Genomic DNA, 54,142 nt, shown 5'->3' on the forward strand with positions numbered 1-54,142 from the left:
TATAGGAGTAGACCCAGCATCTATGCTTCCAGGATTCCAAGTAACATTTCTCCCAGTATTAAAATAGATATCTTTTTGTTGTTTTAGATCTACATTAGTTTGCCACCATTGTCTAAATGTACTCATTGTGTTTTCTCCATATCCAGTAGAGTTACGACCCAATCCATCTACTTTAATATAGTTAGCATACCCTGTTACAGTTAATTTATCTGTAAGCTTAGCGTTACCATTAATAGAAAAATTATGTTTTTTAATAGAACTATTTGGTAATAATCCACTTTGATCAAAGTTAGTGTAGTTTAATCGCAAAGATCCTTTTTCAAATCCTTTGTCAAAGGATACAGAATTTGTTATGGTCACTGGAGTTTCAAAAAATGTAATAGGACCATTTTTTGCATTTACCCATGGAGTTGCAGTTCTATAATTAGGAGAGTCAGGATCAAAAGAATCCCATTGATACACTAGTAGACTAGAGTCAAAAGCAGGACCATAAGATCCATCACCTCTATGACGAACTGTTAAATCATCAGCAGTTCCATCTCCATTAACATCTCTTTGATAAAAACTTGGAGCATACCCAGCACCGTATTGCGTTTGGTATTTAGGAAACGTACTTTTATCTATTGAGCCTAAAGTTATTCCAGAATTAATCGTAATTCCCATACCTTTAGATTTCCCACCTTTTTTTGTAGTAATCATGATTACTCCATTGGCTGCTCTAGATCCATAAAGAGCAGATGCAGCAGCACCTTTAAGTACGTTTATAGATTCAATGTCTTCAGGGTTGATGTCTGATGCTGCATTACCATAATCATAGTATCCTCCTAGGGCTTGACCTTGACCTTTGTTATTTGTATTAGTATTATTTATAGGAACCCCATCAATGACAAATAAAGCTTGGTTACTACCAGTAAGTGAGGCATTACCTCTAATAACAACATTGGTAGATCCACCTAGGTTATTATTTCTCTTTATTTGTACACCCGAAGCTTTTCCTGATAGAGAGTTTACAAAGTTTGCAGTTTTTACTGTATTTAAATCTTCTCCACTAACTTCTTGTGTAGAGTATCCTAAAGATTTTTTGTCTCTAGAAATACCAAGAGCTGTAACAACTATTTCATCTAATTGTGAGGTTGTAACTTCTAATTGTATATTGATTGTTTTTTGTGACCCTATTATAATTTCTTTGTCCCCAAAGCCAAGATAAGTAAATAAAAGAGTACTTCCTTGAGTAGCTTGTATGGAGTAAATTCCGTCAAAATCTGTTTGAGTTCCATTATTACTGCCTTTTACAATAATATTCACTCCAGGTAAAGGCATACCTTCATGATCTGTAACCTTTCCGGTTATAGTACTTTCTTGTGCGAAAGAAAGCTGTGTTACTAATACTGCTAAGAGTATTATCAAGTTTTTCGTTAATAATTTCATTATTATATGTTGATTTGTTGTTAATTTGGGAAAAAGTATTAAGAAAATTAGTCTAATAATAAAGATATTGTTTTTTTAACTAAAAATTAACATAACAAAGGTAAGGGTCTATGATAGAAAGAGACTTAATATGGTTATGTTGGTTTAAATTTTTCGTTAATAGTATTTTGTAATGTGCTGTTATATTGCATTTTTTTATAAATTGAAATCTTTTTTATGTTTAATTTCTTGAAGATTAAATTATATGAAGATGGGAAGTTTGAAAAATATAGGTTTTTATTAAAAAAATATACTAATCCAATATCTTGTTAGGTTGTTTCGAATACAAGGTTATTAACTAAAGATATGTAGGTTTTATACTTTTGTGTTTTGATGGAGGTAAAAAAGTAAGAGGTAGGGATGATATGGTATTTAACGTTATATATATAGAATAAGATAAAATTGCTTTGAATAATTCAAAAATATATTATACTGGTTTGCTACTCATATTTTTATTAGTGGTATTTTCATGTGTAAATGATGATGATTTTTTTTTAGATAAAGATGCTGACAAAGAAATAACATCAACGGCATCCATGATAACTGTTTTTAATAGTTTAAAAAATAAAGATTTAGAACTTAATGAAAGCAATGTGTGTTTTTCTTTTAAATACCCTCTTGTATTAAGGTATAATAACGATTCTACAATATATGTTAATGACTTTGAGGGTCTGTTAAGAGCTATTTATAGTCAGGATATAAACTTTAATTTAGTAGGGTTACGTCTTCCTGTAGAGGTTTTTTTTCAAAAGACAGAAACTTCATTTATTTTAGAAAGTGAAGAGGATTTTGTAGTCCTTCTTAAGGAATGTGAAATACAAACATTTAGGGATGAAATAAATACTTTGCTTAATCGATGTTTTAAATTTGATTATCCATTTTTGTTAAGAGATAAAGAAAAAAAAGAAACTGTTATTGATGATGAAAATGGTTTTAAGCGTTTTCTTGAAAATAATGGAGTGGAATATCAACCAGATTTTAAATTCCCTATAAAGATCTTAGTATCTCCTGAATTCAAAGCGATTAAGGTATTGTCATATTATGAGTTTTATAAGGTAATAAATAACTGTGTTGAGTGTCCTGATATTAGTTTTCAAATAGAATCACTATCGGATAATAAATATAGATTTGTTCCTGATTTTGAGATAGAGGAAGAGGATCAGTTATTTTTAGAAATTAATGGGGAAATAGATACACAAGTTATGGATGATAATTCATTTGAAAAATCATTTTCTCCAGGGGTTTATGAAATATGTATGAAAACAAGAATGCCAGATTGTCTAGGTGGTAAAGAGTTTTGTAAGGAACTTATAGTTGAGCCAATTTGCCCAGAGATAACATTTGATTATGAAGAGATTTCTTCTCCATATACTTATCGGTTTGTTCCTAGAGTTGAAGTAGCGGATAAAGATATTACCGTTAGTTGGTATGTAAACAATGTTTTTGTTAGTGATGAGTTACTTAGTTTTGGGTATGTGGATATAAATTTAGATCAGGGATCTAATACAGTTTGCGCAGAAGTAAAAACAATAAATTGCCCTGATGGAGAACGATCTTGTATAGAGGTTAGATTGTAATTATCGAAGGACTATTTTGGTAATTAATTCTTTTTCTAATTCTTCGTTAAGATTGTCGATTATTTTTTGTTTTCCATAGCTTAACTCTTCTCTTAAAACAGAAGAAGTAAGTTCAACATATAAAGTCTCTCTTTCAAATTTAATATTATGAGTATATTTTGTTATAGCGGGTCCCATCACTTTTTCCCATACATCACGTGCTGCTACTTTGTCTAAGCCTTTTTGTAAGTTGTTATTTGAAACAAAGTTTTTTAAAACTTCTCCCAAGCTTTGGTGTTCTTGATGACGTTTTCCCATTAGAATTCAATTTTTTTATATCGTTCATAAAAGTAAACATTTCCAGCTTCATTTTTAATAGTGATGTGGTTTTCTTTTGCGGATATAATTGTTTCCTTCCATGTGGATAAAGTGGTTTTGTAATGCAGTCTAAGGCTATCTTCGTCAATTATTAAAATAAAAGACTCACTGTCGTTATTTGTAATAAAACTTCCATCTAACCTAGGTTGGACTTTTTTACGAATACCTGTGTAGTTTGTGATTTCTATAAAGTCAATACTTTGGCTAAAGTTATAATCTTTTTCACTTCCATTAGGGAGTATTACTTTTTTTATTTCCCAATATCCGTTTAAGTGTTGGATTTGATCTTTTGGGGTATCTTTTTTACAAGAAACAAAACATAATGTCCATATAATGAATAGTGAAAATCGATGCATATTTATAATTTAATTATTTTGTAAGATTGGGATATTTTTTTAACCACATTTTCCGTTCTGTCGGCATGTGTATCGCTAATAAATAGTTGCCCAAAATTTTGGTCATCTACTAATTCTATAATGTGTTCTACTCGTTTTTCATCAAGTTTGTCAAAGATGTCATCAAGTAAAAGAATAGGATTTACTTTACTATGTTGTTTTATACAATCAAATTGTGCTAGTTTTAGAGCAATGAGAAATGATTTTTGTTGTCCTTGACTGCCAAATTTTTTAATAGGAAACCCTTCTATTTCTAGAGATAAATCATCTTTATGGATCCCTACACTTGTGTATTGTAGAGTTCTGTCTTTAGATATGTTTTGTTCTAAAAGGGATAGTAAATCATTTTCAGATAACCTGCTTTGATAAGAAAGAGATACATTTTCCTTGCCAGAGCTTATGGTTTGATATCTTTTTATAAAGATAGGTATAAAAGTGTCTAAGAAAGCTGTTCTTTTGGTGTAAATAATGCTGCCATATTCATGTAGCTGTTGATTATAAATCTCGAGAGTTGTGGTGTCAAAAGTATTATTAACAGCAAAATATTTTAATAAGGAATTACGTTGAGATAGGGTTTTTGAATATTTTAATAGGCAACTTAAATACGATGGATCGCTTTGCGAAATTACCCCGTCTATAAATTTACGACGTGTATCGCTACCTTCTGTAATTAAATCTCTATCAGCTGGAGAAATAATTACCAATGGTAAAAAGCCAATATGCTCGCTAAAGGTGTCATAAGCTTTTCCGTTACGTTTAATTACCTTTTTTTGCCCTCTTTTGGCACTTATAATAACTTTTTCTTCTCTTTCTTCTTTTGTATAGAGCCCATCTATAACAAAAAAATCAGCACCATGATTTATATTTTGGCTTGTAATAGGATTAAAATAACTTTTTCCAAAAGACAGGTGATAAATTGCATCTAGGATATTCGTTTTTCCAACACCATTATGACCAACAAAACAGTTTATTTTATCATCAAATTTAAAATTGATGGCATCAAAATTCTTGTAATTGAGTAGGGAAAGGGATTTTAAAATCATAAAACATTGATGATCAAAGGGTCTTGGGTTTGATGGAATTCATAATTAATTCACGCAAATTATTGAAAAATAACAAATATTTTCCCTTTTAATTATGAATAAAAATTTTATTTTTGCCGTTCATTAAAGAAAACTTATGGCAACTTACAAGAAACGAGGACACAAACCTAAAAATAAAGCTGAAGAAGTTGAGCAAATTGAAGATAAATCAACGACCGCAGAGGTATTTAATACCCTAGATGAAGGGGCTTCTAAAACCGAAGAGTGGGTTGCAGCTAATCAAAAATATATACTAGGTGCAGTAGGAGTAATAGCTATTGTTGTATTAGGGTATTTAGGATTTCAAAAATTTATCCAAGAACCAAAAGAACAAGAAGCTTCTAATGAGATGTTTAAGGCACAACAGTATTTTGATAGTGCGGTTAATGGAAACTCAACAGTTAGTGATTCATTATATACTTTAGCTCTTAATGGAGGTGAAGGTAAATATGGGTTTTTAGAAATTATTGAAAATTACGGAAGTACAAATGCTGCTAATTTAGCCAACTATTATGCGGGATTTTCGTATTTAAATATGAAAAAATACCAAGAAGCAATTAATTTCTTAGATGATTTTAAAAGTGATGACGAAATGTTAGCGCCTTTAGCTCTTGGTGGTATTGGAGACGCATTCTCTCAATTAGATCAAGTAGAAGAGGCATTAGGGTATTATGAGAAAGCACTTAAAATAAAGACTAATGATTTTACAACACCAAAATTTTTATTAAAGGCTGCAGTTACAGCAATATCTCTTAATAAATCAGAAATTGCAATCACATATTTAGAAAGAATCAAAGAAGAGTTTCCTAAAAGTGTAGAGGCTAATCAAGTTGATGTTCATTTAGGACAGGCGCAAGCAATGAAATAGCTTGTTTTTTTAATTTTGAAATCTTTTGTTAAAATTTCAAAATTAAGAAACAAAAATTTTAAACTGATTATGGCAACAGAAAATAAAAATTTATCAGAATATGATAAAACTATAATCCCAAATGCGAAAAATTTTCGATTTGGGATTGTTGTTTCAGAATGGAATGAACAAATCACTCAAGGATTATTTCAAGGTGCTTTTGATGCATTAATTGATTGTGGAACAATAAAGGAAAATATTGTGAGATGGGATGTGCCCGGTAGTTTCGAATTGATATATGGTTGTAAGAAAATGCAGAAATCCTATGATATGTTAGATGCTGTTATAGCTATAGGATGTGTAATTCAAGGAGAAACTAAACATTTTGATTTTGTTTGTGAAGGAGTTACACAAGGGATTAAAGATTTAAATATTAATAGTGATATCCCTGTTATTTTTTGCGTACTTACCGATAATACATTACAACAATCTATAGATAGATCAGGAGGAAAACATGGTAATAAAGGTTCAGAAGCAGCTATAGCGGCTATTAAAATGGCACAATTGCGAAAAAGTGCTCAATTTTAGAATGAATTAATCTTCGGTAAAGACAATATGGATAATTTGATAGCAGAGTTTTCTGATTTATTAAAAAAGGGAGCTAGATCTGTTGCAAGCAGTAAAGAGGAAGATTTAAAGCATAAGACATCTTTGAAATCATGGTCTAAAATGGAAATTTTAGGACACCTTATAGATTCAGGAATATATAATTTACAACGATTTTCTGAAATTCAGTTTGAAGCTAAACCTTATAAAGTTAAAAGTTATAATCAGAATGAGTTGGTGAAAATAAATGATTACCAAAATGCAGACCCGCTAGAGTTATTGAGTTTTTGGTTATCTGTAAATGAGAGAATTATGCAAATTCTTAAGTTGCAAAATGAAACTACTTTAAATTATCAGGTAGAGTTAGAAACTAAAAAAATATCAGATTTAAGGTTTTTGATTCAAGATTACATATCGCATTTAGATCATCATTTAAAACAAATAATATATTAAAAATAGGCTTCGTATTTTTTAATTGTAATGCTCAAAATCTCAAATTAAATAAAGTTATCTATTTTTCCAAAGCTTGTTTTGTATTATAAAAAATGATTTATTATATAAGCTATAAAAACAAGTATTGCCTTTGATGTTTATATTTTGATGTTATTGTAATGCTAAAAGCTTTACAATACAAAGCATTTTAAGTATATTTGAATAATCAAAAAGATAGTAGCAGATTGTGAAATTAAGTATCCCAAAAATAAGAAAAAATAGAAGATTCAACTATACGCCTAGGTATTATAAGGGTAAAAGTGAAGGTAATATCTATGATTTTGAAAATAGAATTGCTAAATATCGGGATGCTACAAATGATATAGATTTTGGATCACATTGGGCAGATGCCCGTGTATCTAGTAGGAATAGAGGGAATCGTGAAATTAATAAAAGAGTAATCTATATTGTTATAATTTTGGTTTTTATCTTTTTGTATATAATAGATTTTGATTTATCCATATTTACTGCACGAAAATAGATGTCTGATATCATTCAACTATTACCAGATCATGTAGCTAATCAAATTGCTGCTGGAGAGGTCGTTCAAAGACCAGCATCAGTAGTAAAAGAATTGTTAGAAAATGCAATCGATGCACAAGCTACCTATATAAAGCTAATTGTAAAAGAATCCGGTAAAACCCTTATTCAGGTTATTGATAATGGGCAAGGTATGAGCGCTACAGATGCAAGATTAAGTTTTGAGAGACATGCAACATCCAAAATTAAAGTAGCAGAAGATCTTTTTAAATTACAGACAAAAGGATTTAGAGGAGAGGCATTAGCCTCTATAGCGGCTATCGCTCATGTAGAATTAAAAACAAAGCAGGAAGAAGACGAGGTAGGAACAGAAATAAGAATAGAGGGCAGTGAAGTAGTATCTCAAGAAGTGTGTGTTACGCCTAAAGGAACTTCTATAAGTGCCAAAAATTTATTTTATAATATTCCTGCTCGACGAAATTTTCTGAAATCAAATACTGTAGAGTTGCGTCATATTATCGATGAGTTTCATCGGGTGGTTATGGCACATCCATCTATACGGTTTGATATGTATCATAATAGTAGCGAGGTTTTTAATCTGGCAATTACAAATCATCGCCAACGAATAGTAAATATATTTGGAGGAAAAACAAACGAAAAATTAGTTCCTGTAAAAGAAGAAACAGATTTGGTTACGATACATGGGTTTGTAGGGAAACCAGAATATGCTAAACGAACCCGAGGAGAACAATTTTTTTTTGTTAATGGTAGATTTATTAAAAGTGCATACTTAAATCATGCAGTTAGTTCTGCTTTTGAAGGTTTGCTAAAAGACAAAGCGCACCCAAGTTATTTTATATATCTTACTGTAGATCCTAATTCTATTGATATAAATATACATCCTACCAAAACTGAAATTAAGTTTGAAGATGAGCACTCGTTGTATGCTATGTTACGATCTACGATCAAACATAGTTTAGGGCAGTTTAATGTAGCACCTGTACTAGATTTTAATAGAGACTCTTCTATGGATACACCCTATGAGTATAAGGGTAAAATAGCGCAAACGCCAACTATAGAAGTAGATCGAAGCTTTAATCCGTTTAAAGAAGAAAAAATAATCCAAGATAATTCATCCTCAAATACTTATTATGTTCCTAAAAAAGAACCAACTGCAAATTGGGAAAACCTATATGTAGGGTTAGAATCAGAAATGACAACCTCTGCGCCTATAGAGAACGATTTCTCTTCAGTAGAGTTTGAAAGTGAAGAGATTGTTGGTTCTTTGTTTGAAGGAGATGAAAAAAAAGTAGGACACCATACTACATATCAGTTAAGAAAAAAATATATTGTTACTACAATAAAAAGCGGAATGGTGATCGTAAACCAATATAGAGCACACCAAAGGATATTGTATGAAGAACTACTGCGTAATATTACTATGGCAAGTGCTGTAAGTCAGCAATTATTATTTCCATTAACAGTATCTTTTTCAAAAAGTGAAATACAACTTTTGGATACAGTAAAAGAGCAGCTTGAAAACACTGGATTTGTTTTTGGAGAATTGTCTGAAGGGGAGGTTAATATTACCGCAATACCATCAGTAACATCAGAAAAAGAAGTTTTGGTTTTATTAGAACAACTAATTAATGATCTAGAAAATGAAGTGCCAGATAGTGGTTTTTCACAGACAGATTTATTAGCAAGATCTATAGCCAAAAGTATTGCAGTAAGAACAGGGGTGGAATTAGCTTCAGAACAACAACAATACATGGTAAATAGTTTATTTGCATGTACAGACCCTACTATTACACCAGATAATAAGCCAACTTTCATTACATTAACGGTAGATGAAATAGATAAAAAATTTTAATAAGTAGATGGGTAGAATTACAGAAACAGTAAAAGTATTATTGATAGTTAATATTATTGTTTATATAGGGTCTATGACCTTAGGAAATAATGCTTTTGAATTTTTTGCACTTTGGTTTCCAAAAAATGATAATTTCCAAGTTTGGCAGATTATTACACATATGTTTATGCATGGAGGAGAGAGTCATATTTTCTTTAATATGTTTGCCTTATATATGTTTGGAAGCCACTTAGAAGCTTCCATAGGACAGAAAAAATTTCTTTTTATATACTTTTTTTCAGGTATAGGAGCAGCTGGTTTTCAAGTTTTGTTTTCTTATTTTCAATTTAGCCCAGGATATCAAGCGTATTTAGAGGCGGGTCTTTCTTCTTCAGAAATAGGGGATTTTATACAAAATGCTATTGCAACTCAAAAATATAGTGTATACCCTAATATACCCCAAGAGGTAACAGAAAATATGATTAAAACATATGCTACGCCAATGGTAGGTGCTTCAGGCGCAATTTTCGGTGTTTTGGCAGCATTTGCTGTTTTATATCCAAATTTACCTTTATATATTATGTTTATTCCTGTACCTATTAAAGCAAAATATTTGATAGGTGGTTATTTTCTATTAAATTTATATGGAGGAATAACTGGGCAAGCTATTTTAGGCCCTTCAAATGTTGCACATTGGGCCCATATTGGAGGTGCGGTAATCGGCTTTATTACTATGTGGTATTGGAAAAAAAATTCGTTTAATCAGCACCGTTGGGATTAATATGGCAGCTAACAATTTAACATATCAGTTTAAAACAGCTAATATTATTATTAAGCTTATTGCAATTAATACTATAGTGTTTTTGTTTGCTAATCTTGGTTCTTGGATTTTTCAAACCCAACCAGATGTATTGATGCGATGGTTTGTACTTCCTACAGAGCTCAATTCTTTAATTCTCCAAGTTTGGGGGATATTAACCTATAGTTTTTTGCATTTTAGTTTTTGGCATATTTTCTGGAATATGTTAATGCTGTATTGGTTTGGGCAATTTGTTTTAAATCTATTTACAGAAAAAAGGTTTCTTACTATTTACTTGTTAGGAGCTGTTTGCGGTGGTTTATTATTTGTATTAGCATATAATTTGTTTCCTGTTTTAAGTGGGCAACTAGGTTATTTAATAGGTGCTTCGGCAGCAGTCTTGTCAATTGTTATTTTTATCGCGACTTATACGCCGAATACTGAAGTTAGAGTGTTTATGTTTACGGTAAAATTATGGCAAATAGGAGTGTTTATGGTGCTTGTAGATTTGATTCAAATTCCTAATTCAGGAAATGCAGGAGGATTAATTGCGCATATTGGGGGAGCACTATTTGGATATATGTATGCTATGCAGCTTAAAAAAGGGAATGATATTGGGTCTTGGTTCGAGAAATTAATGGATGGAGCATTAAAGTTGTTTAAACCTAAAAAGAAAAGCCCTTTAAAGACAGTACACAGATCTAAAAAAAATAAATCTAGTATAAAAACTACAGCCTCCTCTTCTGTAAAAACACCAAATCAAAAACAAATAGATGCTATCTTGGATAAAATTAGTAAAAGTGGATATGATAGCTTAAACAAAGAAGAGAAAGATTTTTTATTTAAAGCAGGGAAAGAATAAAGGTATGAGAAAAGCAATTAATAAGATCATCTTTGTGATGAACTCTATAGCAGCTTTTGCTTTATTGCTATCTTATCTATTGCCATACGTTTCTCCAAAAATGTTTCCATTATTATCTGTGTTGAGCCTAGCAGTTCCTGTTTTGATAGTTGTTAATGTACTGTTTTTATTATATTGGATTGTTCTTTTAAGTAAAAGGAGTATGCTTTCCCTTATTGTTTTGGCTCTAGGTATTTCTCATGTTTCTTCGCTGTATAAATTAAGAGGAAAGTCAATGGATACAGGAGAAACTGGTATCTCGATAATGAGTTATAATGTGCATAGTTTTAATCGTTTTAATTGGATAGACTCTAAGACTATTCCTCAAGATATTTCGAATTTGATAAAAATTCAGAACCCTGATATCTTTTGTGTGCAAGAATTTTATAATAATCCAGACATTGATTTTAAGCAATATCCTTATAAATATGATTATTTTAATCATAATAGCAAGGAGTTAGCATTGGTTATATTTTCAAAATATCCCTTTATGAAAAAAGGCTCCCTGAATTTTGAAAAAACAGCTAATAATGTAATTTTTGCAGACATAGTAATGCCCAGAGATACAGTGAGAGTATATAATATTCATTTGCAGTCTCATCGGATTAGTTCTAAAACAAATGATCTAGCTAAAGAAGATTCTCAAAAATTACTAAAAAGAATTCAGGTGTCTTTTAAACAACAACAACAACAGTCAGAACAGCTTATTTCGCATATGCGATCATCTCCATATAAAAATATAGTAATGGGAGATTTTAATAATACAGCATATTCTTATGTGTATGATAAAATAAAGTCAGAGAATCTCCAAGATACTTTTAAAAAAGAAGGAAAAGGGTTTGGTAAAACTTTTAAATTTGAATTGTTTCCTGCACGTATTGATTTTATTTTAGTGCCAAAAGAATTTGAGGTTCTTAGTTTTAAAAGTTTTGACTTGGAATTTTCTGATCATTATCCAATATATTCTAAAGTAAAAATCCCATAGTTTGGATAAGTAAAATAACTTATTTTGCTTGTGTAAAAACACGAATAAAAAGTTTAATTCTATAATATGGAACTAATTTATTTGTATTGAATGTCTTTTATTACTACCCCTCTATGTTAGTAGTTTTATTTGCCATCTTTTTTTCCCAGTCCTGGGAGAAGGTTGCATGTTTGTTTTTTACCATTAGTCTCATTTTTTCTTTTATAACTTGCTGTATTGATAAAGGCAGCTCATAAAACCTTTTATTAATATTAGTTAACCTTCCACCATAATTACTATTCTGGTGTCTAATAGTTATTCTTTTACGGTTATGATATATCATGATCTTTACCCTACCATCAGTATACATTTCTTGACCAGTAGTTCCGTAGACTAATATAAGATCAGTCATGCCATCGTTGTCTATATCTGCTAATTCTGAGTATTTATTCCAAAACGATATAGATGTCTCCCATTCTTTATCTATAAAATCGCTAATAGTGGATCTTTTTTTAAAAATATTATTGGCGTAATTTAGATTAAATGCTTGTATTTTGTCATAAATAGTATCATTTTTTTTATCGATTAAAGTGTGCTCTGTTAATAGCAGATAATGCTCTCCTGACTTATCTTTATATAAATATGCCTGAGAAATAGGATATGTAATGCCAAGTTTATTTTTTGTTTTTTTACTGAAAGCCGATATGGTTTCTTTATCAGAAAGTTTGTGTGTGAATTTAGAATCAAAAGAAATAGTATCTTGCTTTTTTAACACTATTTCAAAGGCTAAATCTTGTTTTATTATTTTTTTATCAGAATTTTTTTTGAGGTCTTTTGATTGTTTTTGACAAGAAAGTAAAGAAAGTACGATAAAAAATAGAAGTTTATTCATAAGTAAAAGTGTAAGGCTAAAAAACGAGCTAATTAGCACTAGTTTAGTAATAAATGTAAGGAATATTTAATAAGTTAATAAATATAATCACATTTACATCATCCAACAATCTAGTAAATCTGTAAAAATATGCCATAATAATGCTAGGCCAGCAATTCGTGTTTTAGTAAAAAATAACATAAAGCTATATATTGAAATCGCATAATAGCTATGTAAAATATGAAACCCTACACTACATCTATTAGGATCAAAAATTGGATTGGCGAAGATATGATCCAGATCTATTAGCATAGCAGAAATGAAAAATAGATATATTTTTTTCCATTGTTTTGGAAAAAATAATAAAGCTATTAATAAAGGGACTATAAAATGAAATCCATAATGTAAGATTGGTCTAATCATTACAAAATAGATTGATTTTCAAGATAGGTTAAAGCATTAGGACCTTCATTAAATAATAAATCCAATATAGATAGATTAGATATAAATCCTTTTTTATCCTGAAATACTTGAATATAAGGATCTAAATTATATTTTCTCTCTTTTTTAACATTTATTAGGTGTCTTGAGTCGAGTATATTTGTAGGTTTTTTATCATAAATATTAGTTTTAGAAGTAGGAGCATCTACTTGTAAACTATCCAGAACAATAGACATACATTCATAATTAAAATCCATAAGAAACTCTTTAGGTTTTTCAAATAAAGGTGCAAATTCATCTTCATAATACTCAAAAAAAGGCGAGGTTCTGTAGGCTGACTCTAAAGATTTCCAGTGTAATAATTGCCATTTAAAATCATTTTCTATACGTACATTTTTGTATAATTGTTTCTCTTTTGTTTGACTATGTTTAATAGGGATAGTTAACAAAAGTTTACCGTTGGCACCGTAGATATATGTGCGATTACGATAGCTTTGTTTTTGATAATTGTCTTCATTTTCAAAAACTATCGTATTAGATTTTACAATAGCAATATATTGCGCTATAGGACCTAAATAAGATGGATGGAGTAGAGTAGTAGTATTCAATTGTATTTAATTATTATATGCAGTTTAATCAAACTCAACTAAAGTAAGTTTAATTAAACTGCATTTGGATGCTTAAGCTCCTTTTTTTCTTTTGCGATATTGGTTATAAATAAAATATCCAGCTAAAAGAATAATAAAATATTTAAAGTAAGAAACAGGTTCTCCACTACCTCCAACTGTAGTAAACATTCGTTCCCAACGAATTTTGTTAAAAAGCCCTTTAGCGTTCGAATCCCAACTAAACCAAACAAATACTGGTTTACCAACAATATGTGTAGCAGGGACATACCCCCAATAACGACTATCCTCACTATTATGACGATTATCCCCCATCATCCAGTAATAATCTTGTTTAAAGGTATAGCTGTCTATAGGAGCTCCATTAAGTAATACCTGATTACCATTAGCAGTAAGTTTATTGTCAATTCCCATTTCAGAACCTTCATATACTTCAATAATTCTGCGATAAAGAGAAAAACTCTTTAAATCCATTTTAACTGTTTTTCCAGCTTCAGGGATATATATAGGACCAAAATTATCTTTATTCCAGTTTACTTTACCATTATTAGGGAAAATATTAGATTCTTTATTTCCTTTTTCTGTAATAATTCTTTCAATAGAGGTTACATTGGGATGGTTTTTGAATTTAGCAGCATTTTCAATAGTCATTCCCTTTATAAAAAAACGTTGATTATCATAGCCAAATTCACCAGGATTGTTTGTTTTTATTTTATATCTATCATATAAGTTTTGTAGATTAAAACGATCTCCATTTGTAGTGCCAGTAAATGAGAACTGCACTTGTGCTCTATCAGGTAAATCATTTTGTTTTTTATTAATATATACATATCCATCTACAAGAGATAATGAATCCCCTGGTACTCCAACACATCTTTTTACGTAATTAGATTTTTTATCTATTGGTTTGTATACTGAAATATTAGAAGTGTCAAAGAAAAAACGAAGAGTGTCATTTGGTAAGCTAAATACAACAATATCATTACGTTTTATTTTTTGAAACCCAGGAAGTCTAAAATAAGGGTATTGTGGTTTGCTAGTATAGGATTTGGTATGTAATACAGGTATTGTATCATGAACCATAGGAAAAGATACTGCCGTCATAGGAGTACGAGCTCCATAATGGAACTTACTTACAAATAAAAAATCCCCCACGAGTAATGTTCTTTCTAAAGATCCTGTAGGTATTGTATAAGGTTGCATGAAATAAGTATGTACTATAGTTGCTGCAATTACAGCAAATAATATCGAACTTGTCCATTCTCCTGCAGCTGTTCGTGGTTTTAGGTCTCTATCTTTTATATGTGTTACATCTAGCATATAGTTTACATAAAATATATAAAATCCTAGAGTAACTATTACAATAATAGTATCATTCGTAGAGTTTTTGCCAAAACTCCTAATTGTTTCTACCCAAATTACGGGCAGCATGATAACATTAATTACTGGAATAAATAATAATATCACCCACCACCAAGGGCGACCTATGATTTTCATCAAAATCACTGCATTGTATACAGGGATGAGAGCTTCCCAAGCTTTTCTGTCTGCTTTTTTATATAGTTTCCAAGTTCCTAAAAAGTGAATTACTTGTAGTATTAGGAAAAGAATAAGCCATTCTGTAAATATCATTTTTAAGTATATTTTTTAGTATAAGTACTTTTTATTTCTAAAGTGTTACATTTTATAGTCCTAAAACGTCTTTCATGCTAAAATTTCCTATTTTTCCTACTAACCATTCTGCAGCAACTACGGCTCCCAATGCAAAACCATCACGATTATGTGCAGTATGTTTGATTTCGATATCATCTACTAAAGAGGAGTAAGTTACGGTATGTGTTCCTGGTACTTTATTAATTCTTTTAGCATGTATAGTAATGTTGTTATCCTTATTTTCATTAAGAATCCATGCTTGTTTTTTAGTGTTTTCGATAATTCCTTCAGCAAGAGTTATAGCTGTACCACTTGGGGCATCTAGTTTTTCGGTATGATGAATTTCTTCCATAGAGATATCATATCCTTCTAAAGGATTCATCATTTTTGCTAGTTTTTTATTTAATTCAAAAAATAGGTTGACTCCCAAACTATAATTCGAGGCATATATAAATCCTCCTTTTTTTTCTTTACATAAAGAAATCATAGCATCATAATGTTCTAACCAACCCGTAGTTCCTGATACAACAGGTACATTTGCATTAAAACAGTTAGTGATATTATTTACTGCGGCAGATGGGATACTAAAATCGATAGCTACATCTGTATCAGATAGGTCGTATATGCTATCTTCTTTGTCTATTTTAAGTACAATAGTATGGCCTCTTTTTTTTGCAATTTTCTCTATGGTTTTACCCATTTTGCCATATCCTAGCAGTGCTATTTTCATGTTTTTTGGCTAATGTTTTAGTGCATTTTTTAGTAAAAACGCAACTTTTTTAAAAACTATAATTTAAGGATACTCCATAACTAGGAGTTGTATCAAATTGGTTAAAATTTATTTTTGGTTTAAAAGAAAGATCTTCACTTACATTATACTGTAATAAATGGGCAGTAACATTTGCATCTACAATATTTAATAAATAGATACCTACGGTAACCAAAAGAGATAATTCTTGTTCCCGACGATAACGATCTTGTAGGGATATTAACTGATCATTACTAATTCTTGGTGCTCCATTAGAACTAATAGGGGCGTAAAACTCATCGTCTGTAAAACCTGCTAATCGACGTTTATAAGCATCACGCAAGCGATTATAATTATTGTTATTTTGGACATATAGATATATTCCAGTTCCTAAAGCTGCGTATACAATAGGAATTTTCCAATACTTTTTGGTATATGCTTGTCCCAAACCAGGAAGAACTGCAGAATAAAATGCGGCTCTTGCTGGAGCTAAAGGTTCATAAGGGCGTATTTTACTCTTTTTTTCCTTTTTCTTTTTTACCGGTACTTCTTCGGTAACAACTTTTAATTCTTCATTTTCTTGAGCAAGAATATTTTGAATAGAAAGTATTACAAAAAAAATAATATAAAAGAATCTACTCTTCACTATTTATAAGTTTCTTTAAGCGTTTAAAATCTTCTTCAGAAGAAAATGGTATAATTAATTTTCCACTTCCTTTATTAGAAATTTTCACATCAATTTTTGCGCCAAAATAGTCTGAAAATTCTTTGACTCCTTTAGAGATGTGATGTGGTAATTGATTGCTTGCAGTTCCTTTCTTTACGTTAGGAGTTTCTGTTTTATTATTTATAGATCTAACTAAGTTTTCTGTGTCTCGAACAGATAGGGATTTACCAATAATAGATTCATAAATATCTAATTGTTGTTGTTGATCTTCGATATTAATGAGTGCTCTACCATGTCCCATAGAAATAAAACCATCTCGCATACCTGTTTGTACAATAGGATCTAGTTTTAATAGTCTAAGATAATTAGCGATTGTGGATCTTTTTTTACCAACTCTATCGCTTAATTGCTCTTGTGTTAAGCTTATTTCATCAATTAAGCGTTGATAGGATAAAGCGATTTCTATAGGGTCTAAATCTTGTCGTTGAATATTTTCTACCAACGCCATTGTTAATGATTCTTGATCATTAGCAATACGAATATAGGCAGGTATAGTTTTTAGTCCAACTAATTTTGAAGCTCTATAACGACGTTCTCCACTTACTAATTGATAATTATTAAAGTCTAGTTTTCTAACAGTGATAGGCTGTATAACGCCTATCTCTTTTATAGAAGTAGCAAGTTCCCTTAAAGTTTCATCATTAAAACTAGTACGGGGTTGAAATGGATTAACATCTATACTTTCTAATTCTAACTCAATAATATTACCTACTACTTTATCTGCATTTTTATCCTCTACTGATTTTATATCATTTTCCGGATCTTTTAGCAGAGCAGATAAACCTCTACCTAATGCTTGTTTCTTCGTTGCCTTCGCCATGAACCCTTAACTTAACTGTTTTTTTTAATAATTTCGTGCGCCAAACTTAAATAATTACTTGCTCCTTTACTAGAAGCATCATAATTAATAATACTTTCTCCGTAACTTGGAGCTTCACTTAAACGAGTATTTCTTTGAATGATTGTTTTAAAAACCATTTCGCTAAAATGTTTTTGCACCTCTTCTACTACCTGATTGGATAGCCTTAATCTAGAATCATACATAGTAAGTAATAATCCTTCTATATCAAGATTAGAATTGTGAATTTTTTGTACACTTTTTATCGTGTTCAGAAGTTTCCCTAACCCTTCTAAAGCAAAATATTCGCATTGTATAGGGATAATTACTGAATCTGCAGAGGTTAACGCATTTAGCGTAAGCAAGCCAAGTGAGGGAGCACAATCTATAAGAATATAATCATATTGAGATTTTAATCCTTCAATAGCTTTCTTTAACATATATTCTCGTTGCTCTTTATCAACAAGTTCAATTTCAATAGCAACCAAGTCGATATGTGCGGGAATTATATGCACATTTGGAGCACTGGTTTCTAAAATGGCCTCTTCTGGCTTTATAGTATGTTCAAGAATCTGGTATGTTCCTTTTTCAATGCTTTCTACATCTAATCCAAGCCCAGAGGTTGCATTAGCCTGTGGATCGGCATCGATAAGTAGTACTTTTTTCTCTAAAACACCTAGAGAAGCTGCTAAATTAACAGAGGTAGTAGTTTTACCTACACCACCTTTTTGATTTGCAATTGCTATAATTTTACCCATGTGGGGAGATTTGGATTAACAGCGATAAAAATACGATTTATTATATATTATAAAAATGAAAAATGTTAACACTATTCACAAAAAAGACTATCTGCCTGTATGGATGGTCTTACGTGCCTTTATAATTGTTGATAAATTTTTTTTAGACATAGGTATAGTTTTGTATAAAAACTAAAGTTATACTCTAATTTTAAGATCTATTTTTGCGGTTCTGAAAAGGTTAATCCATATTTGATAATCCCTAAAACATCCTATTTTATTTATTATTTTTGTGTAGTAATTTGATATAGAGTATTTTACTGAATAATAAGAGTGTTGTTTTATAATTCATTAGTTATTTTAGTATTTAGTGTATATGTTTAGAAAAGATAAAATGTTAACTTAATATCGTAAGTTTTGTATGTGCTTAGAAATTAAAATATATAAAAAAATCATCCAGATATCTGGATGATTTTTTTATAATAGGAATCGAAATTTGTTATTTATTTTTTTTAGCTCTAATCATAGCTTCTAATTGATCCCACATTGCTTCAGGAATTTGCTCCAAAAGATTAAATTGTCCAGCACCTTTTAGCCATTCACCACCATCTAAAGTTACTACTTCTCCATTAACATAAGCAGAAAAATCTGATACTAAATAAGCGGCAAGATTAGCTAACTCTTGATGGTCTCCCACTCGTGCTAAAGGAACTTGCTTTGCCATATCAATCTTGTCTTTTAAATCTCCTGGCAATAAACGATCCCATGCTCCTTTTGTAGGGAATGGCCCTGGAGCTATTGCGTTAAAACGCATTCCGTACTTAGCCCATTCTACAGCTAAGGATCTTGTCATTGCTAAAACTCCTGCTTTTGCACTGGCACTTGGTACTACATAAGCAGATCCTGTCCATGCATAGGTAGTTACGATATTTAAAACTACTGTATTTTTATATTTACTATCAATCCAATGCTTACCAAAAGCTAATGTACAGTTTTTGGTACCTTTAAGTACAATGTCTATTATTATGTCAAATGCACGATGGGATAAGCGCTCTGTAGGAGATATAAAATTTCCTGCGGCATTATTTAATAATACATCTACCGATCCGAAGGTTTCTAAAACCTTGTCTCTCATTGCTTCTACCTGATCATATTCTCTTACATCACATTGTACCGGTAAACAAGTTCCTCCTGTTTCAGATTCAAGTTCTTTTGCGGTGTTTTGTAGTTTTTCCAGATCTCTAGAAGTAATAGCTACATTAGCTCCCAGTTCTAAGAAATATCTGGTCATAGATTTTCCTAGCCCGCTACCGCCACCGGTAACCACTATGTTTTTTCCTTTTAGTGCTCCATCACGAAGCATTTTGTCTGTATAACTCATAAGTATATTATAAAATGATGTTTTGCTAAGGTACTAAAAAAACTATGCATGCATAGTTTTTTTAGTACCTATTCGAAAGTAGAAATTAAAATTTCTAGTATGGTAATTGCAGCATCACTAATTTTTGTTCCTGGGCCAAATATAGCAACTGCTCCTGCATCAAACAGATGTTGGTAATCATCTGGGGGTATTACTCCACCTACAATAATCATAATATCTTCTCTGCCATATTTTTTTAGCTCTTCTACTATCTGTGGCACAAGGGTTTTGTGTCCTCCTGCAAGAGAGGATACTCCTATAATATGGACGTCATTTTCTACAGCTTGTTTTGCAGCTTCAGACGGGGTTTGAAATAAAGGGCCTATATCTACATCAAAACCTATATCAGCATAACTGGTCGCAACTACTTTTGCACCACGATCATGACCATCTTGCCCCATTTTAGCAATCATTATTCTAGGTCTTCTACCTTCTAGATCTGCATATTTATTTGCTAGTTCTTGGGCTTTGTGGAAGGATTCGTCGTTTTTTATTTCTTTTGAGTACACTCCTGTAAATGATTTGATTTCTGCTTTAAATCTACCAAACTTTTTTTCTAAGGCATCACTAATTTCTCCTAGAGTAGCTCTTAGTCTTGCTGCTTCTACTGCTAAAGCTAGTAAATTTTTATTATCATCAGTTGCTGCCAGAGTTAAATTATTTAACGCATTTTGTACTGCATTCTCATCTCGGGAAGCTTTTACTTTGTTAAGCCCTTCTATTTGTTGTATTCTTACGGCTTGGTTATCTACTTTTAAGGTGCTAATAGCCTCTTCTTCTTCTAATTTAAATTTATTAACTCCTATAATAATATCTTGCTCACTATCGATTCTGGCTTGTTTTCGAGCGGCAGCTTCTTCAATTCGCATTTTTGGGATTCCTGCTTCAATTGCTTTTGTCATTCCACCTAGTCCTTCTACTTCTTCAATAAGTTTCCAAGCTTTATTGGCAATTTCTTTAGTTAAAGATTCTACATAGTAACTTCCTGCCCAAGGGTCTACTGTACGAGTAATTTGGGTTTCTTCTTGTAGATATATTTGTGTATTTCTTGCAATTCTTGCAGAAAAATCTGTAGGCAATGCAATAGCTTCGTCAAGTGCATTGGTATGTAAGCTTTGTGTGCCTCCAAATGCGGCTGCACTAGCTTCTATACAAGTACGAGCAACATTGTTAAACGGGTCTTGTGCAGTAAGGCTCCATCCACTAGTTTGACAATGGGTGCGCAGCATTAAAGATTTTGGATTTTTTGGATTAAATTGCTGAATCAGTTTTGCCCAAAGCATACGTGCAGCACGCATTTTGGCTATTTCCATAAAATGATTCATGCCAATTGCCCAAAAGAAAGATAATCGAGGGGCAAAAGCATCAACATCCATTCCTGCTTCTAGTCCTTTTCGAATATACTCTAAACCATCTGCCAGAGTATATGCTAATTCGATATCACATGTTGCACCTGCTTCTTGCATATGGTACCCCGAAATGCTAATAGGGTTAAATTTGGGCATGTGCGCAGAACAGTATTCAAAGATGTCTCCAATTATTCGCATAGATGGAGTAGGAGGATACACATAAGTGTTACGCACCATAAATTCTTTTAGAATGTCATTTTGGATAGTTCCAGAAAGTAATTTTTTATCTACTCCTTGTTCTTCTGCGGCCACAATATAAAATGCCATGATAGGTAAAACAGCACCGTTCATAGTCATAGAAACAGACATTTTATCTAATGGAATTTGATCGAATAGTACTTTCATGTCTTCTACACTATCGATTGCAACTCCTGCCATACCAACATCTCCAAATACTCGTTCATGATCACTGTCATATCCGCGATGTGTTGCTAAATCAAAAGCAACAGATAGCCCTTTTTGTCCTGCAGCAAGGTTTCTGCGATAAAAAGCATTGCTTTCTTCGGCAGTAGAAAACCCTGCGTATTGGCGTATGGTCCAAGGTCTACGAACATACATAGTAGAGTATGGACCTCGCAAATACGGAGCAATTCCTGCGGAGAAGTTAAGATGATCTATAGTATTAAGATCCTCTTTGATATAATTGGATTTTATATCAATTCCCTCAGATGTTGTAAATACGGTACTTTTTTGCTGTCTGTTTAAAGTAGCTTTTTTAGGTAATTGGATGTGTTGTACGTCTTTTCTAGTCATTACTTAAAGCCTCATTTCTAAATGATGAATTAATAAGGTTATAAAATTAAGGTTTTAAAAATGATTTTTTATTAAAAAAAGTAAAGTTCGAATATAAGTTTTTAGTAAAAAAGCAAAAAAATCATTCAAATGCTTTTTCTATAACCATCAAAATAGAATAGTAAATATCAAAAGCTATAAAATTTTTAACCTCTATAGCGCAAAATTCTTTATCAGGGATGTAATAAACTCTTTGAGAGACTAATGAAGTGCTAACGTTTCCATCTTCTTCTAATGTGGTGATAATCTCTTTAAAATCATCACTATCACTAGTATTTTTAAGACATTGAATAAAACCACCTCTGTAATTAAAGATTAGAATCTCTTTTTCATTTTTTTTATTAGAAGAAGGAGTAGAACTTTTTATAGTCTCCTTATTTTCGTATTCACTAAGTTTGATCCAAAGAGAATTTTTTGTATTTGCTATTTTTTTAAAATCTCTAGCTAATTGGATAGAATTACTAGAAGGGAGTTTTTTGAGATCAATGGATAGACTAGCGACTTCGGCTAGGAAAGTTCTGTACGTTTTTATAGAGTCAGTACCAAACTTGTAATGAGTAAATAAGTCTTTTTCAAAAGAATCATAAGCCTTTTTTATAATACCTGTTTCATCTACGTTAAGACAATTAACAACAGACTGTGAGAACGTATTATTTATACATATACATAAGCATATAGCAATGATTCTAGATCTAATCTTTAGGGGCATTGATTTAGATTTAGTTATATTAATTTATAAATTCAATTTATCAAATAAAGGAGTGAAGTTAACAATAAGTTTGTAAACATTAACGTTTCCTTGTGTTTTTTTGGTTAAAAACACACATTTTGTTACTTGTGTTTTGTTTTAAGTGTAATTTATTTAAATGCTTTTTCGATTATTAATAGTATCGAGTAATAGATATCAAATGCTATAAAATTTTTTACCTCAGGGGAGTTAAGTTCTTTGGTTGGTAAGTCATGAAGCCTTTGTGCAATTAAGGATGGACTAACATTACCATCATATTCTAAAGTATTAATAATATCTTTAAAGCTATTACTAGAGCTATTATTTTTTAAGCATTGTATAAAACCTCCGCGATAATTAAAAGTCATTATCTCTTCTTCATTTTTTGTATCTGTTTTTGGGGTAGAAGTTTCCTTAGAAGCTTCCATTTGATCGTCGTATGTACTTAGTAAAACCCAAAGAGAGCTTTTGTCTTTTGCTTTTTTCTTAAACATACGTGCTAATTCGATAGAAGTGTCTGATGGTAGCTTTCGGAGATTTATAGATAGGCTGTATAGCTCTGTAAGAAATGTTCGATATGTTTTTATAGAATCGTTATTGAATTCATAATGGTTAAATAAATCTTTTTCAAAAGAGTCGAATGACTTTTTTAGCAATCCCATAGTATCTATACTAAGACAATTAAATTTTTTGTTACTAGTTTGAGAACTACTTATAGTACTAATAGATAATGCTACCAAAAATAGTAAAATTTTATGCTTAATTTTCTCGAACATGAATTGAAAAATTAATTATGAAAACACAATATTTCCCTTAAGTTACGAAAAATTAATGAGTTATGTTGTCGTTGTTTTAATTTTAGCTTCTATTTTTTGTGTTAATCTGGTTGTTATAATTGGGGATAATAATGTTTTTCGTATTTTTTTCTCTGGGAATACAACTTTTTGAAAACTAGGGATGTGCTCTTCAGAATTTTGATATTTATTAGATCCAGTTAATATGATTTTTTCATTATCAAATAACTCCTGTTCTTTTTCGGCACTTTCCTTTATTTTCTTTTGAATGATACCTGATTTTAATTGGTGTAAAAAACCACCACCTTCTTCTATGTTTTTAAATAACTCTAAAGCTTTTTCTGCTATCTGGTTGGTTAAACTCTCTATATAATAAGATCCAGAAGCTGGGTTAGAAACTAAGTTAAAGTAGCTTTCATTTTTCAAAATTAAAAGCTGATTTAATGAAATTCGGGTTCCGAAATCATTTTCGAGATGATAAATATCATCATACGGTATATTTTGTATAGTATCTGCACCACCTAATATAGCACTCATACATTCTGTAGTAGTGCGTAGCATATTAACATTATAGTCCAGAATGGTTTTGTTTCTGTGTGATGGATATGCTATTATATGACATTCTGGTATTACATCATACTCTAAAGCCAAAGCACTCCATAATATTCTTAAAGCTCTTAGTTTAGCAATTTCAAAAAAGTAGTTTCCTCCAACGGCGACTTTAAATACGGGTATTGTATTTTTTAAAGTAGTAATAGAGTTGGATTCAAAATGATGTAAATACTCATTAGCATGCCCTAACCCATAGGCAAGCTGCTGTACCATAGTAGCTCCTGCATTTTGATACAAGTCAAGATTAATACTTATAGTGCTTTTGAGGTTTGAGTTTGTAGTTATTGTATTTAATAGTGTGTGATCCGTAGTTAAATTATCATACCAATTACCTGTTTTTGCTAAGTTGCCAATAATATCTGTTAGGAGATAAATGTCAAGATGTGTTTCTTTGGCATGTTCATTAAGTTTTTGAATATATGTAGAAGAAAGGAAATCTGTTTCTAAATATATAGAAATATCAGAAGGAATGTTTAATAAAAGATCATTTGGGTCGATTTGTTCATTAGATATTATAAAATGAATGCTTTCTGCTCCTCTTTTAATTTCTTTTAGTGCTTTTTGGTTGCTGTTACTGGCTTGGTCTACTATTATTTTTATAGAGTTTCTCCATGTAGAAGGGTGTGAAACTTCATTTTTTATGTCTGTAATATCTTCTTGATTATAAAAAGGTTTAATATCAATCCCTTCTAGAGATTTATATATTAATGCTTCATTATAATCTGCACCTTTAAGGTCAAACTGAATTTTTTGTTTCCATTGTTTTGAAGAAACGTCTTCAAAACTATTAAATAAGGATTTAGTCATCATTTTTGTTTTTAGGTACACTGTCTTCGTATTCGATGATGTATATTTCTTCATCATCACGTTTCATAAAATATTCTTCTCGTGCAAATTTTTCAAGTTCATTACTGTCTTTTAAAATTTTAATATCTTTTTGATCTTTTACAATCTCTTTTATGTAATACTTTTTATTATCATTAAGTTCTTGGATTTCTTGATCTAACTCTCTGTGAATCAGCCATGAATTTGTGTCTAGAAACAGCATCCAAATAACGAATAATAAGATGATAAACAGATATTTATTTAGAAATACAGCAAATATCGGTATCATTACCGGTTTGTTTTTTAATTTTTGAAAATGTTGTTTTAACTTCAAATTTAATAGATAATAATATTGGGGGTAAAGGTACAAAAGTTAATTCAAGCGTTCTTTGATAATAGTACGTACAATATCAATGGCTACATTATTATAATTATTGTTTGGTATAATAAGATCTGCAAATTCCTTAGTTGGATCTATAAATTGTTGGTGCATTGGCTTTAGGGTGTTTTGGTATCGATCTAAAACTTCATCTATATCTCTACCGCGCTCCACAATATCTCTTTTTAATCGACGTATTAATCGCTCGTCACTATCGGTTTGTACGTATATTTTAATATCAAACATATCTCTAATTTTTGGATTGGTAAGTATTAAAATTCCTTCTACAATAATCACCTTGCTAGGTTTGGTAGTAACTGTTTTGTTAGTTCTATTATGCTCTACAAATGAGTATACAGGCTGTTCTATAGTTTTTCCTTTTCTAAGTTCTTTTAAGTGCTCGCATAATAAATCAAAATCAATAGATTGGGGATGATCAAAGTTGATTTTAACTCTCTCATCATAAGTTAGGTGGCTAGTGTTTTTATAGTATGAGTCTTGAGAGATAACACATACTTCGTTGTCTGGTAGCTCATTTACAATTTGATTTACAACAGTTGTTTTACCACAGCCAGTTCCTCCAGCAATTCCGATAATTAGCATTCTGATTTTTTTGCAAATTTAAAGATTGTTTTTGAGTTTTAAAGAGGATGTGTTTATGAGTTTTTAGTATATATTATTTGTTTACTGAATTTATACTAATAAAATGTTCTTTTTTCTCTGGTTATAGAATAGAAATAGATAGTAGTTTTTCTATACTTAATTCAAAAAATGATGTTTTTATACTTATGGATGTGAAGAAATTGTAAGCTCTTGAGAAAAGTAGTTTCTTATTTCTATGAAAATATTTTTTGATATTTTGTAGCTACAATTATTTTAGATTTGAATTTTGATTATAAATACAATATCAAAAAGCTCATCACAAAGATGAGCTTTAAAACATAATTCAAATTGGCTAAATCAAAAAAAGAGTTTAAAATATGTTTATGTAGGCTTTATTTGGCTAATGCTTCTTTTTTAAACCAATTGTTAAACTTAACGTTTGTAGTGGTTTGTTCAAACAACACATTACCTTTGCTGTTTTCTTCCCAAACACCTTCTGTTGGGTCAAAAAGACGCTCCGTTTCACTCCATAAGCTAAACGTTTAGCTATGGAGGCTGAAATTTTAAAGAGCAGAGTTGAAATTTCAATAACCGAGGTTAAAAATTTAACAAGCTGGGTTAAAATTTCAAGACCGTTAGTTAAATACTTCGTCAAAAAGACGCTCGGGAAGGTCAAAAAGACCCATGATAGGCTCTTAGGGGTTAAACGTTTAGTATTGACCACCCTATATTTTATACACCGTGTGTATCTGGCATGGGCATCTTTTTATGTGTTGAAGATAAATAATTCATCCAGTGCAAGTCCATTATGGACAGGAGTAACCCTTTTTTTTATGTTGGGTAATAATGTTGTTGCCAATTTTTATTGAATAGTATATTCTTCTGAGTCAGGAACAATGGCTTCATGTTCTCTATTTGAAATTTCTGTAAAATTAGTTATTGCATCACCTTTAAAATAGGATAAACCTCTTTTTAGTATTTTTTCATTAATGAGTTGCTCAAATTCGTTTAATTGTATTTTCATTGTTTAGATGTAAAAGGGCTAATTATTCTGATTTTAAGATAGGCTGTTTCTCTAAATCGTAAATCGTTTCTGATATTTCAACTCGAAACCATTGTTTAAACATTTTGTAATTACGTTTTTGAGGCCATTCTTTTTTGTTGGTATGCCAATCGTGTAATACCATTGTAAATAACTTATCGAATTTCTTTTCAAGAAATCTTTCTAAATCGTTTATAGTGTCATTAACCAGATATATATCAACATCTATCTCATCCATTTTACTATCAGGATATAAATTATTGAGCCAATCTATAAATGGTTGTTTTGGTTTTATAATAAATGCACTTCGGTTTATATAGTTTTCTTCAAAATCTTCTTGAGCGTGCAGATTATTTTCTTCGTTTGTATTGACTATATTGGCTAAATATGATTCTTCCTCTTGGGTCACGACACTTAGTATAGGGTCTCCACCATCGTTTACTTCTTTTAATTCAAAATCTACTATAAAATTTGTATACGCTTTGAATTTCTCTTCCTTGTGGGCTACCATTCTTTTTAGCAATAGAACATCTTCTTTATTTTGTTCAATTGAATTCATTGTTTTTTCAATATTTTCACTTGGAATAATACTATTTATATTAGCCGTGTTCCAAGCATTAATTGCAAAATCAAGAATATCTTCTATGAATTCATAATCTTTAAAATCATCCATAAATGGATTCATAAATTGCTCTAATAATTTTGAATACTTAACACCTGTATTAGGAACAATTTTGTTGTTTCCAAACAAATCAATTACTTTATTACTCATTTTTTTATTTTAAAAGGCATTAAACTTATCTCCCATAGCGTGTTTTAAATTCCATTTTTTCGTGGTATCTAAAGCACGTTCTAATACAATTAACTTTTGGTCTATATTCTCTTTAAAATACTCTACGGTTTCATCTATAATAATTACATCCAAACAAATTAAAGTCTCTTTATCTCCATATGTGGCTTTAAATTTTCTTCTATCAAGTATTCCATAAACTACACCAATAATAAATATTACTATGACTCGCAATATAATTTCACCATCTAGTTTTTGTAGATTCATTTTTGTTTCTATGTTGCCTAACGGCAGTTTGTCTTAAAACAACCTAAATACTTATTTAAATGTACATAATTTTGGTTTTCCTACTCGACTGTAGCCAGTTTTTCTATCCAATTATTCTTTTCATTAACCATTCAACTGGTCCATTTTTTCTATTCTTTAACCAATATGTAGCAAATAAAACGCACAATAGGCTGAATACTAAAGCATAAGATACTGAAAATACTATAGGATAATCCCCCATTTTTTCTGGGTTAAGTAACTCAATTATCCCCATACCAACAATTACGTGTGCCACATAAAAAGTAAGAGCTAATTGTCCTGTTTTATTAAGCGCTAAAATTATTCTGTTCGTTGGATATCTTTTTCCAATTATGATACAAGTTGATATTATTGATATGGAAATTGCAATTCCATTAAGCATATAAATTGGTAATGGCGGCATTGGGCTTGTTCCAATAATTTCTGTTAACTCACTTACAGATTGTTCGTTTCCTTTTGATAAAATAGAAATGGATGCGTATGATAAAATTTGAATTACTATAAAAGCTATTGAGCTAACCCAAAATGCTTTTTTGATAAATCGGTCGTTTTTCAAATCCTGTTTACCAAACCAAAAGCCAAAAAGCATAAAAGAAACCCAAGGAATTACTGGGTGAAAACCATTTAAAAATAAGTTTCTGAAAAAACCATTAAATGTCCAAAAATCGAGATACTCTAAAGTGTCAAAATTCCATCCTGTTTTATAATCCCAAAAGCTAATGAGTAATGGGTAAATAAAGATGAATACAATTAATGATATTAAAATTACTTTTTCATTTCTTTTTGATAAAAGAAGTATTATAAGCATATAAATACTGTAAAAATGCAGTATATCTGCTGGCCAAACTAGTATATATGTAAGCCCTAGAATAAATAGGAATAGTGCTCTTTTAAATATTTTTATTCGAATAATTTTTAACTTTTGGCTGTCATTATTTCTCAATGCAGTATTTGTCATTAAAGCAAGCCCAACTCCTGCTAAAACCACAAATGTTGCGGCAGCCTTACCGTCAAAAATATTTATGATGAATTTTAGCCAGCTCGACCCTTGCTGACCAAATACAACTTTAAAGTTCACTATTATCATTCCGATAACAGCTAAAGCTCTTGCTAAATCAATCCCAGAAATGCGCACAGATTGTTTTTTTATATTGTATTGCATCAAATTAAAAATTTAATCCTCCTTCAATACCAAAACCTATGGAGTGGTTAAGCACTTTTGAATTGGAAAGTTTACCTATAATATTAAACCCTATTACGAATCCTAAATCATTGAATGGCACATAAAGAAGTCCGGTTGATGCATTTCCTCCGATCAGAAATCGAGTATTTTTATCAGTAGAAATTCGTTCAATCGATTCTGCTCCTATGCATCCTCCCAATCCAAGGTTAAAATAAAATCCACCACCTAAGTGTTCATAGCCATCGAAACCAAACCCAAGCGAATAGGTGTCTACATCTTTTATGTTTTTTTTCTCTAAAAAGCTACCATCTATATTTGTACTCCCAAAACTTAATGTAATAGGGATAACAAACTCTTTTGTTTCTTTCTGAAATTCTCGATATTGTATAGAAGTGCTTTGATAATTTCTATTTACGACATGCTTATAGGTAATCATGTGTAATTGATTTATCAACAATGTATCTAACTTTTTTTGACTAAAAACAGACAAAGGAAGTAAGGAAAAGAGCGTAACGTAAATAAAATATTTTGCATGTCGCATATCATTCTTTTTTATTAAAAAATCATGAAGCAAAATAAAGCCAAAGCCAAAGCATAAAATTTGACTTACATCAAATAATTAAATTTTTGCTCTAATACGACTTAGTGTTTCTAATGAGATATTTAGATAGGATGCAATATGCTGAAGTTTAATATGTTTTAGTAGTTCTGGGGCAATTGATAGCAGTTTTTGATACCTTTCAGTAGCGTTAAGTAATCTTAAGTCATGCATATCTTCTTCTAACGCCGCTGCATGTATTTCTGTTAATAGCAAATCAAGTTTTATAAGTTTAGGAAAATTTACTTTAGCTTTTTCCCAATCCTGTTTTTGGGTTACTTTAACTTCTACATCAGTTATACAGTCAATAAATTCATTACTTGGTTGTTGAAAGGTATAGCTATTAAAAGCAACTGCTATATCATCTGCAAAATAGAAATCTGTGATAACTTCTTTCCCTTCCTTTAAGTAATATTTTCGAGCTATTCCGCTGGTAATGTGATAGCTGTTTTTACATATATAACCTTCGTTAAGAAGAACATCACCCTTTTTGAAATGTTTTATTACTTCTATCTTGTTTAGCAAATCGATTGTTGCTTTATCAAATGAAGCTATAAGTTTTTCAATTTTTTTAATGTGTTTTGTCATTTAGAGGTTTTATAAATATACACAGACCTTTCGATTTTTGTCCTTCTTTGAGTAAAACTGTCCCTTTTTTACCGAGTGATATAAGTCTAACGAGAGTAACGCGTTCCTCTCCTTATCTATCAAAGAAATATATTTTACATTCTATTTTATGCTGTTTTTATCGTTACTCTACACTTGCCACCAACGATTATTATAAGAGCAGTAGCAGATTAAACACTATTACTTTTATATTAATGTTTGTACCTTGAATGATAAATATAGTTCAATTAATTTGAATGTCCCAAGAGGCTAAAGTCCCTTACGTTCCTAATAATAGACTATTTAAATAAGGAGCAAACTTAGATTTGGTGAACCGCCTGTTACGAGACCCGTATGGCAGGTGGTACTTCGATAAACTCAGTAGAGCTGTGTGAGGTGCACTCCGTTATCTAATGATGGCGGAGCCATCTACACGATTATGCATTATTTTTTTTTCTCCTTTTCAACAACATAGTATGAAATGTTAATCTTGTCATCTTTTAAATCCGATTGTTTGTTGACTTCTTCGTATTCTATTTTTTCCACATACTCTGGTTCAATACGAATTTCAGCATTTCCGCTTTTATTAAAGTCACGAGCAAGTAATTCCCATTCAAAAATTATTTTTTCAGAATTAGGTTCTGGTAATAATGAAATTTCGAAATATCGATTATCTTTTTGTATCAGAGGATTATTGTCAATCGGTCTATAGGTGATTGTTTTAGTTTCATCATCAATAAATTCGGTTAGGGATAGCTTTGGAAACATCGGTGAACCATTGTCCAAACGAGTAACACCTTCTTTGAATTTTATTATTAATCGCCAATCTTCTAAAACTATTGAACCTTTGTTTTCCATCACTAACTCGAAATCAACCCAAGATTTGTTAATTCTGTTTGAGCCGAACGGATTTAATAGATTTTGGTAAAAATCTAAAGACAATCGATTGGAATTTAAACTTTCCATTAGTAATTCCGAATCCGATTTAGGTGTCATTTTATATTTAGTGATTGTCTTTTCGAATATAGGATTTAACGTTAATGATTCTTGCAAATCATTAAACGAAATGTCAAAATCAAATCGCCCTTTTTGGCCAATTCCATTTAAATACCAATTGTAAGTATCAGGATTTTCTTCGATTAAGTCAACTATATCCTCCCAGCAAAAAAGTAGAATTTCGAATGAGCCATTTTTCTGATTTTCGATGTCTTTGATTCTAACAAATTTTTCAATTTTCGAATCTTTGTTGGTTGAAGAAGCAATGATATAAACAGCTAAATTTGGTTCAAAAGTTTTAGCTTTTTCAATTTCTTTCGTAATCTCGGATTCCGTTAGTTTTGCATTGGTGTAATCATCTTTACCTTTAGCTTGAATTCCCCAATATTGGTTTTCTCCTTTTGGTTTTCCATATACGTCCACTCCAGCTTGTTCTTGTCCTAAACGCCCATTCTTTTTAATCTTATTAGGAATTTGCCAAATCTCTCCCCAAAGCTTTTTGCAAAGTGATTCAAAATCTTGCCAATTTTCTGGCTTTCCGAGGGTTTTCTTCATTTAGTTCAAATAATGCATAACAATAGAGTATGTGTACTGGTACACATATATCCATTATATATCTCTTACAAATCTAGGGGATTTCTAATGGATTTAAAATTATTTATTATGGTTTAAGTGTATATTTTGGTATTGCTATGTTCTAATAAGGGTTCTAGATATCTTAAACCTAATAGGAGGTTTAAGAAATATTTACAAGTTATCAGACTAGTGTAAGTTTTTTATTCCTCTATAAGTCTTCTATGATAATTTATTTGTCCAAGATGATACGTCAGATGATTGATCAAATGAATTAGTAAATATTCAATTGTTTCTACTTTAGGAAACTTCATGATTGGATACTCTTTTTGCAATTCTTGGTTAGTAAGAGAGCTTAGTGATTTTTTAGCCATTTGTATGGTATCATGTATACTATCAATCAACTCTTTTCTTGGAACATTTTTTTGCGTAAATTCAAGCTCTCTATTTCTAACATAGTTTGTTTTTCCAATTTCTTTTCCAATAAATGTGTGTAAGTTTCCAATTAAATGTAGGGTTAAATTTCCTGCGGAATTAGAGATGTTTTTTTCTGTTCGCCAAATATTTTCTTCCTTCTTGTAGAGTTCTATTTCAGTGATTAATTTGTTCAGGTCTCTTTCAAAAAAGGTTATTAATTCGTCTTTATTCATTGGTTTAATTCTTTATTTTTCAATGTTCTTTAAGGAACATGATTTACACAAGTTATAGACTAATTTGCTATAGGGATTGGTTTTTTTGTTGTGTATTCAAAGGTAATTTTTTTCAATAAATAGAAGTTGATTTTCGTGTTTTTATTCCGTTTTAATTTAGGAAAAACAAGTTGTTAAATTTTATATCGAAACCTATGAGGTGCATCTTAGGGTCTTCGAATCCTGTTTTGAAACCTACGAATTGCACCTTGTCATTATTGAACCTCATCTTGATACTTGCGAAGTGTATCTTGATGGTCTCTACTTCATATCGATACCTTTGGAGTGTATATCGATCTTATCAAACTTCATTTTGATATTAGCGCAGGAAACCTTTGAAGGATATCTTGATGTTGTCCAACCTTATCCAAATAGCGGTGGAGTTTAAAAATAGAGTGTCTAACCTCATCCAAAGAGCGTCGAAGTTCAAAAATAGAGCGTTCATTATTTCAAATCCTTACCAAGGCTCAAAAATTACTCCAGAAGAGGAATCTATACGAGCACCGGTAACAGATTTTAAACAATTTATTTCGTTTCTGTCTCGTAATACGCCCATAAAGGCAAAAATCAAGGCTTCTTTAAAATCTATAATTTCTTCTGAAGGAACTATAACTGCAGTAGAATTGCCTAGTTTTTGTTTTAATACTTCTATCAGAAAATCATTTTTTGCACCGCCACCCGTAACCAGTAAAGACGCATTTTTACTTTTGGTATCTGTAATAGCAAAAGTAATTTGAGTAGCAATATGATGTACTGCGGTATGTAAAAGATTTTGAGCAGTATCTGGAGTAGCGTTTATAATAGGGATTATTTTTTTGATAAACCATTCGTATCCCAAAGATTTAGGAAATGGTAGTGTATAGTATTCTAAATTATTTAGGGTGTCTAACAGGTACTTGTTTAGGGTTCCTGTTTTGGCAATTTCTCCGCCTTTATCGTATGTTTTCCCTATAGTAGCACAAATATAATTAAGTAACATATTGGCAGGAGAAATATCGTAAGCAATTCTTTTTTCTGCCATAGTAAAAGAAATATTGCTAATCCCACCTAGGTTGAGACAAAAATCATAGGTGCCAAATAATAATTGATCTCCTATAGGTACCAGAGGCGCTCCTTGACCTCCCAAATCTACATCGTTGGTTCTAAAATCACAGATAACTTTTTGACCAGATGCATTAGCCAGATGTTGCCCAGATCCTATTTGATAGGTTACTCCAATTTCTGGTTGATGAAAAACGGTATGCCCATGACTGGCAACAAAATCTACCGTAAGATTATTTTGAGCTATAAATTTTTTAACCTGTTTGCCAAGCCAATTTCCATACTCATTATGAAACGATAATAAATCGACAGTATTTAAGTGTATTGCGTTTTTAAGCTTATTTTTTAAATAATCGGTATATTCTATAGCGTTTGTATAAAGAATAGAGAAGGACCAAAGCCCATCTTTATTTTCAAATTTGCAACAAGAAATGTCTAAACCATCCAGTGAGGTTCCGGACATTAAACCGATTACAGTATATAGTTTTTTCATAGAGATTCTGTTTAAAGTTGTACAGGAGATTTTCCGACAGCCTTATGTTGTCCAATAAAATGCTGTGCTGCTACTTGCTGAAAGGTTTCAAAATCCTGATAGGCAAGTATTATATTTGCAATATTTTTGGTTGGTAATATTCGTAAAGCATAAGGGTTACCAAATAGATAGAGTACTACATTTTTTGTTTTACTTAACTCTAGGATCCTGTCTTTTATTTCGGCATTCATACCAAATTCTTGCATCGGTTTTATAGAGGGAGGAAACAAGGCTATCCCAACATTATTGGTAGTGCATTCGGATACTGAACTATGGATATCTTTTATAGCAGTGCAGTACTTCGATTTTTTGATTTCTTCACAAAACACACAATCTGTGGATCTGCCCAGAACAAGGATTTCAAATTTTTCGGTATTAAATTTTTCGAAACTTTTTATATCTGCTTTGTGATATGTGATGGATTGCTTTGCAATAACATGATTTAGACTAGTTGCTTTTTCAAAATCAAAAACAGCAGTAGAGGAGGTTTCTTTAAAAGCATTTTCTTTTAGCTTTTGTATTCTGCTAAAACTTTCTTCAATTTGCGCATTAGTTCCATTTTTTTCTATAGCAAGAATACCTTCTTCTACATGTTCGGCAAAGCATAGTATATCGTTTCCTGCATCAAAAGCTTTCCACTCCAGAACTCCTTTTTCAGGGTATAGTTTAGAAACGCTATGCATATTAAGTGCATCCGAGATTACTACGCCTTCAAAACCTAATTCTTTACGAAGTATTCCTTTTATAATATCTTTGGAAAGGGTTGCAGAAACATTTTTTCCTTGAGATAAAGAAGGGACTGCCAAATGCCCGATCAGGATACTGTCTATTTTAGATTCGATTGCTTTTATAAATGGGTACAGCTCTTGGTTGTATACATCTTGTTTAGAGGTATGTATTATAGGAAGCCCCAAATGCGAATCTACTTCGGTATCTCCATGCCCAGGAAAGTGTTTGAAACACCCTAATATTCCTGAAGCTTTTAGACCATTATAAAAAGCAATAGAGGTATTGGTAACCTGCTCTTTGTTTTCGCCAAAAGATCGGTACCCAATTACCGGGTTATTAGGATTGGTATTTACATCTGCCACAGGAGCTAAGTTAAGATGGATTCCCATGTTTTTTAGATCTATCCCTACTTGTTTTCCTACTTCATAAATCCATTGTATTTGATTTTTTGGGATAGCACCCAAGGTTATCGCATACGGATATTGTGGGGTGTTTTCTACCCGCATAGCCAAACCCCATTCTGCATCTATACTAATTAATAGAGGAGAGGAGGAGATACTTTGGTAATGGGTGATAAGTTCTGACAGTCGCTGCGCACTATTTTCATTTCTAATTACGGTTTTCTTTCCTTCAAAATTTGTTGCAGCACTAGCTCTGCTATGAAAAAAAGTAAGACCGCCAATTTTATAGTTTTGTATAAGTTGTTCTATTTGTTTTACTTCTTGATCCGTATCGTTTATAAATGCTGCTGGAAAGAAAAATTGACCAATTTTTTCGGTTATAGAAAGGCTGGGTATATTCATTGTTTGTGTGTAACTTTTTAGAGGTTAATCTTTATCTTTCTTTCCATAGGTTGCGGGGTATTTAATATATTTGGTAAGGATAATCCCAGGGATTGCTGCAATAGCAACCCAAACAAAAAATCCTGTATATCCTACAGCTTCTTGAATAAAACCGCTAACCATACCTGGTAGCATCACGCCTAATGCCATAAATCCTGTTGCAATGGCATAATGAGAGGTTTTAGAAACCCCTTCTGCCACATAAATCAAAAACATAAGATAGGCGGCAAATCCAAATCCATACCCAAATTGCTCTACAATAACGGTTAGGGTAACAAATAGGGTAGAAGATGGTTTCCAGAAGGATAATAAAACATATAATAGATTAGGAAGGTTCATTGCTAGAGCCATTGGGAGCATCCATTTTTTTAATCCGTTTACAGAAATAGCAATACCTCCTAGAATACCTCCGATTACCAATGCAATAATCCCGAAGGTGCCATAAATAACGCCCACTTCAGTAGTCGATAAAGCTAATCCACCAGTATCTGTTTGATCTAACAAAAACGGAGATGCCATTTTTAGCAATTGCGATTCTCCCAAACGATATACTAGTATAAACGCAAGAGCAATACCAATCTGTTTTTTTTGAAAAAATGTTTTAAAGACATCAAAAAATCCTAAAGCTTTTTCTTGTGTAGCTTTAGTTAATGTTTCTACTTTTGGAGTAGTAAACAGGTTTAGCAAGGTTAATGTAATCATAAAAATAGCTGTAATAATCATAGTATAGGACCATGCTTTTTGATTACTACCATAATACTCTTCTAAAAAACCAGCAAGTATAACAATTAATCCTTGCCCCGTTATCATTGCTAATCGATAAAAAGTGCTTCGTACACCAAGAAAAAGAGATTGTTTTTTTTCGGAAAGACTAATTAGATAATACCCATCAGATGCGATATCATTTGTAGCAGATGCAAAAGCTGCAATCCAAAAAAAGGAAAGGCTTAATACAAAAAAGTTATTGGTAGGTATGGTTAGCCCAACAACTAAAAATGCAATTGCAATAACGAGTTGCATTGTTAAAAACCAATTACGTTTAGTGCTTTTAAGATCTACAAAAGGACTCCATAAGGGTTTTATAACCCAAGGCAAATAAAGCCAACTGGTGTATAGCCCAATATCGGCATTACTAATCCCTAATTTTTTATACATTATTACAGAAACTGTGATGATGATGATATAAGGTAAGCCTTCTGTAAAATATAAGGATGGTACCCAAGCCCAGGCATTTTTATTTTTATTAGATTCTGTCATGAATGGTTATTAAGGAAAGAAAGATACTTATAAATTATTAGTATCAGAATAGTTTATAATTTATCTATATAGTCTAGTTGAAGATCTTCAACATCTATTTCGGGAAGGGATTTATTATAAAAGAAATCAATGATCTGGTTTTCAAGATATGCACTAATCTGCTCTGTTCTTTTTTTTTCAATCATAGTAAAAACATTCATAGCTTCCTCTTTTTTAAATTCTGCAATTAGTTCATCTGGGTTTTTAATTGCATCCATACCTTTATATTTCTCTATTTTCTTTTTCATCCATCGATGGCATATTAATTTTATTTGGCTATCCAGAAGCTCTTTGCTAATAAGATCTATCTTTTGAGTATTATTTTTATCTTCTTTATTAGCACGTTCTAGCGCTATCTTAGCTTTTGTAAATTGTCTTTCGAATTTAAAATCAAGACGGCGCATATCCTGTTTAAGGTTAAGAATCACCTCATAAAGTGCGTTATCATATATCTTTAAAAACTCTTCATAAGCATATAGAGCATCTAAAAATGCTATTGCATGTTTTTTATATAATTTTGGTATGGGTTGCTCTTTTGCTTTTTTAAACAGGATATTGAGTACGGTTTTTTTTTCTTCAGGAATGTTTACAAACCAGGAATTGTTTTTTAATGCTTTTAATTTTGAGGTTATCTCTACTCTGGTGCCTTTATACAACTCAGATTTATAACTAAACCGATACGTGTTAGGATTAAAATCTTTTTGCTGTTGTGCGTTTCCTTTACACAGGATTAGAAATATAATACCGAGAGCCAAGAGTTTCATATATGTTGTTCGGTTAGCGAAAACTTTTATTAAGTTACAATATAACAAAGTAATTCTAACGTAGTAATATATGGTTTGATTGTTTTAAAGCTGCTATATGTATGATTTCGTATTGTGCATTTGTTGTTTGTAGGAGTGTATATTAAAATGCGATATGGTATAGTATTTTATGTTTTTGTCTTTCCAAAACCATAAATAATTTGTTTCCAAAAGTGTTTAGGAACTTGTTCATCTCCAGGGAAACCAATCTCGATAGTACCACTATCTTCGGGTATATAATTGGTTTTAAATATATAATCCCAAATGCTTAGACTAATACCAAAATTTACTCCATAAGAGTTTTTGGGGATACTATACGAATGGTGATAAAGGTGCATTACAGGGTTGTTTAGGAGGTATTTTAATGGCCCCCAGGTAATTTTAATATTTGCATGATTAAAATGCCCAATCATAATTGCAAAAAAGTGTACTATATAAGCCTGCTCTGGTTCGAAGCCTCCCAAAATCATTACTCCAATAGTTTTTAATGGCTTATAAAAAATATTTTCCATCCAATGATACCGTAAATGCGCTGCAAACCCCATTTCTTTAACAGAATGGTGTATTTTATGAAACCTCCATAAAAAAGGGTATTTATGAAGCAGGACATGCGTAAACCATTGTACAAAATCCAAAATAATAAAAAATAGTAGGAGTTGTGCCCACATTGGTAATGTGGAAATGTCGATAACGGTCAAGCTTTTTGTAGAGATCCCTATATCGTTAAGAAAAATTTCTAAAAGTTTGTAAAACCCACCAATAACAATAGAAAAGACGAAGAAGTTGAAATACATATAAAACCCATCTAACCAAAAATCTTTTCTGAATACAGACTGGTTTTTTCTCCATGGAAAAGCAATTTCTAGCCCCCAAACTAACAAAGATATAATAGTCAACCCCCAAAAATAGTTAGTAAACCAAGGAACTTCGAAAGCTATAGATTTTATAGTCCAATCTACATTTCCTGTAAAAGCATCTATAAATGCATTACTGTATTTTTTCATTAAAAATTTTTATTTAAGACTAATTTTTTGGGTACTCTTAAAAAGTAGTACTCAACATTTAGAGCTTGTTTTTTCAAACAAGCTCTAAAGATATGTTTACCTCTTTAATGCAAAGTAAGAAACTTTTTTAGTTAAAATTAGAAATCTATTTTATACTTCTTTTCCTTTTAACATCTTATTCCAATATAAATATGGTAGTATATATTTTTTTAAAATCCAAAGTCTCCAATGTTCTTTTGAAGAATCTTTAATCCACATTTTTTTTAATTTAGGATCTGGAGTAAACTTTTTGGTATAGTCAAATTCTGCCAATACCATTTTGCCATATCCTGTAATAAAGGGACAAGAGGAATAGCCATCATATTTTGTGGTGCCTAGTTTTTGATATGTAATTAATTCTAGAATATTATGAACAACAATAGGGGCTTGTTTTCTTATTGCGGCTCCTGTTTTGGATGTAGGTACATTAGTAACATCCCCTAGGCCAAATATGTTAGGATATTCTTTATGTTGTAACGTATATTGGTCTACATCCATCCAACCAGTAGAATCGCTTAATACAGAGTCTTTAATAAAGTCTGGAGGTGTATTGGGTGGTACCAGATGTAACATATCATATCGGATTCCTATTAATTCTTTTTCTTGAAGAATATCTAATTCTATAGGATTATGTTCTTTATAATCAGGACTTACTTTAAACCAAGCGATTTGTTTATTACTATCTATTTTTTTAAGTTCATGGTTAAATTTAATACCAATCTCTTTTCTGTCAACAACCTTCATTAAGGTTTTTGCTATTTCGGGTACAGCAAAAATGATATCAGAGGCGCTTGCATATACTACCTTAGTACTATTTTTAACGCCATTTTTTGCAAAATAATCATCCGCCAGATACATTATTTTTTGTGGAGCGCCACCGCATTTATATGGTTTTGGAGGTTGTGTAAACAAAGCAACGCCTCCTTTAAAATTTTTTATAACATCCCAAGTATGATTAGGATTGGTATAATTACTACAAACCACCCCTTTATCGATACTTTCTGGTAATCCTTCTACCAAAGAGGCATCTAATTTTAATCCAGGCGCAACAATTAAAAAGTCATATGTATATTTTTTGTCAAGTGTTGTATCTACACTATTTTGATTAGGATGTATAGAAATGACCCTGTCTTTTATCCATATTGCATTTTTAGGCATTACAGATTGCATCGGTCGTTTAGTTTTTTCATAGCTATAAGTGCCCCCACCAACAAGTGTCCATGCTGGTTGATACCAATGTGTTTCTGATGGTTCTATAACTGCTATGCTAAGTTTTGAGTTCTTTTTAAGAAGACTACTTGCAGTCATAATTCCTGCAGTTCCCCCTCCAATAACAAGTATTTGATAATGCATATTCATTAGTCTAGTTTTAAATCTTTTTTTGCCAGATAAAAATCTACTTTTTCGCACGAGGTATCTTCAATTCTATTTTTCATTTCGGTTAAGGTTTTTGGGGGAGGAACAATTACTTTATCTCCTTTTTTCCAGTTTAGAGGTAAAGCTACTTTGTGTTTGTCAGATACTTGTAAGGCTTCTAATACTCTTAAGATTTCATTCATGTTTCTGCCAATAGTAAGAGGGTAGTACATGATAAGTCTTATTTTCATATTTGGGTCTATAAAGAATACAGCTCTTACCGCAGCAGTTTCACTTTCATTAGGTTGTAGCATGCCATATAATTTAGCAACTTTCATATCGATGTCTGCTATTATAGGAAAATCAAAGTATACATTTGTTTTTTCATGCACATTATTTACCCAAGCCAAATGCGAATGGATACTATCGATACTAAGACCTATAAGTTTTGTGTTTAAAGAGGTAAACTCTGGTTTTTTTTCTGCAAAACCACTTAATTCTGTAGTACATACTGGGGTAAAATCTGCAGGGTGTGAGAATAAAACCACCCATTTTTTTTCTGCAAATTCAGATAGTTTTAATTTACCATGTGTTGTAATTGCTTCAAAATCGGGAGCATTATCTCCTATTCTAGGTATTGTATTCATTTCTATTGGTGTAGTTTCCATAATTTTTTGATGATTTATAGTTTTTTAAAAGTGTATATTGATTTAATCCACATTGTGGAGTTTAATTCTCGAGGCTTGCCTCGAAAACAAAATATATTTTCGGAAGCATACCTAGTGAGCTTGCTCCGAGGTTATTGATTTGTTTGTGTCTGTTAATTTAAATTCTTTACTATTTTTTAGCTGTGATTTTGTTATACTTAGTTTCCTATTAATAGATGATTATATATACAATATCTGGATCTATTTTATTAGTCAAATTGAATACAGACTGTATAAAAATGTGTTTCGAAAAGGTATTTTACGAAGTCATTTTTATCATGGTTTATTTTTATTATAAAGTTATAGTGTATAAAAATAGAGTACAGTAACATTTGTTACATAGTAACTAAAATGGAGAGAGTTTTTTGAAATTATCAGATAGAAATAAAACTGTAACAGAAATATTAAGGTAGAGTAGATCTTAACTTATTAGGGTATTAAAAACAGTGTATATATAATAATTATTTATAGGCAGGAGTTATGTTTGTTATTCAATTAAAAAATATTTGGCGAGATAAAAATCAAGCATAAAAAGTTTTTATTCTAAGTTGTTGCCATAAGATTTCGTTAATTTTATTAAGTTTGCGTTTAATGAAAAATGGTCGGTTAAAAAATAGCATTACCTATCTGTTTCTTGTGCTTTTTCTATCCATGAAAACGGCAGGGATTCATGTATTATTACATACAGACGATAAGGATCATGCTTTACATTGTACTGTTTGTGACCATGCTATTATATACAATGCAACACCACTTATTTTTTCTGATTCACAAGATTTTACAATTAATATTATAGAGCCTGTTGCTCAGAGAGAGATAACCAAAAACTATAGATTTATTATCTCTAATACTATTGGTTCGGATCAACTCTTTTCCCGACCTCCACCCTCTACATTATAGTTTTTTCGCAATTTTAATCCACATTGTGGAGTTTAATTCTCCGAGGCTTGCCTCAAAAACAAAATATATTTTCGGAAGCATACCTAGTGAGCTTGCTCTAAGGTTATTGATTAAGTAGAGAAAAAGTTGAAATTTCATATTATTTGTTTTCTCATTGGTCTTTGAGGACAATTTAAGTTCTTTCAAAGACAAAAGTTGAGGTTTATAATAATGTTAGATTTTAATAATTTGGATATTCATTATTATAACTGTATATCATAAATATGGGGATTCAATTAATATTTTAAATATTCTAAAATGCTTCGCCTTTCAAGGCTTTTTTTAGAAATAATCGCGCATAGATTTTTTGTGTTTTAGAATGTCAGCTATCCTTTTACTTCTTGCTTTTAATCCCTTATTAAGGAGTTTGTTTCTCAAGACTTGTCTCGAAAATAAAATACACCTTCAGAGGTATACCTCGTGATATTGCTCTGAGGTTGTTGCTTATAAAATACGTATTACCAATGTCAAACCGAAAACATACTGTTTGTTTTATAAATAATAAACTGAATACATGAAAAAATTACCTGTAACTGTATTGAGCGGTTTTCTGGGGGCAGGAAAAACCACATTACTAAATCATATACTACATAACAAAGAAGGCTTAAAAGTAGCTGTCATTGTTAATGATATGAGCGAAGTGAATATAGATGCCCAATTCATTAAAAATGAAAACACACTTTCTAGAACCGAAGAAAAATTGGTAGAAATGTCCAATGGTTGTATCTGTTGTACATTGCGTGAAGATCTTATGGTAGAAGTTGAAAGACTTGCTAAACAAAATAAGTTTGATTACCTATTGATAGAAAGTACTGGTATAAGTGAGCCTATTCCTGTAGCCCAAACTTTTACGTTTGAAAGTGAAGATGGCAATATAGACCTAAGTCGTTTTAGTTATATAGATACTATGGTAACGGTAGTGGACGCCTTTAATTTCTTAAAAGATTTTTCTAGTTCTGACTATCTTACTACAAGATCGCTTACAGATATCGAGGATGACAATAGAACTATAGTTAATTTACTTACTGATCAGGTTGAATTTGCTAACGTTATTATTATTAATAAAATTGATCTTGCAACAGAAGAGCAATTAAAAGAGCTTCATGCTATCATCCATAAATTAAATCCAGAAGCACGTATTATTCCTGTCAATAAATCAAAGGTTGAATTGAAACATATCATCAATACAGGTCTTTTTGATTACGAAAAAGCAGAAGCTTCTGCTGGTTGGATAAAAGAACTTGAAAACGAGCATATCCCTGAAACCGAAGAATACGGTATTGGTTCTTTTGTGTTCAAGAGCAAAAAGCCGTTTCATCCTGAACGTTTTTTAAAGTATTTAAATGAAAGCTTTCCACAAAACATTATTAGAAGTAAGGGGTTGTTTTGGTTAGCTTCAAGATCTGATCAGGCTTTAGTATGGAGTACAGCAGGAGGATCTTTTAAAGCCGATAATGCAGGAATTTGGTGGGCGTCCATGCCTTTTGTAGAGCGAACTAGCTATGCCGCCTTCAATGAAAATAAAAATCAAATTGAATCGGAATGGGATACCTTATTTGGAGACAGAAAAATAGAATTGGTCTTTATTGGGCAATATCTAGAAAAAGAAGAAATCATAAACCAATTACTGGATTGTCTGCTTACAGATAAGGAAGAACAATTATGGGGAAATAAATTGTTTCCTCAAGAAGACTACTGGCCTATAGCAAGATAAAAATCCAAGATTTTATAAAATTTGAGATGATACAAACAGATAATCTTACATTTCGTTATAAAAAAACGGAATGCACTTTTTGTTTCCCAAACATAGATTTAAAGGAGCAGGAAAACTTACTTATTCTAGGTAAATCAGGAATAGGAAAAACAACTCTTTTACATCTTTTAGCAGGTTTATTACCCCCTGTTAGCGGAAAAATAGTAATGGAAGGCGTAGATATCAACTCTTTGTCTCATGGACAATTAGATAAGTTTAGGGGGCAAAATATAGGGCTTGTATTTCAAAAAAGTCATGCTGTTCAATCTTTGAATACTGTTGAAAACCTACAGGCTCGCCTTTTTTTTAGTAAAAAATCTAAAAACAATATACTGATTAACAATTTGTTAAATCAATTAGGTTTGGACGACTGTAAAAAAAGTAAGGTTAATGAGCTTAGTGAAGGACAATTACAACGATTAGGGATAGCGTTATCTGTAGTACATAATCCAAAAGTTATTCTAGCAGATGAACCTACCTCGAATTTAGATGATGATAACTGCAAAATAGTTATTGAATTGCTTATTAATCAAGCAAAGCGAACCAATGCCAATCTAATTGTTATAACGCATGATCATAGGATTAAATCATTATTTTCAAATTCAATAATATTATGACTATTTGGAAAATTAGCTTACAAAACATAAAGACCAGACCTCTATATACTTTTTTAAGTGTTTTTACTCTATCATTAAGTATAGCTCTTCTTTTAGGAATCCAACAATTGAAAACCTCATTTGAACACCAAATGGAAAATAATTTAGGAGCTATTGATTTGGTTATTGGAGCCAAAGGAAGTCCGTTACAGTTGGTTTTGGCTTCTGTACTACATTTAGATAATCCTACAGGAAATATCTTATATAAAGATGCAAAAAAAATAAGCAAAAGCCCTTTGATAAAGACAGCTGTTCCCATTTCTTATGGAGATAATTACAAAGGTTATAAGATTATAGGAACTACAGGCGAATTTGTATCTCTTTATAATGCTAAATTAGAAAAGGGAAGTGTAGTAAAAAAGTCTATGGAGGTTATTCTTGGGCATACCGTAGCAGCGCAACTAGATCTAAAGGTAGGGGAGACTTTCTTAAGTTCTCATGGGTTGATTGAAAATGATATAGAGGTACATTCTGAGAGCTTAACTGTAGTGGGGATATTAAAACCAACTCAAAAAGTAATAGATCGTTTGATTATCACTAATTTAGAAAGTGTATGGGATGTTCATCATCATGATAATGAAGTACATGAAAAAGAGAAAAATCACATGGAATATCATGAAGGAAAGGAGATAACCTCACTGTTGGTTTCTTTTAGAAATCCTTCAGCTCTTTTAACACTTCCCAGAAGAATCAATAAACACACCTATATGCAAGCAGCATTACCAAAGTATGAGTTGGATAGGTTATATCAATATACTGGTGTTGGGTTTAAAACAATTTCTTGGATTGCCTATATAATTCTTGTTATTTCTTGCATGACCGTTTTCATTAGTCTTTATAAAATGGTAAAGGAAAGAGCCTTTGATTTGGCACTTTTACGAACTTATGGAGCAAGTAATTTTCAGTTAATACGAATGGTTGTTTATGAAGGGGTATTAATTGTATTTCTAGCTCTAATATTAGGACTTGCCTTATCAAAAATTGGGGTATACTTTATGTTTAAAATAACAGAAACAGACAATAAACAAAACATACTTCAAGAACTACCATTTCACGAACTCTTACAAACAGTAATGTTAGTGTTTAGTATGATAGTACTTTCTGTTTTACTAGCTATATATCCCATCATAAAAATGAATATATCAACTATTTTGAGTAATGAAAAATAAATTTTTAATTATTATTATTATTATTATCCTTCTATCTAGCTATACATGTTTTAGTCAACAGAAGGTGACTTGGAAAGATTTATCACAAGTAAAATTTACAGAGAAGTTTTTTCCTGCTTACGGAGAGTCTTTTTTGTACCCAGAATTCCTCTCTTTTGTAAAAGCTTTGGAAGGAAAACAGATAACCATTACCGGTTATTTCTTAAATGTAGATCCTAAGGGGAAATTATATATTTTATCTAAAGGACCTATGTCTTCTTGCTTTTTTTGTGGAGTTGGTGGTCCTGAAACAGCCATAGAACTACAATTTACCTCCAAACCAACTTTTAAAACAGATGCTATAGTATCTATAACAGGTACTTTGAAGTTAAATGCCGATGATATAGAACATTTTAATTACATTCTTGAGAATTGTAAAGGGCAATTAATTAATAAATAATAATAACACGATTTTATTGAAATAGATAGAAAATAAATTCTCTAAGAAAAAACAAGAGGAAATTAAATTAACACAACATGTAGAACTAAAAAACCGTTCATTATTTACTGAAAATGAACGGTTTGTACTAGTCGGGATGACAGGATTTGAACCTGCTATCTTACCCATATTTTTATACTATTATTTGACGTTTTCAGTGACACTAATATACTGTATATTAAGTGTTTTTCAAGAATACTGTAGGATTTTTTAAAAATAATTTTTGTGACTGATTTACTGTTTTTAAGTGACTACAACTGACTACTTTTTAACTACCTGATTTTGTGTTATTTGCAATGTTATTTCGTTTGTATTGGCATTGGGAATCTACTTTTTAAAGCATTTTCAACTTCCCAGATTTGAAACACCCCATCTAATGAAATAGTATGGTTAGGATATGCATAATTATCCATGCTAACTGTAAGTAAATTCTCTTCTTCGTCTACAGCAACAATCCTTCTTACTATAATCGTATTTATTAAAACGATTATATAAATTCTGTTCAATTTTATACTAGTATAACTTTTTTTTAATATTCCAAAAACCCAATCTCCATGAAAAAAATTAGGCTCCATATCGTCTCCTTTTACTTGAAACCCTCTAACTATTTTAGATGGATCTTCTTTTTTAGTGAACGACATATAATCCAATTGATCTATATACTCATCTTTTTTGTGGTTTAGAGCATATCCTTGAATATCTTCTATAGATATTAGTGCTACCCATGTTTTGTATTCTATATCTGTATAAAATGCAACTTCTGAGGAACTGTGTGTGTTTTGTTGATAAAACCCTTGCCCATTACTACTATGTTCTTCCCATATATCATCAATAAATACTAAAGATGGATTGATATTGTATTTAGAGAAGAATTTATAAATTACATCTATAGGGAAGTTTCTACCATCATTTTTAACCTTATCAAAAGATTGAGCAGAATAGCCAATACTTCTGGCTAATGCGCTTCCTGATTTCACAGATCCTTCTTCCAAAATCATATCCATAATAGTTAAAATTCTCTTAGTTACTAAATGCTGTGCCATATCTATAAAAGTGAAAGTTTGTAAAAATAATGTAAGTCTGTTTGAATATTACGTCTATGTTTTTATATTTATAATCAAATTTATGTCGGTAAATTACTATCAAAATGAAATAAAGAGTAATTTTATGTCGTAAAAATGGAAATAAAACTATGATTGATAGTCTTTATAAGTACAATATTACAAAATTTACATATAATTTCATAAAAATACCTACAAATTGTCTAAATTTTTACATGAGGTTAACATATTCTTTACACAAAACAAGTACAGTTACTAACAAATATAAAAATCAATATATCCATAAATTAAATCAAAAAAATAGATAATTATGACAAACGAATGGAGTGCAAATAAAAGGAAGTATCATATTTTAAAGTTTTTAAAGAAACTTCCTTATAATGAATACACTATTGCTAAAAGAAAATTACCCGTTGCTTGTAAGGTAAGTAAACGAACTTTTGAAAGATGGTTGTATGTAAATAAAGAAGATCGATTAGAAATATCAGCAGACAAACTGGCTTTAATAGCTAATTATTTCAATTGTACAATGGAAGAGTTACTTAACAACAAGATTCCTAAACATAATACGCATACTTTAAAAAGATTACATAATCAGGATTTAATCAAATCTTTAAACCTTACCAAATAATGACCAAGATTATTAAGAACAATAATAAACGTTACAAAGCAGTGTCTAAAACAGTCTTACAGCAATCTTACCAATGTTCTCCATATACATTTCGCCAGTGGACTAAAAAAATCAATAGTAGATTAGGCGCATATCAAGGAGGTTTGTATACCCCAAAACAAGTTAAAATAATAGTTTCTCATTTGGGAGAACCTCCTTTAATAGAGGATATTGTATATAAACCAAAGTTTTGAAGATATAGTACAAACACCTTATGGAAAACAACAAATCAAAAACATTAAGCGCGAATGATTTTCTGGAAGAAACGGATAAATTACTTGCTGTTGCAAATAGTCAGAAAGAAAAAAGAGAACACAATCAACTATCAGATATATTTAAGCAACTACTAGAACATATCGAAGAAGTTGATTTTAGAAAGTATGCAGAATTATCAACAAATGAAAAACCACGAAAAGTACATTTTCTGGTTTCTATTATTGAAATATTATTAGAAAAAGCAATATCTCTAGGATTTCATTTATGCCGTAAATATGATTATGTATATCTGTATAATGGAGAGTATTGGCAATTAGTAGGACAGGAAGAGTTTGAAGATTTTTTATGCCAAGTGGCATTAAAAACCAAGATGAACCGCTTTTATGCCAAATATTTTGCATTTAAAGGCGATATGTATAAACAATTCCTTTCGGATGCAAGATTAAAGGAACTTCAAAAAAATAGTAAAACCACACTTATCAATCTAGCAAATGGCACTTTTGAGATCTCGCCATTTGCAAGAGTTTTACGTCCATTTTGTAAAAACGATTTCCTTACCTATCAGTTGCCTTTTTCATATAATCAAACAGCTACTGCACCTATGTTTCAGGGATATTTAGACAGAGTACTTCCTGAACAGGAATTACAAGATGTATTATCTGAGTATCTAGGGTATATTTTTATAAAAAACAATGTTCTTAAATTAGAGAAAGTATTATTAGCCTATGGTAGCGGAGCTAACGGAAAAAGTGTATTGTTTGATATTATTAACGCCCTGTTAGGGGAAGAGAATTTTACTAGCTATTCCTTACAATCTCTAACAGAGGATAAGGGGTATTATAGAGCTATGCTTACTAATAAACTATTAAATTATGCTAGTGAGATCAACGGAAAACTAGAAACCAATACCTTTAAGTTATTGGTATCGGGGGAGCCTGTAGAAGCCAGATTGCCTTTTGGTAAACCAAAATTGATAAAAGACTATGCCCGTTTTATGTTTAATTGTAATGAGCTTCCCGAAAACATAGAAAACAATAATGCTTTTTTCAGAAGATTTTTGATACTTCCATTTAAGGTAACCATTCCAGTCAAGGAACAAGATCCGGATCTATCCAAACGCATTATACAAGAGGAATTATCCGGAGTACTTAATTGGATGTTACAAGGTACTAACCGATTATTGAAAAACAGAAAATTTACCGATAGTGCAATTGTACGTAACGAAATCCTAAAGTACCAAAAAGAAAGGGATACTATTTTTATGTTTTTAGAAGATATGGATTACGAACCTAATACGGTTATGGATATTCCATTGCAAAGCTTATTTAGTGAGTATCGAACTTTTTGTGTAGAAAGCAATTATAATTTTGAATCTAAAAAATCATTCTCTAAAAGGATGCAAAAACTTGGATATGCGATACAACGCAAAAATTATGGAATGGCTATTTATGTAAAAAAGAAAGTATTAAGTTCTGCTACATAAACTACACTTTCTACACCAATACCTTAAAAATCGTGTAGAAAGTGTAGAACGTGTAGCTGAAAATAAATTGTTTTTATTTTGAAATATAGATTTATACTAGAGCCATATACTACTATTAAATCCAGATATACCTGTCCTAATTGTGGTAAAAAAACAATGTTTTCCAGATATATAGACACAAAGAAAAACACCTATATGCAGGATAATGTAGGACGCTGTAATCGTGAGATCCAATGCGGATATCATTATACTCCCAAACAATTTTTTGAGGATACTAATAATTTAGTTGAAATCGAGCCTACAAAAAAGAGCAGAGATCTTATATATATACCAAAACGCAAAAGCATTATCCATACAATTCCATATAGATTGTTACTTAAAAGCATGCAGTCCAGATATCCCAATAATTTTATTTTATTCTTAGAAAATATATTTAACCCAGAAACTACAAAAGAACTTACCGAAAAATATTTAATAGGAACTTCCAAAAAATGGCAGGGAGCTACTATATTCTGGCAAATGGATGCGCAAAGAAATATAAGAAGCGGCAAGATCATGTTATATCACCCAATAACTGGTAAACGAGTTAAAAAACCATTTCCACATATCTCTTGGGTGCATAAAACACTAAAGATTAAAGACTATCATTTAAAGCAGTGTCTTTTTGGAGAACATTTATTGAAAACGAATAGGGAAAAGCCAATAGCTATAGTAGAAAGTGAGAAAACAGCCATTATTTCCAGTGTTTTTCTTTCTAAATTTATTTGGATGGCTACAGGGAGCTTATCCAATCTTAATTATAAAAATACTAAAGTTTTAAAAGGAAGACAAGTAGTCTTATTTCCTGACCTAAACGGATATGAAAAATGGAAAGAAAAAATCAGTACCCTTTACCCTGAAGTTGATTATCAAATATCAGATCTTATAGAAAAAAAAGCTTCTAAAATTCAAAAAGAAAAAGGATGGGATATTGCAGATTATTTATTGGATATTCGCTTAGTAGGGAGTAATATTAATTAGCAGAAGAATACTAATTCAATGTAGAACAGTAACAAATAAGACTTTAAAATCATCTTTCATTACAAAATACATTACTAACTACACTTTCTTTAATTCTACATTTTCGATAACCCAGTTTTCTTCATCTTGACTATCCTTCATTGCAGCTCTTAATTGACTCCTAACATCTTCTTTTGCCCATTCTTTTAAATCCTCTATAGTTATGTCAAAATCCAAATCCGTATACTCTACCGTAAAGATTTTTTGATACCATTCTGGACCAGAACCTTTTCTTATAGAAACGGGAATAGTAAATAAATACATAAGTTGGTTATTAGATAAGGTTATAATACCAAAAGTACAAAATAGTCTGCCATTTTTGCGATTACCTCTCTGTAGAAAAAAACACCAACTAATAGGCAAAAAAACCGAAAAACAGAAGATAAAAAAAACAGCGTAATTTATAAATAAGTAAAAGTTAAAGAGATAGAATAATTTCAACCAAAAAAACCTCTGAATCGTCTTTTTTTGTTAAATTTTTCTTAACAAGAAAATAAACTATTTATTTTTTAAAATATTTTAATTCTCCTTTTCCTAGTAATACCGTATGTTTAGAAATGTATACTATATGTTTCGAACTAAATATACGGGAAAGCCATAACTATTTTTTGATAAAAATTCTTTTCTTTGTTTTATTAACCAAACAATTAACATCTTAAATATCTGTAACACCTACCCTAACAGAGATTTATAACACAAAAATATTTTTTCTAGTCAATAAATTATATTTTATAATTAGCTTTAAGGTACTAATTTTAAAAATGTTTAGAAAAAATGAAAAAGTTTAGTGTAATCTTTTCGGTTATTGTACTCGTTGTGATATTTGTTAGTTGTGAAAAAAACGATATAGAAAATGAAACAGGAATCGAATTTAAAGCAATTAACAAAGAGGATGTCACTCCTCCAGGTGGACAAGGAAATACATACGATGCCTTTAGGAATGAAATCGACAAAGACAGAGTTGAGTCATCAGGAGGACAATCAGGAAATTAAGACAAAAAATAAAGGGTTAACTTTATTTTTTATAGAAAAGGTAGGGTTTTTATTTATTTTATTAAGTGGATTAATGCCTTTTGTACATTCGTTTGTTGAAAGAGAAATTTTAACGGAAAAATTTTTTGGATACCCTAGCATTCAAGCTTTTTTATATTCACTTGGGGTACATTTAAGTATTTTGTTTTTAGTGATAGGAGTTTTATTAATCATTTCGGTTGTTAATAGTCCTGCTAGATATAAAATTGTACAGAATTATTTGCGATACTCTCTTATCTCTCCTTTTATATCAAGTATATTTTATCTATCCTGGGTATTTATACCAGATGTGGATTATAATTTACTAGCGTATATATTTTTGTCTCTTTTTATTTGCTCGATTTCTCTTATAATATTTTACCAGATTCTTAGGTATATCAATACATTAAAACTTATTAATAAACATCGAGAGAATGTTTTAAAAGATGGTTTGTCTTATTTGAAATCAAAGCTGACTAGATAATAAATAATAGGAGTCATTATAAAGGCGAGCAATAATGTTAAAGCGTATTATTAAAAGGATTAGAAGGCATAAGTACTTTTTGGAAAAATTCAATAAAGGGGAGTTAAGCGAAAAAGAATATGAAAAAGTACTACTAGAAGAAATACATTATATACAGGGTGATTTTGAAGAAAAGTTAAGTTTAGAGATATTAGAGCAAGAAGAAAAGTTATTTATTGTTTTTTTAAAAGTAAGAGATATAGCTTTAAAAAAAAAGATAGATAAAACTACTTTAAAAAATATGATACTTTCAGAAATAAACAGAACTATGATAGATAAACACTTATTATGATTTCATTTTATAAATACGATCAATTAGCTCTGGCATTTTGTCGTTAAGCATTATCAAAGAGTGTCTTTCTATCATTTTTCGAAATAAAGAATTCTTCATTAACTCATCTTCATATTCTACCACCATGAGTGCCAGATCGTCGATGTCAATATCTTCGTAGCTTTTCTTATTATCCTCTACATTTTCTTTTAACATTTCTCCTTCCCCTTTAAATAGCCAAGTATAATTGATTTCAGGAGCAACAGAACAAATTTCATTACAAAACTCAGAAGTCAAATCATTTCTACCTTTTATGATATGGTCAATTTTTGTACTTGCAGATAGCCCAAGTAATTTTGTGGAAAATTTGTTTTTAGAGACTTTCAAATGATCGATCACTTTTAATATTCTTTGCCCTGCGTCCATAAGGTTATATACTGATAATTACTTTTGTTTAATTTCGCTTTGTTTTTCTTTTTATTAAAAAGTTTAGAAATGTTTTTGTTATTTCGAAATGTTTAGATATATTTACTTCATATTTAAAATAAAAACACTAAACAAAATTACAAAAAATACGTGAGCCTTACACAACTAGCCTATGAAATACTCGAACAACTACCTCTTAGTGATGTAAAAAAAGCTGCAAAAGAGTTTGGTTTATCTCATTATTACTTTAAACAAAAAATTAAATCGATTGATACGGATATTAATGTTTTGTATAGAGCGGTAGAATGCATGATTAATGTACATAATATAAAAGACAATGAAATTAAGGAGTTGCATAAAATATTTTTGAACCAATTTAAAATTCATCTAAAGGCAAATAATTAAGAGAATTATATTTTGAATTTGTTTCAAGTAAAGCCAAGTAGAGTGATTAAATAATAACCCTAATAAATTGAAATATGAGAACAATTGTAAAATCAAGTCCAGAAAAAGAGAGTAGGATTTTTGAAGCCCAAGTGCTTAAACTATTGCATATAGAGCAATGGCACTTTAACTACTCTATAGATCAGTATAAAGGCTATGCAATTTTATTACGTAACTGGATCAAAGATTGCCGTAAACAAGGACAAACCACTTTTGATATCGCTAATACCATACGCAAATCCCCATTAGCATTAGACAGTATATCACAAGGAGAAGCACTATGTTTTCATCCAATTGCAGTTATAGAAACTAGTACATTACCCCAAACCCATGTAAACGCATTATCAAAATAGGTAGGGTAAAAGGAATCGCGGGGGTAATCTGCTATTTTATATAAGTCGAGTTTGTGTAATTAGAGCCTCGTACTTTAAGATTGCTCCCGCACCCTTTTACTGATACAAAATAAACAGCTTGGCAAAGCAATATATTACTAATGTTAGATAGCAATTCTACATACAATCAATTATCCAAAGAAGAACGGGTTTTGGTACAACAAAAGATAGTAGAACTAAGCCGTATACCATCTGCAAAAGAAATCATTGCAGAGGTACTAAAAAATATAAACCCTGTTGTAGAAGTAAAAAAGGAAAAAGACATCATAATCATTAGCAAGGGGACTTATAATAATATTATGGAAATGGTTAAAAAAATAAATTTAAAGGAATATTGGAATGCTAAAAACAAGCAGTAAAAGGAAATTACGTTTAAGTTGAGTTTGTGTAATACTTCCTTACAAGGATACTGGGTATGGCAGGTAACTAGTGAGTAAG

The 54,142-nt window shown here is 30.9% G+C and carries 60 protein-coding genes (1 of these 60 running past the window's edge); 23 read left to right on the plus strand and 37 right to left on the minus strand.

The features are described 5' to 3' along the window. A protein-coding gene (locus H527_RS0108925; protein WP_027412388.1) for a SusC/RagA family TonB-linked outer membrane protein crosses the window boundary here: on the minus strand, positions 1-1,428 show its beginning. 1,800 nt of this gene lie to the left of the window's left edge; the window shows 1,428 of its 3,228 coding nt (coding positions 1-1,428); it begins with the start codon at positions 1,426-1,428; its stop codon lies beyond the left edge, outside the window. A gap of 476 nt (positions 1,429-1,904) precedes the next feature. Here H527_RS0108925 and H527_RS0108930 point away from each other — a divergent pair, with 476 nt between their 5' ends. Continuing rightward, positions 1,905-3,044: a hypothetical protein gene (locus tag H527_RS0108930; RefSeq protein WP_162143812.1), complete on the plus strand. Its 1,140-nt coding sequence runs from the start codon at positions 1,905-1,907 to the stop codon at positions 3,042-3,044. Here the strand turns inward: H527_RS0108930 and H527_RS0108935 are convergent, their stop codons facing one another. The 3 genes from H527_RS0108935 to recF are packed head-to-tail and all read right to left on the minus strand — an operon-like array spanning position 3,045 to position 4,839. Next, a complete protein-coding gene (locus H527_RS0108935; RefSeq protein ID WP_027412390.1) occupies positions 3,045-3,341 on the minus strand; it encodes a DciA family protein in 297 nt (98 codons plus the stop codon). It abuts the gene before it with no gap. After that, positions 3,341-3,757, minus strand: a complete 417-nt coding sequence (locus H527_RS0108940; RefSeq protein WP_027412391.1) for a lipocalin family protein — start codon at positions 3,755-3,757, stop codon at positions 3,341-3,343. The genes H527_RS0108935 and H527_RS0108940 overlap by 1 nt, the downstream gene beginning before the upstream one ends. A gap of 2 nt (positions 3,758-3,759) precedes the next feature. Continuing rightward, the gene (recF, locus tag H527_RS0108945; RefSeq protein WP_027412392.1) at positions 3,760-4,839 is read right to left on the minus strand and encodes a DNA replication/repair protein RecF; all 1,080 of its coding nucleotides are present in this window, start codon (positions 4,837-4,839) and stop codon (positions 3,760-3,762) included. Between the two features lie 136 nt (positions 4,840-4,975). Here recF and H527_RS0108950 point away from each other — a divergent pair, with 136 nt between their 5' ends. The 8 genes from H527_RS0108950 (at position 4,976) to H527_RS0108985 (ending at position 11,840) form a co-directional block, all read left to right on the plus strand. Then, positions 4,976-5,746 carry a tetratricopeptide repeat protein gene (locus H527_RS0108950; protein WP_027412393.1) on the plus strand — a complete coding sequence of 257 codons (771 nt, stop codon included), beginning with the start codon at positions 4,976-4,978 and terminating at the stop codon, positions 5,744-5,746. Between the two features lie 69 nt (positions 5,747-5,815). Continuing rightward, positions 5,816-6,313 (plus strand): 6,7-dimethyl-8-ribityllumazine synthase, encoded by a 498-nt coding sequence (gene ribH, locus H527_RS0108955; RefSeq protein ID WP_027412394.1) that lies wholly within the window; start codon positions 5,816-5,818, stop codon positions 6,311-6,313. Positions 6,314-6,340: 27 nt separating this feature from the next. Further along, positions 6,341-6,784, plus strand: a complete 444-nt coding sequence (locus H527_RS0108960; protein ID WP_027412395.1) for a DinB family protein — start codon at positions 6,341-6,343, stop codon at positions 6,782-6,784. A 223-nt stretch (positions 6,785-7,007) separates the two neighbouring features. Then, positions 7,008-7,304, plus strand: a complete 297-nt coding sequence (locus H527_RS0108965; protein WP_027412396.1) for a hypothetical protein — start codon at positions 7,008-7,010, stop codon at positions 7,302-7,304. Next, on the plus strand, positions 7,305-9,176 hold the full coding sequence (gene mutL / locus H527_RS0108970) for a DNA mismatch repair endonuclease MutL (RefSeq protein ID WP_027412397.1): 1,872 nt from the start codon (positions 7,305-7,307) through the stop codon (positions 9,174-9,176). It abuts the gene before it with no gap. 7 nt (positions 9,177-9,183) lie between these two features. Then, positions 9,184-9,936: a rhomboid family intramembrane serine protease gene (locus tag H527_RS0108975; RefSeq protein WP_027412398.1), complete on the plus strand. Its 753-nt coding sequence runs from the start codon at positions 9,184-9,186 to the stop codon at positions 9,934-9,936. A gap of 1 nt (position 9,937) precedes the next feature. Continuing rightward, the gene (locus tag H527_RS0108980) at positions 9,938-10,816 is read left to right on the plus strand and encodes a rhomboid family intramembrane serine protease (protein ID WP_027412399.1); all 879 of its coding nucleotides are present in this window, start codon (positions 9,938-9,940) and stop codon (positions 10,814-10,816) included. Positions 10,817-10,820: 4 nt separating this feature from the next. Then, positions 10,821-11,840 carry an endonuclease/exonuclease/phosphatase family protein gene (locus H527_RS0108985; protein WP_027412400.1) on the plus strand — a complete coding sequence of 340 codons (1,020 nt, stop codon included), beginning with the start codon at positions 10,821-10,823 and terminating at the stop codon, positions 11,838-11,840. A 103-nt stretch (positions 11,841-11,943) separates the two neighbouring features. On the opposite strand, the gene H527_RS21745 is transcribed toward H527_RS0108985, so the two are convergent. The 30 genes from H527_RS21745 to H527_RS0109140 form a co-directional block, all read right to left on the minus strand. After that, positions 11,944-12,711 carry a M949_RS01915 family surface polysaccharide biosynthesis protein gene (locus H527_RS21745; RefSeq protein ID WP_051316705.1) on the minus strand — a complete coding sequence of 256 codons (768 nt, stop codon included), beginning with the start codon at positions 12,709-12,711 and terminating at the stop codon, positions 11,944-11,946. A 93-nt stretch (positions 12,712-12,804) separates the two neighbouring features. Beyond that, positions 12,805-13,113: a DUF6122 family protein gene (locus tag H527_RS0108995; RefSeq protein ID WP_027412401.1), complete on the minus strand. Its 309-nt coding sequence runs from the start codon at positions 13,111-13,113 to the stop codon at positions 12,805-12,807. Continuing rightward, positions 13,113-13,739, minus strand: a complete 627-nt coding sequence (locus tag H527_RS0109000) for a WbqC family protein (protein WP_035087719.1) — start codon at positions 13,737-13,739, stop codon at positions 13,113-13,115. Before H527_RS0109000 ends, H527_RS0108995 begins: the two co-directional genes overlap by 1 nt. A 72-nt stretch (positions 13,740-13,811) precedes the next feature. Continuing rightward, complete coding sequence (gene lepB, locus H527_RS0109005) at positions 13,812-15,389, minus strand: signal peptidase I (protein ID WP_027412403.1); 1,578 nt, start codon at positions 15,387-15,389, stop codon at positions 13,812-13,814. 52 nt (positions 15,390-15,441) lie between these two features. After that, complete coding sequence (dapB, locus tag H527_RS0109010) at positions 15,442-16,140, minus strand: 4-hydroxy-tetrahydrodipicolinate reductase (protein ID WP_027412404.1); 699 nt, start codon at positions 16,138-16,140, stop codon at positions 15,442-15,444. A 49-nt stretch (positions 16,141-16,189) separates the two neighbouring features. Further along, positions 16,190-16,804, minus strand: a complete 615-nt coding sequence (locus H527_RS0109015) for a DUF5683 domain-containing protein (protein ID WP_027412405.1) — start codon at positions 16,802-16,804, stop codon at positions 16,190-16,192. Further along, complete coding sequence (locus tag H527_RS0109020) at positions 16,794-17,705, minus strand: ParB/RepB/Spo0J family partition protein (RefSeq protein WP_027412406.1); 912 nt, start codon at positions 17,703-17,705, stop codon at positions 16,794-16,796. The genes H527_RS0109015 and H527_RS0109020 overlap by 11 nt, the downstream gene beginning before the upstream one ends. An 11-nt stretch (positions 17,706-17,716) precedes the next feature. Beyond that, positions 17,717-18,481 (minus strand): ParA family protein, encoded by a 765-nt coding sequence (locus H527_RS0109025; protein WP_027412407.1) that lies wholly within the window; start codon positions 18,479-18,481, stop codon positions 17,717-17,719. Between the two features lie 478 nt (positions 18,482-18,959). Next, positions 18,960-19,841: an SDR family oxidoreductase gene (locus H527_RS0109030; RefSeq protein ID WP_027412408.1), complete on the minus strand. Its 882-nt coding sequence runs from the start codon at positions 19,839-19,841 to the stop codon at positions 18,960-18,962. Between the two features lie 68 nt (positions 19,842-19,909). Next, positions 19,910-22,042, minus strand: a complete 2,133-nt coding sequence (gene scpA / locus H527_RS0109035) for a methylmalonyl-CoA mutase (RefSeq protein WP_027412409.1) — start codon at positions 22,040-22,042, stop codon at positions 19,910-19,912. A gap of 121 nt (positions 22,043-22,163) precedes the next feature. Next, complete coding sequence (locus H527_RS0109040) at positions 22,164-22,790, minus strand: hypothetical protein (RefSeq protein ID WP_027412410.1); 627 nt, start codon at positions 22,788-22,790, stop codon at positions 22,164-22,166. Positions 22,791-22,939: 149 nt separating this feature from the next. Further along, entirely contained in the window at positions 22,940-23,584 is a 645-nt protein-coding gene (locus H527_RS0109045) for a hypothetical protein (protein WP_027412411.1), read from the minus strand. A 60-nt stretch (positions 23,585-23,644) separates the two neighbouring features. After that, positions 23,645-25,021, minus strand: a complete 1,377-nt coding sequence (locus tag H527_RS0109050) for a methylmalonyl-CoA mutase subunit beta (protein ID WP_027412412.1) — start codon at positions 25,019-25,021, stop codon at positions 23,645-23,647. Beyond that, a complete protein-coding gene (locus tag H527_RS0109055; RefSeq protein WP_027412413.1) occupies positions 25,014-25,328 on the minus strand; it encodes an FtsB family cell division protein in 315 nt (104 codons plus the stop codon). The genes H527_RS0109050 and H527_RS0109055 overlap by 8 nt, the downstream gene beginning before the upstream one ends. An 84-nt stretch (positions 25,329-25,412) precedes the next feature. After that, positions 25,413-26,021, minus strand: coding sequence for a uridine kinase (gene udk / locus H527_RS0109060; RefSeq protein ID WP_027412414.1), 609 nt, complete (start codon positions 26,019-26,021; stop codon positions 25,413-25,415). Between the two features lie 862 nt (positions 26,022-26,883). Then, complete coding sequence (locus tag H527_RS23925; protein WP_155837849.1) at positions 26,884-27,045, minus strand: hypothetical protein; 162 nt, start codon at positions 27,043-27,045, stop codon at positions 26,884-26,886. Between the two features lie 22 nt (positions 27,046-27,067). Continuing rightward, complete coding sequence (locus H527_RS0109075) at positions 27,068-27,835, minus strand: hypothetical protein (RefSeq protein WP_027412416.1); 768 nt, start codon at positions 27,833-27,835, stop codon at positions 27,068-27,070. Between the two features lie 9 nt (positions 27,836-27,844). Further along, a complete protein-coding gene (locus H527_RS0109080; protein ID WP_027412417.1) occupies positions 27,845-28,120 on the minus strand; it encodes a hypothetical protein in 276 nt (91 codons plus the stop codon). Positions 28,121-28,223: 103 nt separating this feature from the next. Next, positions 28,224-29,321, minus strand: coding sequence for a DUF418 domain-containing protein (locus tag H527_RS0109085; RefSeq protein WP_035087721.1), 1,098 nt, complete (start codon positions 29,319-29,321; stop codon positions 28,224-28,226). A gap of 4 nt (positions 29,322-29,325) precedes the next feature. Further along, positions 29,326-29,883 carry a hypothetical protein gene (locus H527_RS0109090; RefSeq protein WP_027412419.1) on the minus strand — a complete coding sequence of 186 codons (558 nt, stop codon included), beginning with the start codon at positions 29,881-29,883 and terminating at the stop codon, positions 29,326-29,328. A gap of 78 nt (positions 29,884-29,961) precedes the next feature. Next, positions 29,962-30,528: a Crp/Fnr family transcriptional regulator gene (locus H527_RS0109095; RefSeq protein ID WP_027412420.1), complete on the minus strand. Its 567-nt coding sequence runs from the start codon at positions 30,526-30,528 to the stop codon at positions 29,962-29,964. 462 nt (positions 30,529-30,990) lie between these two features. Next, complete coding sequence (locus H527_RS0109100; RefSeq protein WP_027412421.1) at positions 30,991-32,097, minus strand: hypothetical protein; 1,107 nt, start codon at positions 32,095-32,097, stop codon at positions 30,991-30,993. Positions 32,098-32,318: 221 nt separating this feature from the next. Then, entirely contained in the window at positions 32,319-32,765 is a 447-nt protein-coding gene (locus H527_RS0109105; RefSeq protein ID WP_027412422.1) for a DinB family protein, read from the minus strand. A gap of 496 nt (positions 32,766-33,261) precedes the next feature. Continuing rightward, the gene (locus H527_RS0109110; protein WP_027412423.1) at positions 33,262-34,338 is read right to left on the minus strand and encodes an anhydro-N-acetylmuramic acid kinase; all 1,077 of its coding nucleotides are present in this window, start codon (positions 34,336-34,338) and stop codon (positions 33,262-33,264) included. Between the two features lie 11 nt (positions 34,339-34,349). Then, positions 34,350-35,909, minus strand: a complete 1,560-nt coding sequence (locus H527_RS0109115) for a glycoside hydrolase family 3 protein (RefSeq protein ID WP_027412424.1) — start codon at positions 35,907-35,909, stop codon at positions 34,350-34,352. A 24-nt stretch (positions 35,910-35,933) separates the two neighbouring features. Continuing rightward, entirely contained in the window at positions 35,934-37,205 is a 1,272-nt protein-coding gene (locus H527_RS0109120; RefSeq protein ID WP_027412425.1) for an MFS transporter, read from the minus strand. 53 nt (positions 37,206-37,258) lie between these two features. Continuing rightward, the gene (locus H527_RS0109125) at positions 37,259-38,008 is read right to left on the minus strand and encodes a hypothetical protein (RefSeq protein WP_027412426.1); all 750 of its coding nucleotides are present in this window, start codon (positions 38,006-38,008) and stop codon (positions 37,259-37,261) included. Positions 38,009-38,175: 167 nt separating this feature from the next. Continuing rightward, positions 38,176-39,051 (minus strand): sterol desaturase family protein, encoded by an 876-nt coding sequence (locus tag H527_RS0109130; protein ID WP_027412427.1) that lies wholly within the window; start codon positions 39,049-39,051, stop codon positions 38,176-38,178. 150 nt (positions 39,052-39,201) lie between these two features. Next, the gene (locus H527_RS0109135) at positions 39,202-40,449 is read right to left on the minus strand and encodes an NAD(P)/FAD-dependent oxidoreductase (protein ID WP_027412428.1); all 1,248 of its coding nucleotides are present in this window, start codon (positions 40,447-40,449) and stop codon (positions 39,202-39,204) included. Next, positions 40,449-41,114 (minus strand): peroxiredoxin, encoded by a 666-nt coding sequence (locus H527_RS0109140; RefSeq protein WP_027412429.1) that lies wholly within the window; start codon positions 41,112-41,114, stop codon positions 40,449-40,451. The genes H527_RS0109135 and H527_RS0109140 overlap by 1 nt, the downstream gene beginning before the upstream one ends. Before the next feature lie 630 nt (positions 41,115-41,744). Between H527_RS0109140 and H527_RS0109145 the strand changes: the two genes are divergently transcribed. The 5 genes from H527_RS0109145 (at position 41,745) to H527_RS0109170 (ending at position 46,109) form a co-directional block, all read left to right on the plus strand. Then, positions 41,745-42,053, plus strand: coding sequence for a hypothetical protein (locus H527_RS0109145; RefSeq protein WP_155837850.1), 309 nt, complete (start codon positions 41,745-41,747; stop codon positions 42,051-42,053). Between the two features lie 553 nt (positions 42,054-42,606). After that, positions 42,607-43,806 (plus strand): GTP-binding protein, encoded by a 1,200-nt coding sequence (locus H527_RS0109155; protein ID WP_027412432.1) that lies wholly within the window; start codon positions 42,607-42,609, stop codon positions 43,804-43,806. 26 nt (positions 43,807-43,832) lie between these two features. Continuing rightward, positions 43,833-44,462, plus strand: a complete 630-nt coding sequence (locus tag H527_RS0109160) for an ATP-binding cassette domain-containing protein (protein WP_027412433.1) — start codon at positions 43,833-43,835, stop codon at positions 44,460-44,462. Continuing rightward, complete coding sequence (locus tag H527_RS0109165; protein WP_027412434.1) at positions 44,459-45,670, plus strand: ABC transporter permease; 1,212 nt, start codon at positions 44,459-44,461, stop codon at positions 45,668-45,670. Before H527_RS0109160 ends, H527_RS0109165 begins: the two co-directional genes overlap by 4 nt. Beyond that, positions 45,660-46,109, plus strand: coding sequence for a hypothetical protein (locus tag H527_RS0109170; protein ID WP_027412435.1), 450 nt, complete (start codon positions 45,660-45,662; stop codon positions 46,107-46,109). The genes H527_RS0109165 and H527_RS0109170 overlap by 11 nt, the downstream gene beginning before the upstream one ends. Before the next feature lie 338 nt (positions 46,110-46,447). Here the strand turns inward: H527_RS0109170 and H527_RS0109175 are convergent, their stop codons facing one another. After that, a complete protein-coding gene (locus tag H527_RS0109175) occupies positions 46,448-47,191 on the minus strand; it encodes a S24 family peptidase (RefSeq protein WP_027412436.1) in 744 nt (247 codons plus the stop codon). 328 nt (positions 47,192-47,519) lie between these two features. Here H527_RS0109175 and H527_RS0109180 point away from each other — a divergent pair, with 328 nt between their 5' ends. The 4 genes from H527_RS0109180 (at position 47,520) to H527_RS21755 (ending at position 50,598) form a co-directional block, all read left to right on the plus strand. Continuing rightward, the gene (locus tag H527_RS0109180) at positions 47,520-47,840 is read left to right on the plus strand and encodes a hypothetical protein (RefSeq protein WP_027412437.1); all 321 of its coding nucleotides are present in this window, start codon (positions 47,520-47,522) and stop codon (positions 47,838-47,840) included. Continuing rightward, positions 47,840-48,073 carry a hypothetical protein gene (locus tag H527_RS0109185; RefSeq protein WP_027412438.1) on the plus strand — a complete coding sequence of 78 codons (234 nt, stop codon included), beginning with the start codon at positions 47,840-47,842 and terminating at the stop codon, positions 48,071-48,073. The genes H527_RS0109180 and H527_RS0109185 overlap by 1 nt, the downstream gene beginning before the upstream one ends. A 20-nt stretch (positions 48,074-48,093) precedes the next feature. Continuing rightward, positions 48,094-49,578: a DNA primase family protein gene (locus H527_RS21750; RefSeq protein WP_081414582.1), complete on the plus strand. Its 1,485-nt coding sequence runs from the start codon at positions 48,094-48,096 to the stop codon at positions 49,576-49,578. Positions 49,579-49,656: 78 nt separating this feature from the next. Continuing rightward, positions 49,657-50,598, plus strand: a complete 942-nt coding sequence (locus H527_RS21755; protein ID WP_051316706.1) for a DUF6371 domain-containing protein — start codon at positions 49,657-49,659, stop codon at positions 50,596-50,598. A gap of 78 nt (positions 50,599-50,676) precedes the next feature. On the opposite strand, the gene H527_RS0109200 is transcribed toward H527_RS21755, so the two are convergent. After that, positions 50,677-50,901, minus strand: a complete 225-nt coding sequence (locus H527_RS0109200) for a hypothetical protein (protein ID WP_027412439.1) — start codon at positions 50,899-50,901, stop codon at positions 50,677-50,679. A 510-nt stretch (positions 50,902-51,411) separates the two neighbouring features. Here H527_RS0109200 and H527_RS0109205 point away from each other — a divergent pair. Continuing rightward, the gene (locus tag H527_RS0109205; protein ID WP_027412440.1) at positions 51,412-51,630 is read left to right on the plus strand and encodes a hypothetical protein; all 219 of its coding nucleotides are present in this window, start codon (positions 51,412-51,414) and stop codon (positions 51,628-51,630) included. 536 nt (positions 51,631-52,166) lie between these two features. After that, the gene (locus tag H527_RS0109215) at positions 52,167-52,463 is read left to right on the plus strand and encodes a hypothetical protein (protein WP_027412442.1); all 297 of its coding nucleotides are present in this window, start codon (positions 52,167-52,169) and stop codon (positions 52,461-52,463) included. Here H527_RS0109215 and H527_RS0109220 read toward each other — a convergent pair. Further along, positions 52,458-52,868 carry a hypothetical protein gene (locus H527_RS0109220; RefSeq protein ID WP_027412443.1) on the minus strand — a complete coding sequence of 137 codons (411 nt, stop codon included), beginning with the start codon at positions 52,866-52,868 and terminating at the stop codon, positions 52,458-52,460. The two genes, H527_RS0109215 and H527_RS0109220, sit on opposite strands and share 6 nt — an antisense overlap. Positions 52,869-53,018: 150 nt before the next feature. Here H527_RS0109220 and H527_RS0109225 point away from each other — a divergent pair, with 150 nt between their 5' ends. The 3 genes from H527_RS0109225 (at position 53,019) to H527_RS0109235 (ending at position 54,063) form a co-directional block, all read left to right on the plus strand. Continuing rightward, positions 53,019-53,273: a hypothetical protein gene (locus tag H527_RS0109225; protein ID WP_027412444.1), complete on the plus strand. Its 255-nt coding sequence runs from the start codon at positions 53,019-53,021 to the stop codon at positions 53,271-53,273. A 74-nt stretch (positions 53,274-53,347) separates the two neighbouring features. Then, positions 53,348-53,665, plus strand: coding sequence for a hypothetical protein (locus H527_RS0109230; RefSeq protein ID WP_027412445.1), 318 nt, complete (start codon positions 53,348-53,350; stop codon positions 53,663-53,665). A gap of 140 nt (positions 53,666-53,805) precedes the next feature. Then, on the plus strand, positions 53,806-54,063 hold the full coding sequence (locus H527_RS0109235; protein ID WP_027412446.1) for a hypothetical protein: 258 nt from the start codon (positions 53,806-53,808) through the stop codon (positions 54,061-54,063). Positions 54,064-54,142: the final 79 nt, after the last annotated feature.

The sequence above is a fragment of the Aquimarina muelleri DSM 19832 genome (assembly GCF_000430665.1).
GTDB lineage: Bacteria > Bacteroidota > Bacteroidia > Flavobacteriales > Flavobacteriaceae > Aquimarina > Aquimarina muelleri.

Excerpts from the sequence above, each read along its gene's own strand:
- H527_RS0108935 (WP_027412390.1), bottom strand. The coding sequence starts at position 3,341 with ATGGGAAAACGTCATCAAGAACACCAAAGCTTGGGAGAAGTTTTAAAA.
- H527_RS0108940 (WP_027412391.1), bottom strand. The coding sequence starts at position 3,757 with ATGCATCGATTTTCACTATTCATTATATGGACATTATGTTTTGTTTCT.
- recF (WP_027412392.1), bottom strand. The coding sequence starts at position 4,839 with ATGATTTTAAAATCCCTTTCCCTACTCAATTACAAGAATTTTGATGCC.
- H527_RS0108950 (WP_027412393.1), top strand. The coding sequence starts at position 4,976 with ATGGCAACTTACAAGAAACGAGGACACAAACCTAAAAATAAAGCTGAA.
- ribH (WP_027412394.1), top strand. The coding sequence starts at position 5,816 with ATGGCAACAGAAAATAAAAATTTATCAGAATATGATAAAACTATAATC.
- H527_RS0108960 (WP_027412395.1), top strand. The coding sequence starts at position 6,341 with ATGGATAATTTGATAGCAGAGTTTTCTGATTTATTAAAAAAGGGAGCT.
- mutL (WP_027412397.1), top strand. The coding sequence starts at position 7,305 with ATGTCTGATATCATTCAACTATTACCAGATCATGTAGCTAATCAAATT.
- H527_RS0108975 (WP_027412398.1), top strand. The coding sequence starts at position 9,184 with ATGGGTAGAATTACAGAAACAGTAAAAGTATTATTGATAGTTAATATT.
- H527_RS0108980 (WP_027412399.1), top strand. The coding sequence starts at position 9,938 with ATGGCAGCTAACAATTTAACATATCAGTTTAAAACAGCTAATATTATT.
- H527_RS0108985 (WP_027412400.1), top strand. The coding sequence starts at position 10,821 with ATGAGAAAAGCAATTAATAAGATCATCTTTGTGATGAACTCTATAGCA.
- H527_RS21745 (WP_051316705.1), bottom strand. The coding sequence starts at position 12,711 with ATGAATAAACTTCTATTTTTTATCGTACTTTCTTTACTTTCTTGTCAA.
- H527_RS0108995 (WP_027412401.1), bottom strand. The coding sequence starts at position 13,113 with ATGATTAGACCAATCTTACATTATGGATTTCATTTTATAGTCCCTTTA.
- lepB (WP_027412403.1), bottom strand. The coding sequence starts at position 15,389 with ATGATATTTACAGAATGGCTTATTCTTTTCCTAATACTACAAGTAATT.
- dapB (WP_027412404.1), bottom strand. The coding sequence starts at position 16,140 with ATGAAAATAGCACTGCTAGGATATGGCAAAATGGGTAAAACCATAGAG.
- H527_RS0109020 (WP_027412406.1), bottom strand. The coding sequence starts at position 17,705 with ATGGCGAAGGCAACGAAGAAACAAGCATTAGGTAGAGGTTTATCTGCT.
- H527_RS0109025 (WP_027412407.1), bottom strand. The coding sequence starts at position 18,481 with ATGGGTAAAATTATAGCAATTGCAAATCAAAAAGGTGGTGTAGGTAAA.
- H527_RS0109030 (WP_027412408.1), bottom strand. The coding sequence starts at position 19,841 with ATGAGTTATACAGACAAAATGCTTCGTGATGGAGCACTAAAAGGAAAA.
- scpA (WP_027412409.1), bottom strand. The coding sequence starts at position 22,042 with ATGACTAGAAAAGACGTACAACACATCCAATTACCTAAAAAAGCTACT.
- H527_RS0109040 (WP_027412410.1), bottom strand. The coding sequence starts at position 22,790 with ATGCCCCTAAAGATTAGATCTAGAATCATTGCTATATGCTTATGTATA.
- H527_RS0109045 (WP_027412411.1), bottom strand. The coding sequence starts at position 23,584 with ATGTTCGAGAAAATTAAGCATAAAATTTTACTATTTTTGGTAGCATTA.
- H527_RS0109050 (WP_027412412.1), bottom strand. The coding sequence starts at position 25,021 with ATGACTAAATCCTTATTTAATAGTTTTGAAGACGTTTCTTCAAAACAA.
- H527_RS0109055 (WP_027412413.1), bottom strand. The coding sequence starts at position 25,328 with ATGATACCGATATTTGCTGTATTTCTAAATAAATATCTGTTTATCATC.
- udk (WP_027412414.1), bottom strand. The coding sequence starts at position 26,021 with ATGCTAATTATCGGAATTGCTGGAGGAACTGGCTGTGGTAAAACAACT.
- H527_RS23925 (WP_155837849.1), bottom strand. The coding sequence starts at position 27,045 with ATGAAAATACAATTAAACGAATTTGAGCAACTCATTAATGAAAAAATA.
- H527_RS0109075 (WP_027412416.1), bottom strand. The coding sequence starts at position 27,835 with ATGAGTAATAAAGTAATTGATTTGTTTGGAAACAACAAAATTGTTCCT.
- H527_RS0109080 (WP_027412417.1), bottom strand. The coding sequence starts at position 28,120 with ATGAATCTACAAAAACTAGATGGTGAAATTATATTGCGAGTCATAGTA.
- H527_RS0109085 (WP_035087721.1), bottom strand. The coding sequence starts at position 29,321 with ATGCAATACAATATAAAAAAACAATCTGTGCGCATTTCTGGGATTGAT.
- H527_RS0109090 (WP_027412419.1), bottom strand. The coding sequence starts at position 29,883 with ATGCGACATGCAAAATATTTTATTTACGTTACGCTCTTTTCCTTACTT.
- H527_RS0109095 (WP_027412420.1), bottom strand. The coding sequence starts at position 30,528 with ATGACAAAACACATTAAAAAAATTGAAAAACTTATAGCTTCATTTGAT.
- H527_RS0109100 (WP_027412421.1), bottom strand. The coding sequence starts at position 32,097 with ATGAAGAAAACCCTCGGAAAGCCAGAAAATTGGCAAGATTTTGAATCA.
- H527_RS0109105 (WP_027412422.1), bottom strand. The coding sequence starts at position 32,765 with ATGAATAAAGACGAATTAATAACCTTTTTTGAAAGAGACCTGAACAAA.
- H527_RS0109110 (WP_027412423.1), bottom strand. The coding sequence starts at position 34,338 with ATGAAAAAACTATATACTGTAATCGGTTTAATGTCCGGAACCTCACTG.
- H527_RS0109115 (WP_027412424.1), bottom strand. The coding sequence starts at position 35,909 with ATGAATATACCCAGCCTTTCTATAACCGAAAAAATTGGTCAATTTTTC.
- H527_RS0109120 (WP_027412425.1), bottom strand. The coding sequence starts at position 37,205 with ATGACAGAATCTAATAAAAATAAAAATGCCTGGGCTTGGGTACCATCC.
- H527_RS0109125 (WP_027412426.1), bottom strand. The coding sequence starts at position 38,008 with ATGAAACTCTTGGCTCTCGGTATTATATTTCTAATCCTGTGTAAAGGA.
- H527_RS0109130 (WP_027412427.1), bottom strand. The coding sequence starts at position 39,051 with ATGAAAAAATACAGTAATGCATTTATAGATGCTTTTACAGGAAATGTA.
- H527_RS0109135 (WP_027412428.1), bottom strand. The coding sequence starts at position 40,449 with ATGAATATGCATTATCAAATACTTGTTATTGGAGGGGGAACTGCAGGA.
- H527_RS0109140 (WP_027412429.1), bottom strand. The coding sequence starts at position 41,114 with ATGGAAACTACACCAATAGAAATGAATACAATACCTAGAATAGGAGAT.
- H527_RS0109145 (WP_155837850.1), top strand. The coding sequence starts at position 41,745 with ATGAAAAATGGTCGGTTAAAAAATAGCATTACCTATCTGTTTCTTGTG.
- H527_RS0109155 (WP_027412432.1), top strand. The coding sequence starts at position 42,607 with ATGAAAAAATTACCTGTAACTGTATTGAGCGGTTTTCTGGGGGCAGGA.
- H527_RS0109160 (WP_027412433.1), top strand. The coding sequence starts at position 43,833 with ATGATACAAACAGATAATCTTACATTTCGTTATAAAAAAACGGAATGC.
- H527_RS0109165 (WP_027412434.1), top strand. The coding sequence starts at position 44,459 with ATGACTATTTGGAAAATTAGCTTACAAAACATAAAGACCAGACCTCTA.
- H527_RS0109170 (WP_027412435.1), top strand. The coding sequence starts at position 45,660 with ATGAAAAATAAATTTTTAATTATTATTATTATTATTATCCTTCTATCT.
- H527_RS0109175 (WP_027412436.1), bottom strand. The coding sequence starts at position 47,191 with ATGGCACAGCATTTAGTAACTAAGAGAATTTTAACTATTATGGATATG.
- H527_RS0109180 (WP_027412437.1), top strand. The coding sequence starts at position 47,520 with ATGACAAACGAATGGAGTGCAAATAAAAGGAAGTATCATATTTTAAAG.
- H527_RS0109185 (WP_027412438.1), top strand. The coding sequence starts at position 47,840 with ATGACCAAGATTATTAAGAACAATAATAAACGTTACAAAGCAGTGTCT.
- H527_RS21750 (WP_081414582.1), top strand. The coding sequence starts at position 48,094 with ATGGAAAACAACAAATCAAAAACATTAAGCGCGAATGATTTTCTGGAA.
- H527_RS0109200 (WP_027412439.1), bottom strand. The coding sequence starts at position 50,901 with ATGTATTTATTTACTATTCCCGTTTCTATAAGAAAAGGTTCTGGTCCA.
- H527_RS0109205 (WP_027412440.1), top strand. The coding sequence starts at position 51,412 with ATGAAAAAGTTTAGTGTAATCTTTTCGGTTATTGTACTCGTTGTGATA.
- H527_RS0109215 (WP_027412442.1), top strand. The coding sequence starts at position 52,167 with ATGTTAAAGCGTATTATTAAAAGGATTAGAAGGCATAAGTACTTTTTG.
- H527_RS0109220 (WP_027412443.1), bottom strand. The coding sequence starts at position 52,868 with ATGGACGCAGGGCAAAGAATATTAAAAGTGATCGATCATTTGAAAGTC.
- H527_RS0109230 (WP_027412445.1), top strand. The coding sequence starts at position 53,348 with ATGAGAACAATTGTAAAATCAAGTCCAGAAAAAGAGAGTAGGATTTTT.
- H527_RS0109235 (WP_027412446.1), top strand. The coding sequence starts at position 53,806 with ATGTTAGATAGCAATTCTACATACAATCAATTATCCAAAGAAGAACGG.